Origin of the sequence: Rhizobium sp. BK112 (assembly GCF_014193215.1) — a bacterium.
GTDB lineage: Bacteria > Pseudomonadota > Alphaproteobacteria > Rhizobiales > Rhizobiaceae > Rhizobium > Rhizobium anhuiense.
Map to the genome: position 1 here is coordinate 170,352 of NZ_JACHYZ010000010.1, position 55,928 is coordinate 226,279.

Sequence of the window (55,928 nt, forward strand, 5' to 3'; positions counted from 1 at the left end):
AATATTCAAAGCCAAATCAATGGTTTGAAACAGCGCAAACATCGTCATCTCCAAATTCGTTGTTGACAGACATGTAGACATTGGTGACTAAACGAGCAAGTGCCGTGTGGAGACGCGCGGTGAATCATGTTTAACGGGCGGCTCTGCAGCTATTGCGGCGCCCGTCTCCTCGGAAAACATCCATGTCGTTTGCGCCCACCGGAGACCGTTTTGCCGCGTTTCGGCATTCGTCCTACACGCGGTTCTTCTTCGCGCGCTTCCTGCTTTCCTTCTCGCAGCAGATCGTCAGCGTTGCCGTCGGCTGGCAGATGTACGACCAGACGGGCAAGGCGATCTATCTCGGCCTGATCGGTCTCGTGCAGTTCCTGCCGTCGCTGCTGCTCATGCTCGTCACCGGCTCGGTGGCCGACCGGTATAATCGCCGGGCGATCGCCGCGCTCTGCTCGCTGGTGAGCGCGCTCTGCACACTGGCGCTGCTGGTCATGACAATCATGGGCACCTTTACACCTCTGCCTGTTTTCGCCGTCCTTTTGATCTTCGGCATCGAACGTGCCTTCATGTCGCCGGCGGTGCAGTCGCTGGCGCCCAATCTCGTGCCGGAGCAGGCTCTTTCCAATGCGATCGCCTGGAATTCGTCGTCCTGGCAGCTTGCGGCGATCACCGGGCCGGTGCTCGGCGGCCTGCTCTACGGCGTCAGCGCGACGACCGCCTATAGTGTGGCGGTGATCTTTTCCGTGCTCGGTGCGGCCCTTCTCTACATGATCCCGAAGCCGGAGCAGAAGACGACGGGCGAAACCAAGAGCTGGGCAATGATCCTCGGTGGCTTCAGCTTCATCCGCGCCGAAAGGGTGGTGCTCGGGGCGATCTCACTCGATCTCTTCGCCGTATTGCTCGGCGGCGCGACGGCGCTGATGCCGATTTTTGCGCGTGATATTCTGACACTCGGTCCCTGGGGGCTCGGGCTGTTGCGTGCCGCACCCGGCCTTGGCGCCATCGTCATGGCGATCTTCCTGGCCGCCTACCCGCTCAAACACCGCGCCGGCATCTACATGTTCATCGGCGTCGCCCTGTTCGGCCTTGGAACGATCATTTTCGGCGTGTCGACCAACACCGAGGTCTCGATCGCGGCGCTGGCGCTGATGGGGGCGGCCGACATGGTGTCGGTCTATGTGCGCGAGAGCCTGATTGCGCTCTGGACGCCGGATCATCTGCGCGGCCGGGTCAACGCCGTCAACATGGTCTTCGTCGGTGCTTCAAACGAACTCGGGGAATTCAGGGCAGGCACGATGGCATCGATCTTCGGTGCTGTGCCGGCGGTTGTTATCGGCGGGATCGGAACGCTTGCTGTGGCGGCGATCTGGGCTTCGAGTTTCCCGAAATTGCGGCAGATCGATACGCTCGACGCGCCCACCGCATAGTCGGGATCGATTTCGAAACCGATTATGCGCGAAGAGCGATAGAAGACGTCGCCTTCGCCGCCTTTCCCTCGAAGACGATGTCGAGGAATTCGGTCAGCCAGGCTCTCAGCGGCGCGTCGAACAGCATGCGGCCTTCGAGATGTTCGCGGCCCTGCTGGGCGTTCGGCAGGATGAAGCGATGGGCGCCATGCACGACCCAGCGATGCATCATCACCCGAGTGAGCTCGGCATGGAACTGCAGGCCCCAGGCGTTGCCGTCGTAGCGGAAGGCCTGGTTCGGATAGGCATCGCCTTCGGCCAGCAGGTCGGCGCCGCGCGGCAGTTCGAAACCCTCGCGATGGAAATGATAGACCATCTTCGGCCAGTGCATCAGCAGCCGGCCCTTCTCGGTCGGGTGCAGCGGATACCAGCCGATCTCCGTCGAGCCGTCGGCATTCGGCTGCACCTTGCCGCCGAGATGATGCACCAGCATCTGCGCGCCGAGGCAGATGCCGAGATAGGGGCGTTTTTCCCGCAGCGGAATATCGATCCAGTCGATCTCCTTCTTGATGAAGTCATCGGGATCATTGGCGCTCATCGGCCCGCCGAAGACCACGGCGCCGGCATGGTCTTCGAGCGTCGTCGGAAGCGGCTCGCCGAGAACCGGGCGACGAATATCGAGGCGGTAGCCCTTTTCGACGAGCAATTGGCCGACACGGCCGGGGCTCGATCGCTCCTGATGCAGGATGATAAGGATCGGGCGCCCGTCGCGGTTCGGGTTCTGCTCAGTCGGCATCATCTTGCGCAACCTGGACATCCGTCACCCTGGCGGCGGCCTCCTGCCGCTTCTGGATGCGCTCGCGCGAGGAGACGCCGAGCAGATCGGCGATACGCCAGATCACATGGTCTTCCATCTCGCTGCGTTCGCCATCGGCATAGACGATGTCCCAGAGGATGCCGATCAGCTCCAGCCGTTGCTCGGTATTGAGATGGCGTTTCAGGTCGGCGGTGAAGCGATAATAATCGACGGCGGTGCTTTCGGCCTCCAGACCGGCGGCCATCAGAGCATCGAGCTGTTTGCCGTCGAGGGCATACTGCTCCTTCAGGAGCTTGCGCAGCCGCTTCTTCTCGCTGGCTTTGATCTGACCGTCGGCCTCCATGACCTGCATGCAGAGCGCTGCCACTGCGATGCGCGGATCATCAGGGGCAAATCCTTTCTTCGGGTGGTCGGCGGTGAGCTTTTGGAAGAATGCCTGAAAGCGTTCGAACATGCGGTTTTCGTTCCATTTCAGAAAAGGCGGAGCCGTGTCTTGGGTTCCGGTTCCACCCTGGGATCGCGAACGCCGGGATCATCCGGCAACCCGCCAAAGAAAGGTTTTGCCTCATTCGGCGCCGGCGCTTTATCGCTCGCGGCCGGTTCGACGGGTTTCGATTTTGCCGGCGCTGGTGCCGGCGTGGGGCGCACAGCCTCGGCAATCGTCGCAGCGCGTTCCAGCTCGATGATGCGATGGTCGTTGACGGGGCTTTCCGGCCTGACGTCACGCAGCGGCGGCAGCGTCTTCAGAGCCGTTTCGATCGAGGCCGGCGTCGAACCGTCTTCGAGCGGACCTTCGATCTGGCCGAAAGGCGCCTTCCATTCGAAGGCGTCGAGACGGCCGGTCACCGGCGATATCGGCAGCCATTTGTCGGAGACGAAACCATCCGCCACCCAGGCCGGATCGCGCGGCGCCTTGAGCGCCTGGGCCAGCCAGTGGCGCACGCGGCCCTGGTCGCCGGTCTCGGCCTCTTCGATGTCGGCCAAGAGCAGGAAGGCGGCTTCACGCGGCTGCATGCGCGCCGCCGCTTCCGCCTTGGTGCGCGCCTTGGCGAATTCCTGCGCGTCGAGTGCCGCCTGAGCGACGACGAGAAGGGATTCGACATTGTTCGGGCGCAGCCCTTCCAGCCGCTCGGCACGCTTCAGTCGGTCGAGCGTGGAATCGCCGCTGCGGGCCCTGACATAGGCCTGGCCGATCTCCGAATGCGGTGCCGATTTCCAGGCCTGTTCGAGGATCGAGGCGGCTTTGCGCACGCCGCCTTCGCGGAACAGCGCCTTTGCAGCGACGAGAGCTGCCGGAATGAAATCGGGGGCGAGCTTCAGCGCCTGCTGGGCGTCGTCGCGAGCACCGGCCGGGTTGCTTTCCAGCTTCTCGCCGGCGCGCGCCGTCAGCAGGACGGCATGCAGACGGTTGGCTTCGGCCTTTTCGACGACGCGGGCAGCCTTCTGCTGTTCGAGCAGGCGGATCGCATCGTCCCAGCGGCCGGCCTGACTGCGATATTCGAGCGTCGCCTGGGCTGCCCAGGGCAGATAGGGCGCGTTGTCGGCCGCCTTTTCGGCATATTGGCGGGCCGCCTCGTTGGCCCCGAGACGGCGGGCTTCGAGATAAAGGCCGCGCAGGCCGAGTTCGCGCGTCTCGGGATCGTTGGCCATGGCCTCAAACTTGGCGCGCGCCTCGTCATGGCGGCCTTCGATCAGGGCCGCCTGAGCTTCGAGCAGGTTGATCAGAGGCTCCTGATCGGCGCGGATGAGGCCGCGCGAGCGGGCGGCCATCTTGCGGGCAAGCAGGGCATTGCCGGCGCCGGCGGCGATCAGGCCGGTGGACAGCGCCTGATAACCGCGGTCGCGCTTGCGGGCGCGGAAATATCGCGTCACCGAATGCGGCGAAGTCCAGACCAGGCGGACGAACCACCAGGCGATCATCACGGCGGCGATGAGAGCGATGATGGCGCTGGCGGCAACGATCAGCTTCGTCTGGTAGATCTGGCCCTCCCAGATCAGCGAGAGATCGCCGGGGCGATCGGCAAGCCAGGAGAAGCCATAGGCGAGAAGCAGCACGAAGAGGGCGAAGGCGACAAGGCGGATCAGCATGGTCTTATCCTTCCTTGCCGGTGCCGGAAACGGCTTTCGACAGCGCGCCCCCGACCAGTTCCTCGACGCGGATGCGCGCTTCGAGTGATTGCTTGAAGGCGGTCGACGCCTGCTTGCCGAGGGCGGGCAGATTGTTCCATTCGGCGGAAGCGCCGGGCAGGTCACCGCTCTTCACTTTGTCCTCCATGCGGGCAGCAATGGCTTCGACGCTTTCACCCTCTATATTGCCGACGGGGCGAACGCTCACCAGCGACTTGGCGCTCGACATCAGCCGGTCCGACCAGCTCTGGTTCGGATCCGGCTGGTTGACGGCTTCGACGATCGCGGTGGCGACATCGGGAACCGCTGCCACCAGTTCGGCGCGTGAGGGAATGCCGGTCTCGGCAAAGGCGCGGAGGTCGGCGACAGCAGGATCGTCGGGCGCGACGCCGGCGAAAGTGTCGAGTTCGGCCACAAACGGACCGCCGCGATCGATCGCCGCCTTAAGGGCGGCGGCCGCGATCGCCCGGGCGACGGCGACGTCCTCGCGCGGCTCGTTCAGCTTCTTTTCGGCCTCTTCGAGGCGCTTGGATATATCGGCGCCGTTCGTCGTCTGCTGTTCGGAAGACTGGGCAAGTGTGGCGCGCAGCTGATCGACCTGGCCGGTCAGTTCCGCAATCTTCTGGTTGAGCGCCTCGACATTTGCCGAATCGGCCGGTGCACCGGCTGCGGGAGCCTTCGCCGCCGATTCCAGCGCAGCGACGCGCTTCTCGAGCGCGCCGTCATCCGTGCTCGCCGGGTTGGCGGCAAGGTTGGCGACGGCCTGTTTCAGGCCGTCGATCTCGCCGGAAAGCTCGGCGGTCTCCGGCGAGGTCGCCTGTGGCGCAGACGAGCTCGGGAGGTAACCGGCATACTGGATGGCGCCCGCGCCGAGCAGCGCCACGAGGCCGCCGAAGATGCCGGCGGCAATGAGACCGGAGGTGCCGGCGCTCTTCGGCGCGGGCTGTTCGGGAGGAGGGGTGTAGGACGGTTCCGAAGCTACCGGTTCCTCCTCAAGCGCCTCCGCCGCAGGCTTTTCTTCATATTCGGCATGCGAGGCAGCTTCGGTTTCGGGCGTCAGGCCGTCGTCCGTGGCGGCGGTAGTGTCGGCATCACCGGCTGGGCTCTCTACCGGCTTTTCGGTATCGGCTGCGGAGGCGAATTCCTGTGCATCGAGGTCGATCGTGACCGGCTCGTCGGCGCTCTTCGAATGGCGTGGCGGGTTTCCCGATACCATGAGGTCCTCTTTATCCTGCATTGCAACGAAACTAGACAGTGATCCCAGTTAAGGGAAGAGGTTAGATCAAATTTGGGCAGTTAGAGCCTTCAAAGCAGCGACAAAAGGCTTCTCTCATCCGGCATCGGCGCAATCGTCACGTTTTTTCGAAGTACTGCCGGAACGGCTCCCGCCACCGCCTCGCTCAGGCAAAGGAGGCGAATTGTGCTGCGCTTCAGTAGGGCGGACCGCGGCTCCGGCAGGCGAAAGAAATCCTCAGCCGTCTGGCGGGAATAGAAGAGGATGACGTCCGGGCCACCGTCAGCGAAGATCGCGTCGACCTCGGCAGAATCGGGGACGGCCGATTGCATGCGATAACATTCGGCGACGGAAAATTGGATGCCAAGCTCGCGCAATCTTCCTTCGAAAGTTTCGGCGCGCGGGGTGCCGGCAAGATAGAGCAACCCGTCGGCTCCCTGCACCGCGATGAGATCGGCAAGATCGCGGCCGTTGCCCGCGGATGCGGCGACATATCGGAAGCCAAGGCTGCGCGCCTCTCCCGCCGTCGTCTCCCCGACCGCGAAAAACGGGCGGGTAAGATGCGGACGAAGCTGCTCACCGAGGGCGGAAACGACCCTGATCGCTTCGGCGCTGGTCACCGCGATTGCGCCGCTGGTGGTCGCCAGCGCGGCTACGGCGGCGGTGTTGTCGTGGACCGGCTGGCGCAGCGGCAGCAGCAAGGGCTCGTGGCCCATATCGCGCAAACGGTGTGCGGTTCTCGTCGCCGAATGGGCGGGGCGGGTGACGAGCACGCGCATCAGCGGCCTCAGTGCCAATCGTCGAAAAAGGCGCTGCCGGCCCTTGCGCGCACGTCCTGGCCGGCGCGGGTGCCGAGTGCCGCCGCGTCGCGGCGGTGGCCGTCGGTCGTCACGGCATGCTGGCTGCGGCCGTCGGGGGTGATGATGAGGCCGGAGAAGCGGATCAGGTCGCCTTCGCAGATGGCATAACCACCGATCGGCGTGCGGCAGGAGCCGTCGAGTGCGGCGAGGAAGGCGCGTTCGCAGGAGACGGTGTCGAAAGTCGTGATATCGTTGACCGGTGCCAGCAGATCGTCGACCCTGGCATCGCCGATGCGGCTTTCGATGCAGATCGCCCCCTGCGCCGGGGCGGGCGGGAAGGTGTCGGGATCGAGGATATCGGTCAGCACATCGACCTTGCCGAGACGCTTCAGGCCGGCCAGTGCCAGCAGGGTCGCGTCCACCTGGCCCTCCTCGAGCTTGCGCAGGCGCGTTTCCACTAGGCCGCGGAAGGTGATGACGTTAATGTCAGGCCGCATGCGGCGGATCAGCGCCTGGCGGCGCAGCGACGAGGAACCAACGGTGGCGCCATGCGGCAGGTCGATCAGTTTGCGCGCGGTGCGACCGATGACGGCGTCGCGGATATCCTCGCGCGGCAGATAGGCGGAAAGATGAAGGCCCTCGGGCAGGTGCGTCGGCATGTCCTTGGCGGAGTGCACGGCGAAATCCAGCTCGCCAGCGGCAAGCTTCTGTTCGAGCTCTTCGGTGAAGAGGCCCTTGCCGCCAATCTCGGAAAGCGACCGGTCGGTGATGCGGTCGCCCTTGGTCGTCAGCACGACGATCTCGAACAGTTCTTCGGGCAGATGATGCGCCGCCATCAGCCTGTCGCGGGCCTCATGCGCCTGGGCAAGCGCCAGCGGGCTACCCCGCGTGCCGATCCGGAAAGGTTTTGTTTGCATCCGCTCAATTCCGTTGTTACCGGAGTTCTCGTAAACGGGTTTCCATCCCATCGCAATCAACGAACAGGCTTCATGGTTCCCTTTCTACGCATCCTTGGCATCGAAACAAGCTGCGACGAGACCGCCGCCGCCGTCGTCGAGCGCGATGCGGAGGGGCATTCCAACGTGCTGTCGGACGTGGTGCTGTCGCAGCTCGACGAGCACAGCGCCTATGGCGGCGTGGTGCCGGAGATCGCCGCGCGCGCCCATGTCGAGGCGCTGGACGAGCTGATCGAAGAGGCGCTGAAGCGCGCCAATGTGTCGCTGGGCGATGTCGACGCCATTGCCGCCACGTCGGGGCCGGGGTTGATCGGCGGGCTGCTTGTCGGGTTGATGACCGGCAAAGCGATTGCCAGAGCCGCTGGCAAGCCGCTCTATGCGGTCAACCATCTCGAAGGCCATGCGCTGACGGCGCGGCTGACGGACGGACTGTCCTTTCCCTATCTGATGCTGCTCGTCTCCGGTGGCCATACCCAACTCATCCTGGTGCGCGGCGTCGGGCAATACGAGCGCTGGGGCACGACGATCGACGATGCGCTCGGCGAAGCCTTCGACAAGACGGCAAAGCTGCTCGGCCTGCCCTATCCCGGCGGACCGGCGGTGGAGCGCATGGCGCGGGACGGCAATCCCGATCGTTTCAATTTTCCGCGGCCGCTGGTCGGTGAGGCAAGGCTCGATTTCTCCTTCTCCGGATTGAAGACGGCCGTGCGGCAGGCGGCACAGGATATCGCGCCGCTCAGCGATCAGGACGTGGCGGATATCTGCGCCTCGTTCCAGAAGGCGATTTCGCGGACGCTGAAGGATCGCATCGGCCGCGGCCTGCAGCGGTTCAAGACGGAATTTCCGGCGACATTGCCTACTCCTGGGCCTGCTACCGGCTCTGCTGCTGGCGAAAAGCCTGCGCTCGTCGTTGCCGGCGGCGTCGCCGCCAATCTCGAACTGCGCGGCACGCTGCAGGCGCTGTGCGACAAGAATGGCTTCCGTTTTATTGCACCGCCGCTGCACCTCTGCACCGACAATGCCGTGATGATCGCCTGGGCGGGACTGGAGCGGATGGCGGCGGGTGCCGCACCGGATGCGCTCGACGTACAGCCGCGGTCGCGCTGGCCGCTCGATTCCAACGCGGAAACGCTGGTCGGTTTCGGAAAAAGAGGAGCCAAGGCATGAGCGAAAACATCGCCGTCGTCGGATCGGGGGCTTTCGGCACGGCGCTTGCCGCCGTCATCGCCCTTGCCGGGCGCAGTGCGGTGACGCTTGTCGGGCGCAATCCGGCGCTGATGGAAGATCTGAAGAGCGAGCGGCTGCATGATGCGGTGCTGCCCGGCATTTCTCTGCCCGACACGCTGGAATTTTCCGCCGAGGCGGATGCAATCACCGGCGCCTCCATCGTGCTTTTTGCGATGCCGTCGCAGGCGCAGGCCGATGCGGCGCGGCAATACGGACCTTATCTTTCCAAAGACGCTGTCGTCGTCACCTGCGCCAAGGGCATCGAGCGGGCGACGGGCAATCTTCTGACCGACATGCTGGAACGGGAACTGCCGGACCATTCCGTCGCGGTGCTCTCAGGCCCGGGTTTTGCCGCCGATATCGCCAAAGGCCTGCCGACGGCGATGGCGATTGCGGCAGCCGACATGGAGACGGCTGAGCGGCTAGCGCAGGCGATATCAGGCCGGACCTTCCGGCTCTATGCCTCCAGCGACCGGATCGGCGTGCAGCTCGGCGGCGCGCTCAAGAATGTGCTGGCGATCGCCTGCGGCATCGTCGAAGGCCGCGGCATCGGCGATTCTGCGCGTGCGGCGCTGATTGCGCGCGGGCTTGCGGAAATGTCGCGTTTCGTCGTCGCCATGGGCGGCCAGGCGGATACGGTGCGCGGGCTTTCCGGGCTCGGAGATCTGGTGCTGACGGCGACGAGCCATCAATCGCGAAACCTGCGCTTCGGCATCGCGCTCGGGCGCGGCGACAAGACCGATCCCCTGCATGGCGCGCTGGTGGAAGGCGCGTTTGCCGCCTCCGTCGCCTCGCGGCTGGCGGCGGAATTGAAGGTCAGCATGCCGATCACCGATGCCGTTTCCGCCATTATCGACGGCAGGCTCGATATATCAGAGGCGATCGAGCAGCTGATGACGCGTCCGATCACCACCGAATAGGAGACAGACATGCTTTTCGCCCTTCTCTGCAAGGACAAACCGGGACATCTGAACGTGCGCATGGATACGCGTCCGACACATATCGAGCATCTGAACAGACTGAATGCCGAGGGCACGCTGAAGATCGCCGGCCCATTTCTCGACGATGACGGCAAGCCCTGCGGCAGCCTGATCATCATCGAAGCGGAATCGAAAGAGGCGGCGCGGGCGTTTGCCGATGCCGACCCTTACGCCAAGGCCGGACTGTTCGAAAGCGTCGAGGTCCAGGCCTACAACTGGGTCTTCAACAAACCGGAGGCGTGAACATGGCGCACTGGCTCTATAAATCCGAACCCGCCTCCTGGTCCTGGGAGCAGCAGAAGGCTGCCGGCGAAAAGGGCACAGAATGGACCGGCGTCCGCAACTATCTGGCGCGCAACAATATGCGGGCGATGCAGATCGGCGACAAAGGCTTCTTCTACCATTCCAATGACGGGCTGGAGATCGTCGGCATCGTCGAAGTCTGCGCCCTCTCCCATCCCGATTCCTCCGCCAAGGGCGATCCGAAGTGGGATTGCGTCGATATCCGAGCCGTCATGGACTTGCCTAAGCCGGTGACGCTGAAGGATGTCAAGGCGAGCGAGAAGCTTGCCAAGATGGCGCTCGTCACCTCGATGCGGCTGTCGGTGCAGCCGGTGACGGAAGAAGAATATCTCGAAGTCTGCCGCATGGGCGGGCTGGACAATCCGCCGCGTTGAAGACCGATCCCGAAGCCTTCATCCGCGCCAATACCAGCCTGATGCCGCCGCCGCATGTGCCGGAGATTTCGCTCTATCTGGCGAGCGAGGCGCATGAACTCTGGCTGAAGACGGAGGAGGAGCTGGAGGCGATCGGTCTGCCGCCACCCTTCTGGGCTTTTGCCTGGGCGGGCGGTCAGGGACTGGCGCGCTACATCCTCGACCAACCGGAAACGGTGCGCGGCAAGCGCGTGCTCGATTTCGCCAGCGGTTCCGGCCTTGTCGGCATTGCGGCTGTGATGGCCGGTGCCCGCAAGGTCACCGCCTGCGATATCGATCCCTGGGCGCTAGCCGCAGTCCGGATGAATGCCGAGGCCAATCGCGTTTTGCTCGGATTTACCGGCGCCGATCTGATCGGCCAGGCCGTCGATGCGGATATCGTGCTTGCCGGCGACGTCTTCTACGACCGCGCTTTCGCCGATGCGCTCGTTCCCTGGTTCGCGATGCTGGCGGCCGAGGGCAAGGCGGTGCTGGTCGGCGATCCCGGACGCAGTTACCTGCCGCGGGATCGGCTGGAATTTTGCGCGGTTTACGAGGTGCCGGTGACGCGGGCGCTAGAGGACAGCGAAATCAAGAGGACGACGGTGTGGCGTTTCGCTCCCTAGGTCGGGCCGACATTCAGGTTTCGATCACGCGGGCTATTCTATGTTGGCATTCCAGCAAGCACTCGCCGGCTGGTTTTTGCCGGTCAAGCCTTTTCGAAGAGCGGCGAGATCACCATGTCCGGCACCAGCACCAGGCCCTTGTCGGTTATCCGGATTTCCGGGATGACCGACAACGGGATGAGGTTGAAGCCCATATAGGCGATGGTGCAGCCTGCCTTTTCCCATTCGAGCTTCAAGGCCTTTACTTCGTCCGCGACCTGGTGCACGCGCTGGTCGGACAAGAGCCCGGCGATCGGCAGCGGCACCATGGCCGTCACCTTGCCGTCCATGACGATACAGACGCCACCCTGCCTTTCTTCGATCGCGTCCAGCGCCACCTGCATGTCGGCGGCATTGGTGCCGGCGACGATGATGTTGTGGCTGTCGTGGCCGACCGAGGATGCGACCGCGCCTTGTCTGAGCCCGAAGCCGTTGAGCAGTCCGTGGGCGACATTGCCGGCTGACTTGCCGTGGCGCTCCACCACCGTCACGAAGCAGAGGTCGTGCCTGTCGAAATGCGCCTGCCAGTCATTGGCCGGCTCCAGCGTGACGGTGACGTGGCCGAGGGTAATGCCGGGCAGCTCCGGCTTGATCGTATGAGCGACGACCGTCTCCGTCGGCAGGTCCGGTGTCAGCTTGAGATTTTTGGGCAGCTTGACCGTGTGGTAGGCGGCATCCGGATAGCGGTACGGTTTCGACATAGCTTCGTCGAGGATCGGCGTGATCTTCTTGCCGTCGACGACGAGTTCGCCACCATACCAGGTGCTGACCGGCGTAAGGTCGTCGCTGAGAAGCACCAGATCGGCCCGGCGCCCGCCGCCCAGACCGCCGATTTCGCCTTCCATGCCGAACCGCGTCGCGCCGTGCAGCGAACCCATCGCCCAGGCCTCTTCCGGCCTCATGCCGTATTTCACGGCTTCGCGCGTTACCCAGTCCAGGCCGAAGGCGAGCAGATCTTCCGCATCACGGTCGTCGGTGCAGACGGCGACGCGCTTGTGGGAGGCGCCGAGCTCGGTGATCGTCTTGATCGCCTGCGGCAGCGAATGCCAGGGAGTCGTCGGCGGGCCGCCGCGCAGGAAGATCCACACGCCGGCTTCCAGCAGGTCGTCGGCAATATCGCGGTCGATGGCTTCATGCGTGTCGGTAACGCCGGATGCGGCATAGGCGGCAACGAACTCTCGTCCGTAGACATGGCCCGACACCGGCCTGCCGCGCTCGAGTGCTGCAGCCAGGATCGCATGGCTGCGCTCGTCGCCCATCGCAACGGGGACGAAATCCATCTTCTCACCGAGAGCCACGGCTTCCGGCCATTTGTCGAACAGGGCGGCGATCTTGTCCGGCGTCAGGTCGCCGCCGGCTGTTTCCAGGTCCGGCGTCGTCGCCGGCACGGTGCTCGGCACGGTCAGGAAGATCGACAGCGGCGCCTGCCGCGCATCCTCGAGCATGGCCTCGACGCCGGCGACGTCCATGACGTTGCCGATCTCGTGGCTGTCGCAGAAGATCGTCGTCGTGCCGTTGAGGAGTGCCGCTTCCGCATAGGCGCAGGCCGTGACCATCGAGGATTCGATATGGATATGCGGATCGACCAGGCCGGGGGCGATGATGCCGCCTCTGGCGTCGTAGAGCTTGGCGCTCCCGCCTCTGTAGCTGCCGGCCGGCTTGACGGCTGCAATGCGGCCCCCCGAAATCCAGATTTCGCGTCCGTCGAGAAAGCGCTCCGAATAGGTAGACAGGACGCGCGCGCCCTGGATGACCAGGTCGGGTTCGCGACGAGCTGAGGCGACATCCGCAAGACGGCGGGTCATGGTCGAGAGCGGCTGAACGGAGAAGCGGGTAAGCGTGCTCATGAAAACCTCATTTCCAGGACTCGGGGAGGACAGGCCAGAGTGTAGGGAACGCCGTCGGGGGAGGGAAGCACGAATAGTTCTTGCTTCTGGCGCGGTCCCTGGCTGCTGGAACCGGGCAACAGCCGCGTTCCGATCATGCGCGATCGCCCGGGCCAGAAGGCGTCAGCCGGCAATCAAGGCGGCTTCATAGACCATCGTCGCGGCGGCAAGATCAGCCAACGCCGTTCCGACTGCCTTGTAGAGAGTGATCTCGTCGTTGGACGTCCGCGCTGGAACATCCCGGCGACACAGCTCGTCAAGTGTTGCACGCACCACATCTGTGGAAAGGACACCGCCTTGACGGGAATAGAACCGTGTGCACAGCACCGCCTTATCTGCTCAACAGGGGTATCACAGCGTCATCGCGCATCACCACCTCTATATGGGCGCGGAATGCTGAGAGACGGACGAGGAGGACTTGGCGGCGAAGCCATGAGTCTCTGTAGAAGAGACATCTTACGCGGTTTTGGCTGCTTCTGCGGCGGAGGCAGTTCTTGCGCCGCTCTTTTCGCAAGTTCGAAGTCAAAATCAAAAGACATTTCGGGCCTCGTCCACCATTTGGAAATCTCGAAGACTAGAATGCAGGAAACGTGCCAACCGCTACGTTAGGCGGTGCTGGCACGCCGGCGTCAACCCTGTCGTCTCGCGCTATTGCGCCTAGAACAGAATGATTTTAGGCCGCGTCGGCCTAAAATCTGAATCCTGTTCTAAATTAGATAGTTAGAGCATGATGTCATCCGAAAACCGCCCACACTTTTCGGCATCATGCTCTAGGATACGGCCTCAAATCGAATGGATTGCGCGCCTTCCCACAGCGTGAGGCGCCCTATTTCGGCGAGTTGGTCGAGATTGGATGTGATTGTGATGAAATGATTGCCAGCCAGTTGGCCCATTTTCGATGAAAAATCGACACCTCCATAGGCAAGCAGGATTTCCGTTTCGCTAATGCCTCCTGGGTAAAGGATGATATGACCGGGGGCCGGATGGCTCGTATGGTTCTCATAACCGACGCCGAAATCATGGTCGCCAAGCGGAATCCAAACGCCCTCGCCAGACCAGCGAACGTGCACGATTTTACCATCGAACGGCATCTGCTTGATGAATGCGTCACAGGTTTTGGGCGCTCTGGCAGTTTCCAGGACAGCGTCGAAGATGAATGGCCCTGCTGTAATTTTCAGTTTCATGATGTCGCTCTTGTTAGATTTGACCGTTTGTTGATTTGTCTCGCCGCGGCTTTCCGATATTGCCCGTGGCCCTTAGTACCCACTAGGACGCCGTTTTCGACCACAGGCTTTCCGGCGACAATTGTCGTTATCGGCCAGCCGGTGATCTCGATCCCCTCGTAGGGCGAATAGTCTGCGCCATCATGCAGTTCCGCATGACGGATGGTCCGCTCGATGGTTGGATCCCAGATCGCGATGTCTGCATCCGCCCCTACGGCAATCGTTCCCTTTTGTGGATAGAGGCCATAGGTCTTTGCATGGTTCGTTGATGTCAGGGCGACAAAGCGCGGCAGATCGATGCGCCCGGCCATGAACCCTTGCGAAAATAGGATGGGAAGGCGGGTTTCGACGCCTGGAATGCCATTGGGGATGTGCCTGAAATTCATGCGACCTTTGGGATTAAGCTTCCCGTGCTGGTCGTCGTAACGGAATGGACAATGATCGGATGAAAAGAGTTCGAATGCCCCGGTCTCGATCCCGCGCCAGCATTCCTTCTGGGCATCTTCATCGCGCGGCGGCGGAGAGCAGACAAGTTTGGCGCCCTCCCAATCCATGCCGTCGAGGTCCTTGGCGGTGAGCGTCAGATATTGCGGGCAGGTTTCCCCGACGACTTTGACGCCTCTCATCCTTGCGCGAGCGATCTCTTCCATGGCCTCGCCGTTCGAGACATGCACAATGACAACGGGAACGTCCACGATTTCGGCCAGCGTCAGGGCGCGGTGCGTAGCTTCGCGTTCGATGGCGACCGGACGGGTGGAGGCATGAGCGCGTGGGGCAACGTCGCCCGCCAGCTCGTGTTTTTCGATCAGGAACCTGATTGCGTCCTCGTTTTCACAATGGACCATGACGGTGGCGCCCGTCCGTCGCGCGACATCGAGCGTCTTCAGGATCTGTGCGTCATCAAGGCGCAGGCTCTCATAGGTCATGAAAACCTTCAGCGACGGATAGCCGTCGGCCACAAGCGCTGGCAACTCCTGCCCCAGCACGGCGTCGCTCGGGTCGGATATGATCAGATGAAAACTGACGTCGGTATAACACTGGCCCTCTGCGAGCGCATGATAGGCCGTTAGCACCTCTCGCAGCGACTTGCCCTTTTCCTGAAGGCAGAACGGCATGACGGTCGTATTGCCGCCGAACACCGCCGACAGCGTTCCGCTCTCGAAGTCGTCCGCCATCTCGATCCCGTCGCCCGAAGGCTGGGAGATATGGACATGGCTGTCGATGCCGCCTGGAAGGACATATTTGCCCGAGGCGTCGATCGTGTGCGCAGCGCCCGACAGGCTTTGCCCGATCTGGACAATCTTGCCGTCTTTAATGCCGATATCCGCCTGGAAAACATCCGCAGCAGTCGCCACCGTGCCGTTCTGAATGATGAGATCGTAGTTGCTCACAAGCCTGACCTTCAGTGTTGCAGGATTTTGCCAAGGAAGGCTTCGGTTCGTGGGTTGTGTTTTCCCGCGAAAAACTCCTCGCTCGGACGATCCTCGACGATCTCGCCCTGATCGATGAAAATCACGCGTGTCGCCACCCGGCGGGCAAATCCCATCTCATGGGTGACGACCATCATCGTCATGCCGTCCTTTGCCAGTCCGGTCATGACGTCGAGCACTTCGGAAATCATCTCTGGATCAAGCGCGGAGGTCGGCTCGTCGAAGAGCATGGCGAGCGGATCCATCGCGAGCGCCCGCGCGATCGCCACGCGCTGCTGCTGCCCGCCGGAGAGTTGGCTTGGATATTTTTTCGCGTGGTCCGTCAGCCCGACCCGATCAAGAAGCGCCATGGCCTTGGTGTGAGCTGCCGTTTCGCTGCGGCCAATGACAATCTTCTGCGCCAGCATGATATTGTCGATGATCGTCAGATGAGGAAACAACTCGAAGTTCTGGAAGACCATACCTACCCGCGTGCGAAGGTTCGGCAGGTCGGTCTTCGGGTCGCCGACTTCGATACCATGCACCCGGATCGAACCTTCCTGAAACTGCTCGAGCCCATTGACGCATTTGATCAATGTCGATTTGCCCGACCCCGAGGGACCGCAGACAACCACGACCTCACCGCGTTCGACGTTCACCGAGCAGTTCTTAAGGACAGCGAACTGTCCATAATATTTGGTAACGCCAGTGATCTCAATCATGCCCGGCCTTTCTGGAAACGCGCGATGGAAAAGGGTTGCAAGGCTCTATCGGTCTCGCGACCGAGAACGAGCCGAGATGTTAACTGGCCGACAATCGGGCCGAGCGTATAGCCGTTTGAAGTGACGGCGTTGAAGAACCCCGGCATTGACGGATGTTCGCCGAGGATCGGCGCACCGTCGATGTTGATGTTCATCGCCGCCCAGCTTCGGATGACGTGAAGTTTGCGCAGAGCAGGAACGACGTGCTGGGCAACCCAAAGGTTCCCCTCAAGGCTCGACAGCAGCGGGCGTGGATGTTGATGGACGGGATCGAGGCCTGCGGTCCAGCCACCGCCGATGATGAAGTTCCCGTTTGCCGCCTGCTTCAGGGTCAAATGGCGGTCGGCATGGGCGACGAGACACGAGATCAAAGGTGCTGCGGCCTCGGTAACCACCATCTGCAGCGGAGCACCAAAGACCGGCACGTCGACACCGAGCATCGCGCCGATCCTTGAAGCGAAGGCTCCGGCTGCATTGACGATGCGTCTTGTCCGCAAGATGCCCCTCGATGTCTTGACCTCGAACCCGTCGTCCGAGGTTCTTATTCCGGTGACCTCGCAATTTTCGAAGACTTGCGCGCCGTCTCGCCGTGCCGCCTCCAATATATATTGCGTAGCGACGAGAGGATTGATCTTGCCCTCCTGGGAGCAGTAGGCAGCGCCGACGAAATGAGAAGACAGAGCAGGCTCCAGGCAGCGCAGTTCCTCTTGCCCGATCAAGCGGCAATCGATCCCGGCCGCGCACTCCACCCTGACCTTTTCCGCCAGAAAACGCATGTGGTCATTGGTTTCGGCCACCATGAGGCCGCCTGTAACCTTCATCTCGAAATCCTGTCCGATCTCGCTTTGCAGCGCGGCCCAAAGAGCGATTGAATCACGCTGGAGGGGAAGCGTTTGAGCGGCCGCTCCGCCGCCACCTTCGGCACGGGCACCGTGGTCGAAGGAAAGCAACTGGGCATGAAGGCTTCCTGCATTACCTCCAGATGCCAGCGAGTTCGCAAAAGCGCGCTCCACCACCACAACGTCCTCGCCTTCCCTGGCAAGGAAGAGCGCCGTCGAAAGGCCCGCAATGCCTGCGCCGATTACCAGCGTGGACGTTTCCGTCACCGGCAAAGCTTGAGAATTCGCCACTGGGGGTTTTTCCGGCAAAAGTGCGCGCTTGTGGCCGCCCCATTCCGGCTTTTCGACCGCAAGCGCCGCCAGCGGAATAGGTCGAAGTGGCATTTGCGGAGCCAGAAAACCGCTTGTTTCGCCAGTGAGGTGCCGTTCTTTCGTGACGTCAGCGATCGCTTTGCCGCAGTAGCGGCTCTGACATCGCCCCATGCCCGCACGCGACAGGCGCTTTAATGTCGAAATGTCCTGCGCACTATTTGCGCTGAGCGTCCTCAAGACACCGTAAGTCACCCCTTCGCAACGGCAGATCAATGCATCGTCTGGCAGAATTGCCGTCTTTGTCCCTGCATCGTCCTTCGGCGCAAAGACCTGCCAAAGGGCTTCTTGAAACCGTCGATGGCGGGCAAGCCTTTTCACCACGCTTTCGTCAGTTTGGACAAGGAGGCCCAGTTTTCGCGCAATCGCCGCGGCGGCGATCTGCCCTTCTGCCATCGCAACATGCGCGCCGCCGAAATGCGCCGCTTCACCGACAACATGCACGTTTGCAAGCGTTGTCTGACCGTCGAGATCTCGCACTGCCCGCAGATCGCCGCCGACGACCTCATGGCCGCAGCCGAGCAGCCGGGACAGCTCATTGGAGGATGCGAAATTGCCGCCGATAAGGACCGTGTCAGCTTCGAGATTGGTCTCACCGCTTGGTCCGGCGAAGGTGACGCTCTCCACACACTGAGAACCGTTGATCGAGGTAAGCACGCTATTCCAGCCTATCTTGACGCCCGCGGACCTGAGCGTTGATATCTGGCGCAATCCGTGACGGGCGAGAGCGGGATCCGTTGTCAGAAGGCCGAGGGCTGCGACAGGCCGAGACCACGGTGGCGGTGCTGCTTCCAGCAAAGCGACTATGGAGGCTCCCGCCTTTCGAAGTTCGTTTGCGACCTGCATATTCAAAGGACCGTTTCCGGCGATGATGATCCTTCGGCCGGGAACGGTTCCATAGCTCCTCAGCAACGTCTGGGCGGCCCCTGTTGTCATCGCACCAGGAAGTGTCCAACCCCTCACTGGCGTTGGGCGTTCGTAGGCCCCCGTCGCGATGATGAGTATTTTCGGCTTGCAGTAAAACGCATGGCCGGACCCATAGCAGGCGATAATAGGCGAACCGTCGTCGTCACGTGCGGCACCCCACACCACTGTAGCGGTTAGAAATGTCACGTCATGGTCGCGCACTTCCCCTATAAGCGCTGCGCCGGATAAAGCCTGCTCGTCGCCACTCAATCGCTCGGCGGCGCTGCGTGTCGAGGGTTGCTTGAAATACTGCCCGCCGGCAGACGGCCGTTCATCAATGACAGTCACCTTGGCGCCGGCCGCAGCAAGGACCTTAGCTGCGGCCAGTCCCGCAGGCCCCGCTCCGACAATGAGAACGTCCATCGTCCTTGTCGCTAAGGAATGCGGCACACTGCAGAGATCGGCAATCTGACCAGTGGCAAGGTCGGGCCGCGCAGCAGGACGCAGGACCTGCATGTCCTCACCGACGATGGTCATGCAGGCCCGCTGGCTGACTTTCCCGTCGATCGTCACGAGGCAATCGTGACAGACACCCATTCCGCAGAAGAGGCCACGGCCTTCGCCTTTGATGCCTCGGGAAAATTCATGCCGCCCCGTCGCCTCGATGGCAGCGGCAACAGACATGCCCTTTTCGGCAAATATCTGCAGACCGTCGACCGAGAGCCTGACCCGCGCATCGTCGGGTCTCAAGCTCTGGTTTATGGAAGCGACGGGCATCATGGAATTCCTCAGGCGCCGAACGTCAGACCGAAATCGGCCACCAGCGTCTTCATGGCGGCGTCCTGCGCGGGCGGCAACGGTAGGCGCGGCGGCCGCGGCAGGCCTGCGCCAAATCCCATGTGGGTCAGCAGTGACTTCGTTCCTGCGACATAGGCCTGGCCGCCGACCGCCTGAATGACGGGCAACCATTTGAGGTAAAGCTCTCTTGCCTCATCGAACTTTTTCTCATTTGCAACAAGTTCGAAGATCCGCGCCATCGGTCCTGGCGCAACATTTGAAGCCACTGCCACCCAGCCCTGCGCACCCATAACGAAAGACTCAAACCCGAGAATACCGCCAAACACAGTCATATCGTCGCCAGCCAGCCGGATGATATCGCGCACGCGTGTCACTTCGAGGGTGGACTCCTTGATATAGTCGCAGCCGTCGATTTCGGCGATGCGCTTGACCAACTCCGGCGTCAGGTCGACGTTTGCGGTCGCGGGATTGTTGTAGACCATAATCGGGATGGCCACGGCAGACGCAATGCTCTTGTAGTGATGAACGAGTTCGTCATCCGTTGGGGTGGAATAGAACGGCGGAATAATCATGACACCGTCAGCTCCCATTGCCTCGGCCTTGACGCTAAGGCGAATGGACTCCCGCGTATCTTCCGCTCCCGTGCCGATCAGAACAGGCACTCGTCCCGCGACAGTTTCTATGACGATCCTCGCCACACTATCGCGCTCATCCTCGCTGAGCGATAGAAACTCACCCGTCGATCCAAGAGGGATCAGGCCATGGATACCTTCCTTGACCTGCCAGTCGGTAAAGGCAGCCAGCCCCTTCAGATCTACCGCGCCGCTGGGATCCAAGGGCGTAATCATCACGGTGTAGACACCGCGGAACGTCTTCTGCATTTGAAAATCCTGGTTCTAGCGCTTCTCGTTAATGGAAAGCCGAGATCCGGCTTGACCGAGACGCTTTTCGATGTGGCTCTGGAAGAAGTCCCAGAGTGTTGTGAGGAGGAGGTAATAAATCGCCGCGACAGCAAACAGTTCGAGCACCATGAACCGCTCCTGGATGAGAACCTGAGTCCGGCGAAGGAGTTCTTCGACCGAGATGACGGAGGTGACAGAAGTCGTTTTCAAGAGACCGTTCACCGAATTGCCGAGAGGCGGAACAATCACTTTGAAGGCTTGCGGCATCACGATGTAGCGCATGATCTGACGCTCCGTCATGCCGAGCGCGCGCGCTGCCCTGGTCTGGCCTTCCGGCACGGCTTCGATACCGGCGCGAATGATCTCCGCGAGATAAGCTGCCTCGTTGAGAGCCAATCCGAGCAACGCCGCTTCTATGACGGTGAACTTGATGCCGAACAGCGGAAGCGCCGTATAGATCGCAATCAACTGTACGAGAAGCGGCGTGCCGCGAAAAAGCCAGATATACGCCTTGGCAATGTAGTATGGCATCCGCCGCGACGATCGCCGCATCAATGCAAGAGCAAAGCCCAGAATAAGCCCCGCAACCAACGAGACGATGGTGAGCCAAACGGTCGTGAACACCCCGCCAAGTATAAAGGGGTTGAACAGATAACCGAAAAAACCAGACCAGTTCCAAAGCGACATGAAGACGACTTTCTGCGAGAGGTTTGGCGCGACGTGGTCGCGTCCCGCCTCATCTCTAAACGATCTTTGAAATCAGTTCAGCGACCGGGGCCTTTGACCGAATAGTCACCCGCGACCATCGGCAGACCGTATTTGTCAAAGAGCGCCTTCAGAGATCCATCCGCCTTCATGTCTTTCAACGTCGCAGACACGGCATCAGCCAAAGCCGGGCTTTTGAATGCGACAGAAACCGGAGCGGGGTAGAGGCCACTGATTGCCCGTTTGAAGTCCCCGCGAGAATCGTACTCCTTGGCGACGGCGTCGATCGACACGACACCCTGCACCTGGCCCGCCCGCAGAGCCTGGTAGGCCAGGGCGAAATTATCGAACGTCTGGATGGTCAAGCCTTCTTTGCCAGCGTCACGCAGTTCCTTGTCGAGAAGGCGTGTCTTTGTTTCCTCGAAACCACCAATTTCGACACCGATCGTCATGCCGGCCAGATCATCTTTTGCGGCGACGTTTTTCTTCGAATCTGGTGCCACGGAGATGCTGATGGCCTGATCTTCATAGGGGATCATCTGCATGATCTTGGCGCGTTCTTCGGTGAAGAAAATGCCCGTATTGATCATGTCCCAGCGGCCAGCCTGCAGGCCCGGAACCATCGCGGAGAATTCGATGCGGACATATTCGGGCTCAAGGCAAAGGCGCTTGGCGATCTCTTTGCCGAGGTCGATGCGCATGCCCTTCAGATCACCCGTGGAGTCGATGAATTGGAGCGGCGGAAGCGTTGGATTGGTCGACATGACGAGCGTGCCGGGCTTGATCAACTCGCCTGCCGCCACTTTTGGTTCGCAGGATTGAGCGAAGGCAAAAGACGCTGTGATCGACAGGAAGGACGCGGAAAGAATGCTGCGAGAGAAGTGTGAACGGAGCATGGAGAGCCTCTGGAGTTCGGTTCTTTATCGTTGGATCCCAACCTTGCATTCAAGTGGGATCCCACTTTTATACAAAAGTTCACCGTTGATGCAAGTGCATTCTCAATTCATCGATTCAGTAGTTTGCTAGGACGCCCTGACGTACGACTTCGAGATGATCGGTCATGGCTTGGCGAGCCGCCTCGGCATCGCTGGAGGCCAAGGCAAGCAGGATCGCTCGATGTTCTCGCACGCCCGGCTTCGCGCGTACGACAGGCAGCTGTCGCTCGAAGATCGTTGTGTAGCGCCGCATCTCCGCGATCGTGGTTGCCATAAAGGGGTTGCGGCTCTCGCTTGCGATATAGTTGTGAAGCGCATCGTCAAACGCCCAGACTACCTCAGGGTCAGGTTCGGGGTCGTCCTCGATCTCGTCAAGCATCCTTGTCAAAGCGTCCAGTTCAAGTCGCGAAACGTGGGGACTGGCGAGCGCGGCCGCAGTTGGTTCGAGCAGCATCCTCATGGTGAGGCTGTCAAGGTAGTCCTTGAGACTGATGACCCTGACCGAGAGAACGCCTTTTTCGTTTCTGACAAGAAGTCCTTCCCCTTCGAGACGTCCCAGCGCGTGACGCATAGGAGAACGCGAAACAGCATGTTTGGTCGCCAGGCGACGTTGCTGGACGACCGATCCCCCCGCGAGCCTGGCTGATAGAATATCGGCCAGCAGGGAACGGTAGGTTTCGTCAGCAAGGCTGGAGTCGCCAACTTCATTCAGACCATCGTCCATCTGCACTCGTTCCAGTCCTTTTCCAAATCGGCTATCATATGTAACAAGTGATCGCGTAAGGAAAGCACGATGCCGCGTCGAGCGGCCAACGACCTAAAGAACAAGGAAATGGCAAACGGTGACAGACGCCTTAGAGGCCTCGGGTCGGAAAATTGCGGAGAAAGGGCAGCATAATCTTGCATCGCTGACCTACAAGGCCGTGTCCGACATGATCCGGCATCGCCGGCTGAAAGGCGGGCATGTCATCGTTGAGGCAAGGCTTGCCGAGACACTTGGGATTTCGAGGACGCCGCTGCGGGAAGCGCTGCAGAGGTTGGAGGGCGAAGGCCTGGTTCGCAAGGGCGACGGCCGAAACTACGTCGTGCGACAGGTGGATGTCGGCGAGTATCTTCAAAGCTTGAAACTGAGGTTGTTGATCGAACCTGAAGCAGCAGTACTGTCGATAAACGCTATTCCGCGACGACTTTTGATGAGCGTCCGGCAGGAAATCCACGACCTTCTGGACGCCACGGCGTATCACACAGACGCCCATTGGTTCTCGGACGACAATCTCCATAATATGATCATCGATCATTGCGGCAACGCGGTAATGGCCAAGGTACTACGGGAGCTTCGGGCGACCACGCGTCTCTTCGAAATTGACCGCCTGAAAGATCGCCTGAAGCCGGACTCCACGGAACACCTCGTTATCATCGAGGCGATCGACCGGGGCGACGTCGAGGAAACTCGCCGAGCTGTCGCCCACCACATCGAAAGCTTAATCGCATTTACCCGGATGCATCTACACGTCGCTGACCTCTAGCGATCGAGTGGACCGTAGGAGCAAGCCCGGTGAAACGATGATGGAGCCTCAATCAGAGGCTTTTGTTCGAGTCAAAGTCCTCGATGCCTCGATCAGCCATCTTCTTTTCGCTGGGCATCGCCCGGACCAAAAGACGTCAGCCGGCGATCAAGGCGGCTTCATAGACCATCGTCGCGGCGGCAAGATCAGCCAACGCCGTTCCGACTGCCTTGTAGAGCGTGATCTCGTCGTTGGACGTCCGCGCCGGAATATCCCGGCGGCACAGCTCGTCAAGTGTCGCACGCACTGCATCTGTAGACATGACGCCAGCCCTGATCGGCTGAACCAGATCGCCCGCTTCGTGAAGGGCTTCGTGCGTGTCGATATAGACCGAGGAGCGCCGAAGCGCTTCTTCATCGGCCTCGCGCATCGCCGGCGTGAAGCCGCCGATCAGATCGACATGGGTGCCCGGCTTCAGCCATTCGCCTCGGATAAGCGGTGCGGTCGCCAGCGTCGCTGCGCTGACGATATCGGCTTGCCGCGTCCCGGCTTCCAGATCCGTGACGGCGGTGGCCTGGAGGCCGCGTCGTCGGAGGCTCTGCGCCAGCCGTTCCGCGCTGGCGGGATCGATATCCCAGATATCGACATGCGCGATCGGCCGGACGGCGCGGTAGGCATCGGGTATGAGGCTCGCGACGCGGCCTGCGCCGATCACCAGCAGACGGTGCGCGTCCTTTCGGGCAAGATAATCCGCGGCAAGGGCCGATGCCGCCACCGTACGGCGCGCCGTGATCGTGTTACCGTCAAGGAGCGCAAGCTGCATCCCGGTCCGGCCATCATAGAGCATGTAGGTCGAGGTCAAACCGGGAATGCCGCGCGCCGTGTTTCCGGGAAAGACGGTAACGATCTTGATGCCAAGGTAGCGCTCCGACCGGTGCGTTTCATGCCAGGCCGGCATCAGAAGCAGGGTCGCATCCGGCTCGCCGCTATTGGCTATCGTGTGGTGATGCCGTACCGGCACAACACAGCCTTCGGCAAATGCTTGCCGCAAAGTCGCAACCAGCGCGTCGAAAGGCAGAAACTCGCCCGTTGTCCGGGCATCGAGAATACGGATTTGTGTGTCGGTCATTGAAGCGATCTCTCAGTGAGTTCTGACTGCTGGATAAAGCGAGTTCTGTGTGATTGAACGAGGCCGCGTCGCCGCTGCGCGGCGCACCAGCTTTTCAACCGGCATCGGCCCTTTGGACACTCCGTTGCGATCGGAATGCGGGGCAACTCGGCACCGCTCAGCCAAACGCCGCCTTCTTCTCCAGAATTCTGGCGTATTGCGTCAGCGGATAGCACAGGGCGAAGAAGATCACGGCGACGAGACCGTAGACCTTGAACGGTTCGAAGGTCGCGTTGTTGATGGCGTTTGCGGTCTTCAGCAGTTCTTCGAAGCCGAGGATCGAGGCCAGTGCGGTGCTCTTGATCAACTGAACCAAGAACCCGACGGTCGGCGCGCGCGTGATCCGGAAAGCCTGCGGCAGGATGACAAGGCGAAGTTCGAGGAGACGGTGCAAACCCAGGCTGGCTGCGGCGTCCCATTGTCCGCGCGGCACCGCCTCGACGCCGCTCCGCCAGATTTCGGCCAGATAGGCGCTGGCATAGAACGTCAGGCCGCAGACGGCGGCAGTCCATGACTCGATGCGGAAACCCAGCATCGGCAGGCCGAAGAACATCAGAAAGAGCTGCATCAGGAGCGGCGTTCCCTGAAACAGGGCAATGTAGCCGGACGCGAAGCTGCGCGACCAGCGCGTTTTCGATATCCGTGCAGAGAGGATCGCCAGGCCAACGATGGCGCCGCCGGCAAAGGCTGCGAGCGAAAGCAGCAGGGTCCAGCGTGTTGCGAAGACAAGATTGCGCAGAATGTCCCAGAAGGTGAACTCAATCATGCCAGACCGGCTCCCAGAAAACGGCGTTTCCCGGCGAAAAGAAGCCGGCGAAGTGCGGCGGACATCGAAAGGTAGATCAACGTCGCCACCAGATAGGTCTCGAAGGAGCGGAAGGTGCGCGACTGAAGCAGATCGGCCTCCTGCGCCAGCTCGCGGACGGATATTTGCGAAACCACCGCCGATTCCAGCATCATGATGATGATCTGGCTCGTCAGCGCCGGAAAAATGATGGCGAGCGCTTGCGGCAGAATGATCTTGAAGAACACCAGCCGAGGTCTGAGGCCGAGTGCCTGTGCCGCCTCCTTCTGGCCTCTCGGTATGGCATCGAGCCCGGCCCCGACCACCTCGATCGTGTAGGCCGCCATGTTGAGGGTCATGGCAAGAACTGCGGCAGAGATCGGATCAAGGCGAATGCCGAGGCTGGGCAAGCCAAAGAAGATGAAGAACAGCTGCACCAGGAATGGCGTATTGCGCATGACTTCCACATACAGGCCGACGGCCTTGCGCAACCATGGATAAGGTCCCCGGCGCGCGGCCGCGCCGAGAACGCTGAGAACGATCCCGAGGACCGATGTGGAGGCCGTCAGTGCAAGCGTCGTGCCCGCGCCATAAGCCAGAGCGCCCATTCCGTCCCATAGCCAATTGAAATCGAGGCTGTATCTCATCGCTTGTCCTTTGGAGCCGGATGGCCTGGGCTGGGTCGGCCCGAAATCTCGATCCGCCTCTCAACCAAAGAATTGGAGCATGATGCCGCCGGAATCGCTTGCGGTTTTCGACATCATGCTCTGGTGAGGGGGAGGCCGACCTCAGTCCTTCAGGTTTTCAGGGTTGAGCGGTGCTTTCAGCCAGCTCTTCGAGCTTGCGTCGAGTGAACCATCGGCAATCATTGCGGCGACGCTATCATTGACGGCCTTCTTCAGGCCTTCCTCGCCCTTGCGGAGTGCGATGTGCGAGGGCGAGCTGAGGAGCTGGAATTTCTGCTCCGGCTTCAGTTCGTCCTGTCGTGCCAGAACCTGAGCACCGACATCGTTGCCGACGACCATCAACTGGGTCTGGCCGGATATGAAGGCCTGGATGACCGAATTGTAGTTCTCGAAACGCTGGATCGCGGCCGAACCGGGGGCGGCGGCGGTCAGCGAGGTGTCTTCGAGCGTCCCGCGATTGACGGCGACGGTCTTGTCGGCAAGGTCTTCCTTGCCGCTCACCTTCAGCGCAGCCGGACCGATGACGGCGATATAGTAGGGGGCGTACGGGGCGGCAAAATCGATAACCTCGGCACGCTCCTTCGAATAGCCGACGCTCATCAGCAGATCGACGCGGTCGTCGTTCAGGTAGGCGATCCTGTTCTGACCAGTCACGCTCACGAGATTGAGTTTCACGCCGAGCCCGTCGGCGATCTTCTGGGCGACGTCGACGTCATAGCCTTTGATGCTCATATCGGCGCTTGCCGAAGAGAAGGGCGGGAAATCGGAGAAGATGCCGATGTTGATCTCGCCTGCAGCTTTGATATCGGCAAGTTCGTCGGCCTGTGCGGCCCCTGCCAGGATGCCGAACACGGCAATTGCTGCGGTGGCGGCGTAGCGCAATTTCATAAGAGCAGTCATGTCGTTCCCCTTTTTGAGACGTCTTGTGCGACAGGTGATGGATGGCAGCGGACACGAGGCACGCTGCCGGTGTGAAGCTGGTTCTCAGGTCACGTTTGTCCTGGCCGCGGGACTGAACATCGCGAGGCACAGGAGTTCGAACAGGACCTGCGCGGCGATCTGCGCGGTGTTGGTGGTGTTGTCGTATTGCGGCGCGATTTCCACGACGTCGCCGCCGATGAGGTTGATGCCTTTGAAGCCGCGCAGCAGGGTCAAGGCCTCCCTCGGCTGAAGCCCGCCCACTTCTGGCGTGCCGGTTCCCGGAGCGAAGGCCGGATCAAGGCTGTCCACGTCGAAACTGAGATAGGTCGGACCGGCGCCGACAACCTCCAGAGCCTTTGCGATCACGGCCTTGAGACCCATCTCCGCCACCTCTTCTGCGTGGATGACGGTCATGCCGGAGGCAAAGGAGAACTCCCAGAGATATTCGCCGCCGCCACGGATGCCGATCTGGATCGTCCGCTTCGGATCGAGCACGCCCGCCAGAACCGCCTCGCGGAACGGCGCGCCGTGATGGAACTTGGAGCCCTCATAGGGACCTGCGGTGTCGCAATGAGCGTCGATGTGGATCATGCCTACCGGCCGGCTGGCCGCCAGGCCCTTGAGAATGGCGCCGGAGATCGAATGGTCGCCGCCGACCGACAGCGGAATAACCCCGGTTGCCGCGATCATCCGGTAGCAGGCCTCGATATCGGCATGGCATTCGGCCAGGCCGAACCGGCTGCGCATCGGCACGTCGCCGACATCGGCGACTTTCAACCCTCCCATCGGCGCGACACGCAGAACATGCTCGTAGGGGCCGACACGCTCGATCGCCCGGACGGCCCGCGGCCCCAGCCGCGCGCCGGCGCGATTGGTGACGCCGAGGTCCATCGGCACGCCGATCAGAGCCACGTCAAGCGCCTCAAGCACCTCGGGCCGCAAGCCGTTCTCGATGAAACGGGCGTCCAGAAAGGTCGCAGGATCGGCAAAGGGCCATTTGCGGCTGTCGCCGTCCTTGAACACGCTCGCCGCCACGGCGCGGAAGTGCGGATCTTCCATCTCCCCGCCTGCGGCGCTGCCGAAGCGCTTTCTCAAGTTTTCCAGAAAATCCCGATCAATGGTCAAGGCAGGCTCCCACGTATTGATGCAGCCGTCATCATCAGCGCCGCACGCTTCTCTTGGAACCGCGAAAATTCGAGAGGGGATATAACGATTGCTGATAGCTCGGATCCGCCGAGGCGCCGCGATGCGGGTCGTGCATTCATCGGTATGTTCAGAAAACTTTATAACCCGGCGAGAATTTTCCCACTACCGCGGTCGGCAACCTCCCAGCAGTCTCCGATACGAACGGTCCGGCAGAGGGCCGACAACAAAGGGAACCTACCATGTTGCACGATATGACACGCCGCCGCTTCCTCGGATCCGCCGCTGCCGCGGGGATTGCCGGCACGATGACCGGGTTTGCGCGATCCGCCGCAGCCGGCAGCGGCAATCTCACCGCCGTCGAATGGGGCGGCGATGTCGTCGAAGCCATGAAGCAGATTGCCGCCGACCAGAATGCGGCGACGTTCAACTGGGTTCTCCATCAGGGTGGCGCGGGCGCGATCCTGCCAAAGATCAAGGCCGTCTGGCCGAATGTCGACTACGACTACGTCGCCGGCTGGGAAGGCTCATTCAACAGCATGGTGAAGGAGGATTGGCTCGAGACCATCAATCCTGCCGATATTCCCAACCTTGCGAATATTCCCGAGAAAATCATCATTCGGGACGGCAAGGGGAATATCAAAGCGGTCCCACGCGCCGTTGGCGGCATGTATTTCGGCGCCCGAACCGACACGGCTCCGATCGCTGTGAAGACCATCGATGATCTGCTGAGCCCCGATCTTAAGGGGGCGATCTGCTGGCCAGGCCCGACGCAGAGCATGATGCTCCAGATCGTCGCGCTCGCCCTTCACGCCGGTGGCAGTGAAACGAATATGGAGCCCGGATGGAAGCTCATGACGGAACTGGCGAAGTCCGGCAATATCGGCCGCGTCGCCATCACCGATATCGATTTCACCAATTCGCTGACGTCGGGCGAGACCTCCGTCGGCTTCTTCGCTGAGCCCGGCTGGGCGGCCGTGGCGAAGAACTTCCCGGTTACGCGTTTCACCAAGGACAGTAACTTCAAGGCCTTCCTCTACCAGAGCGGTTTCGGCGTGTTGAAGAATAGGCCGAACACCAAGGCAACGCTCGATTTCGTCAACTTCGCGATCAGCCCGGACATGAACTCGCTCTACGCCAAGGTGGCGGGCGAAGCGCCGTTGAACAGCAAGGCGGTCACCCCCGACAATCTCAAGCATCTCTCCTTCACGCCGGACGAGTTTTCGAGCTTCGTCTATGTGCCGGACTACAATGTCGTTCTCGAACAGCAGGATGCCTGGTCCAAACGCTGGGAACAGGACATTGCTCCGTTGCTCTAAGGCACCTCGCGGCAGGTTATCGAAGGCGCGACGCGGGCTTCGATAACCTCCCTTTCTCATGCCCCGCAAGGGCGAGGAAAAGGCTGTTCCACCATGACCAAAGCAAGGCGGCAACCCGTTGCCATTTCTATTCCTGATCGCCGAGATGTCGCCCTGACGCTCGGACCAGCCCTGCTGGTGTTCGCCTTCGGTTTTCTGTCGCCATTAGTCAATCTGGCAATCGAAAGCTTGAAGGAGTTTACGCCGGGGCGCGTCGGTTCCGTTGAAAATGCCGCGGCGACAGTTCAAAACTACTATGAGCTGGCAAACCAGGCGTTTGCGAGCGTCCTGCTGACGACTTTCTGGATCGGTGGAGCTGCCGCGATCATCGGCCAGCTCGTGGCATTCCCGCTGGCCTACTTCATCGTACGGCGCATTTCCCCGCGGATGCGGGCGCTCACTCTCGGCTTTTTGATTACGCTTGTTCTCTCCAGCGTCCTGATCAAGACCTATGCGATCGAACTGACCTTCGGGTCGGTCGGCATCTTCCGCCCCTTCCTCTTGACACTTGGCCTTTCGCCCAACAGCCGCGAATATATCAATATCGTCGTGACTGCGGGTCTGGTTCACTCGATCATACCGGTCGCAACGCTGACGCTGATTGGCGCGATGCAATCGATCGATCCGCGTCTGCTCGATGCAGCCCAGTCGCTCGGCGCGCCGGGATGGAAAGCCCATCTGTCGATCACGCTTCCCCTGAGCTTCCCGGCTCTGATCTCAAGCACGCTTGTCTCGCTGACTTTCGCGATCAGCGCCTTCGTCATTCCCATGGTGCTCGGGAGGGGCCGGGTGCTTTTCATATCGAACGTCATCTACACCCGGTTCAGCGATATCGCCAACTATCCGAGCGGCGCGGCGATCTCGCTCGTCATGCTTGCGGCGGCGTTGGCGGTGGTCGCTGTCATAACGTTTGCGCAGGCCTGGAAGGTTTCCCGATGAGCAGACAGTCTCTTGCAGCGCGAACCGGAGACCGGATCGCCGTTTCCCTTGCCTACGGTGTCATCGGCCTTGGATTGGCGTTCCTCGCCATCCCGTTGGTGATAACATGCATCATGGCTTTCGACGCCAGGACCTACCTTGGTCCAATGCCGCCACCTGCCTTGTCGCTTCACTGGTTCGAACGGCTGGTTTCCCAGGCGGATATCCTTACCAGCCTACGCACCAGCCTCATCTTGGCGGTACTCACGACGGTTCTGTCCGTCACGATTGGAACTGCGGCGGCTGTTGGCCTTGCCCGTGGCAATTTTCCAGGAAAGGCGGCGCTGACTTCGGCCTTTCTCTCGCCACTCATCGTCCCGCCCGTCGTCATTGGATTCGGCCTGCTGCTTTTTCTTTCCAAGGCCGGCATCACGAATGGTATGGCGCGCCTGCTCCTCGGCCACGTGATCGTGACGTTGCCCTATTGCATAAGGACCAGTCTCGCCAGCCTTCTCGGCAGCGATCAACGATTGACGGAAGCCGCAATGGTTCTCGGCGCCACCGAGCGCCAGGCCTTCTGGACCATTACCCTGCCGCTCATGCGGACGGGCGTCGTCACCGGGGCGATCTTCGCCTTCGCCATTTCAATAGATGACGTATCGATCAGTCTCTTTCTGAGCGATCCGTCCGCAACGACCTTGCCTGTTACGCTGGTCAGCAACATGCGGGCGGCTTTCGACCTGACGATCGCTGCGGCGGCCGTGGTCCTGATTGCCGTCACCGCGTTGCTGATCGTCGTGCTGGACCGGGTCGTCGGCTTCGACACTGTCGTCGGCCAGGGTTTGTTTCGTTCTTGAGGACAATACGATGATTTCTGCCGTGGAATTTCAAGGGGTCAGCAAGCGCTTTGGCGAAACCGTCGCCCTCGGTAATATCTCCTTCTCGGTGAATCCAGGTGAAACAATCGCACTGCTCGGACCAAGCGGCTGCGGCAAGACCACCATTCTTCGGCTCATTGCCGGATTCGAGCGGCCCGACAAAGGCTCGATCTTGATCGACGGCGAGCCGATGGCCGGATTGAAACCCTATGAGCGCAATGTCGGGCTGCTGTTCCAGCATTACGCTCTTTTCCCGCATATGACCGTCGAACAGAACATCGGCTACGGACTTCGCCATCGCAACCATCCGCCGGAGCAAATACCTCGCCGCATTGCCGAGATGCTTGAGCTCGTCCGGCTCGTCGGTTTCGGACAGCGGCGGCCGCACCAGTTGAGCGGCGGCCAGCAGCAGCGTGTTGCGCTGGCGCGGGCGCTTGCCACCCATCCGAGCCTTGTTCTTCTGGATGAGCCCTTGTCGGCCCTCGACGCCAAGCTTCGGCATGAGTTGCGCACCGAATTGAAGGATGTGCTCGCCGCGGTCGGCTCGACCGCAATCGTGGTAACCCACGACCAGGAAGAGGCGATGAGCCTGGGAGAGCGCATATTCGTGATGAACCGTGGAGCAATCATGCAATCCGGCAGGCCGGATGATGTGTATTGGCGTCCAGACTCGCGTTTCGTCGCGGATTTCATGGGACGGACGAATTGGATTCACGGCTCGATTTTGGCCGCGGGCGGATCGGCGCGCAAATTTCGCTCCGAATCCGGCTGGGAGTTTCCGGTCGCGTCCACGGGAAGCCTTTCCGGTGCCGCCGAGATTTGCGTGAGGCCGGAAAGCGTCGAGATATCGTCCGGCGCTCCGGGAGCCGGGGCCATGCCCGGACGCGTTGCCGACGTTGTGACACTCGGTGCGTTCAGGCATATCGTTCTGGACCTCGTCAGCGGTGACCGCATAATCTCGGCTTGCCCTAACCGTCCAGACATAGCCTTTACTCGCGGGCAGGAGATCAGCGTTTCCATTCCGCCGGAGGCATGCGTCCTCTTCGCGCGATAAGCTGGCATTGACGGGACGCAGCTTGCGCTGCGCCCCGGGCAAAGGATCGCCGGTTGCCGTAAGAACATGGTTCGTCCAATATCTGCTTATCGGCAGAGAGGCCCTCGGCTCTCGAGCGCCACAAAGTATGGAATGCGGCTCCTGATGCTTGATCTTGATTCCTATCTGCTTCGTGCATTTCTGACCGTCGCGGAGATCGGCACCGTCAATGGAGCAGCCGCCAAGCTGAACAGAACGCAGGCGGCGGTGAGCATGCAGATCCGCAAGCTGGAGGAGCTTGTCGGCGTTACGCTGTTTTCGCGTTCGTCAAAAGGCCTCGAGCTCACGAGCCATGGGCAGATCATGCTGGCTTATGCCCGCGAAATGGTCGCCCTCAGCGACGAGGTCGAGAAAAGGCTGACAGGCAAGATGATCGAGGACCGCATCCGCCTCGGCGTCGTTGAGGACTTCGCAGCCGGCCACCTGATCGACATTCTTAGCGACTTCAGAGCCCAGAACCCGAAGGTCGAGATCGATATCATCGTCGAGCCGAATCGACGCCTCGCCAGCCTGTTTGAAGACAGGAAGCTGGATCTCGTGGTTTGCGACATCACCTGCCTCTCGCGAAAACCGACCCTGATCTGGACCGAATATTTGATGTGGACGGTCAGATCCGACTTTGTGGCGGATGCGGAAAAACCGCTTCCCATCATTATGTTTGAGGAGGAGTGTCCCTGGACGCTCCCGACGATTGCCGCTCTGTCTCAGCGGAACATCAAGTGGAAGACGGCGTGCGTCGCATCGACGCTGGTGGCCATGGCGACCGCGGTTCGCGTCGGTATCGGTATCGCACCGATGATGCTCAACACGAAACCGGAGGGCTGCCGGACGCTTGACAAATCGGCGGATCTGCCCGGGCCGGTGCGCATCGAGATCGGTCTCTATGCTCAGTCCGAGACGGCCGAGGGCGCGCGCTACCTTGTGGACTTCATTTCGCGGCATACGGCCATTTTGTCCAGCTAAAGCCTTGAGCCAACAGAATGCTTCAATCTGACCAGGAAGGCTTTAGGAGCGTTCAGCTTCTATTATATCGGCTCAACTTAATTCCCTCTACCGGAATGGCCAGCCAAGCCCCACAGTGATTCCAATGAAGGGTCGAACGGCCCAATCTCAAGCATTCATGGAAGTCGCGAATACGATGATGGGGCAAGCCAAAGTTGACGAAACTCTCCTCGCAGATGCCGCCTATCTGCCCGGTCAGGTCGCAAACCTGACGAGAGGAGCGAGCGTGACGGCGCAAACCAACGAAATACTGGAGCGCATCGATGACATGCTGCTGCGCGAAGGGACCGATAAGGCGGAGATCATTCTCGCCAACATTTGGCTCAGCGACCTTGCCTCATTCGAGGAAATGAACAGAGCCTGGGATGCTTGGATGCCGGATAGCGGAACGCCACGGCGGGCGACGTTTGAGGACAAGAATCTCCCGCCGATGTGCGCCATCCGTATTGACGTAGCCGCGTCGCGAAAGAGTGGGGCCGGGCAAATTTGAGCCGCCGGCGTTCGTCATCTTCATATTCCTGTCAGCAAAGCTGACCAGGGAAAGGCTCTAAAGCGCGTCGCGTCAAATCGGAATCATGCGACGCGCTTTAAGTCATTGTTTTATGCATGTCGTTGTCCCAAAACCGCTGTACACTTTTGGGCGACATGCATTAAGGCCGGATGATGCAGACATTGGCCTCGTAGGCGCAGGGATCGTCCTGCACGGCGACGTCGATGACCTTCGCCTTCGGCGCCAGCTGTTCAGGCCGCGGGGCCGGATAGAAACCATAGCCGTCGCCGCCGACATAGGTTCCGCCATCGACCTGATAGGCATAGGAAGAGCCGGCATAGGTGCCGCCGCTGTCGCCACCCTGCGCTTGGGGCAGGACGAAGATGAGATTGCTGCGGGCGATGCGATTTGTCGCCGGCGATGAAAACTGTTTCAGGAACGGCATCCGCTCTTTGCGGTTGCGATACCGATAGGCATTGTCGAAACGGATGCCGCGATCGCGCCAGCCGACACGTTCGCCGAGGAACAATCCGCCGTGGACAGCGTGGCGATGGCCGGGAAAGCGATGATCGCTGCGGCGGTCGCCGGCTTCGGCGGGCAAGGCGGCAAGTGCGGACAGGGCAAGCAGGGTGACTGCGGACAAACTGCGAAACATGGGTGGCCGGCCTCCGGAATTCCGATCCTTAACAAATCGTTAACGCCAGATTGCGCCAAAAGCCGAAGCTTGTCCATTCAGGTCCGAGCATCGGCATCAAATTTGAGCGGAAGAGACCAGTTTCTTTAGCCTGCAAACTTCCCGGTAACGCGAATCGATTAAATTAAAAGCAGACAGCGATTGTGCTTGTCGTCGGCGTTTCCGGTGATTAAACGTCGCAATTGATGCAACGCACACAGAGAATTTTGTCATTCGTGTGGTTGACTGAGCATGCTCCGAAATCCGGGAGCGCAGAGAAGCCGCCGCGAGGTTCTGATGGCGAACGTGACAAATAACCGGCCCCTATCGCCGCATCTGCAGATTTACAAACCTATTCCCACCATGATCATGTCCATCGTCCACCGCATTACCGGTGGCGCGCTCTACGTCGGCACGCTGCTCGTCGCTTGGTGGCTGATCGCGGCGGCAAGCGGCCAGGGCTCCTATGACTGGGCCAACTGGGTGCTCGGCAGCCTTCTCGGCAAGCTCGTGCTTCTCGGTTACACCTGGGCGCTGCTGCACCACATGCTCGGCGGCTTTCGCCACTTCATGTGGGATCTCGGTTACGGTTTCGGGAAGGAATTCTCGACCAAGCTCGCCATCGCCAACATCATCGGGTCGCTCTGTCTGACCGTGCTGGTCTGGGTGATCGGCTTCCTCATTCGCTTCTGAAGGTCCTCTCATGGATATGCGCACCCCCCTCGGCAAGGTTCGCGGGCTCGGCTCCGCCAAGGACGGCACGGACCATTTCTGGCGCCAGCGGCTGACGGCCGTCGCCAATGTTCCGCTCATCCTCTTCTTTCTCATCTTCATGCTCGTCTATGCCGGCGCGCCTTATGCGGATGTGGTTCGCGCGCTGTCGAACCCCTTCGTCGCTGTTGTCATGGGGCTGATGGTGATCTCCGGCGTCATCCACATGAAACTCGGCATGCAGGTCATCATCGAGGATTACGTGCATGGCGAGTTCGGCAAGATCGCGCTGCTGATGCTGAACACGTTCTTTGCGATCCTGATCGCCGGCCTCTGTCTCTTCGCCATTCTGAAAATCGCATTCGTAGGATAAGCTTGATATGGCACCGACTTCACCCGCCCAGAATGGCAAGGCCTACAAGTATGTCGATCACTCCTACGACGTGATCGTCGTCGGCGCCGGCGGCGCCGGCTTGCGCGCCACGCTCGGCATGGCCGAGCAGGGCTTCCGCACCGCCTGCATCACCAAGGTATTCCCGACCCGCTCGCATACGGTCGCGGCCCAGGGCGGCATCGCCGCCTCGCTGCGCAACATGACGCCGGACAGCTGGCAGTGGCACCTCTACGACACCGTCAAGGGTTCCGACTGGCTCGGCGACGTCGACGCCATGCAGTATCTCACCATGGAAGCGCCGAAGGCGGTCTATGAGCTCGAGCATTACGGCGTGCCGTTCTCGCGCAACGAGGAAGGCAAGATCTACCAGCGCCCGTTCGGCGGCCACATGCAGAATTACGGCGAAGGCCCGCCGGTCCAGCGCACCTGCGCCGTTGCCGACCGTACCGGCCACGCCATCCTGCATACGCTCTACGGTCAGTCGCTGCGCAACAATGCCGAATTCTTCATCGAGTATTTCGCGCTCGACCTGATCATGTCGGAAGACGGCAGCCGCTGCACCGGCGTCGTCGCCTGGTGCCTCGACGACGGCACGATCCATCGCTTCGCCGCCAAGATGGTGGTGCTGGCGACCGGCGGTTACGGCCGCGCCTATTTCTCGGCAACCTCGGCCCACACCTGCACCGGCGACGGCGGCGGCATGGTGGCGCGTGCCGGCCTGCCGCTGCAGGATATGGAATTCGTGCAGTTCCACCCGACCGGCATCTATGGTTCGGGCTGTCTGATCACCGAAGGCGCCCGCGGCGAAGGCGGTTACCTCGTCAACTCCGAGGGTGAGCGCTTCATGGAGCGTTACGCGCCTTCGGCCAAGGACCTTGCCTCGCGCGACGTCGTTTCGCGCTGCATGACGCTTGAGATCCGCGAGGGCCGGGGCGTCGGCAAGAACAAGGACCACATCTTCCTGCATCTCGACCATCTCGATCCGGCCGTTCTGCATGAACGCCTGCCGGGGATTTCCGAGAGCGCCAAGATCTTCGCTGGCGTCGACGTCACGCGCGAGCCGATCCCGGTTCTGCCGACCGTTCATTACAATATGGGCGGCATTCCCACGAATTATTGGGGCGAAGTGCTGAACGCCGACAGCGCCAATCCGGAACGGATCATCCCCGGCCTGATGGCCGTGGGTGAAGCCGGCTGCGCTTCGGTGCACGGCGCCAACCGCCTCGGCTCCAACTCGCTGATCGACCTCGTGGTCTTCGGCCGCGCCGCTGCGATCCGCGCCGGCGAGGTGATCGACCGCGCAGCGCCGGTCCCGCATCTCAACGTCGCAGCCTGCGACAGGATCATGGACCGCTTCGACGGTCTGCGCCACGCCAGCGGCGCCACGCCGACGGCGGAACTGCGCGAGAAGATGCAGCGCGCCATGCAGGAAGACGCCGCCGTCTTCCGCACGCAGGAATCGCTGGAATCCGGTTGCCGGCGCATTTCGGCGATCTGGCAGGAAATGGGCGATCTGAAGGTCACCGACCGTTCGATGATCTGGAACTCCGATCTCGTGGAAACACTCGAGCTGCAGAACCTGATGGCCAACGCCATCACGACGATCTACGGCGCCGAGGCCCGCAAGGAGAGCCGTGGTTCGCATGCGCGCGAGGACTATACCGAGGGTGCATTCGCCGGCCGCGACGACGTCAACTGGCGCAAGCACACGCTCGCCTGGGTCAACGAGGCCGGCGACGTGAAACTCGACTACCGGCCGGTTCACACCGAGCTCATCGCCGAAGGCATCGATCCGCAGAAGATCGCGCCGAAGGCTCGCGTGTACTGATCTCAAGAGGAACCCGCTATGGTTGAACTCGCTCTCCCCAAGAATTCTCAGATGCGCGAAGGCAAGGTCTGGCCGAAGCCGGCGGGTGCCAAGAACACCCGCGAGTTTCGCGTCTATCGCTGGAGCCCGGATGACGGCCAGAACCCGTCGATCGATACGTTCTACATCGATGTCGACGATTGCGGGCCGATGGTGCTCGACGGTCTGCTCTACATCAAGAACAAGATCGACCCGACGCTGACGCTGCGCCGTTCCTGTCGCGAGGGCATCTGCGGATCCTGCGCGATGAATATCGACGGCACCAACACGCTCGCCTGCACCAAGGGCCTCGACGATATCAAGGGCGCGGTGAAGATCTATCCGCTGCCGCATCTACCCGTCGTCAAGGATCTGGTTCCCGACCTCACCAACTTCTATGCCCAGCATCGTTCGATCGAGCCGTGGCTGAAGACGGTGTCGCCGGCGCCGGCCAAGGAATGGAAGCAGAGCCACGAGGACCGGCAGAAGCTCGACGGCCTGTATGAATGCATCCTCTGCGCCTGCTGCTCGACCTCCTGTCCGAGCTACTGGTGGAATGGCGACCGTTATCTCGGTCCGGCCGTTTTGTTGCAGGCCTATCGCTGGCTGATCGATTCCAGAGACGAGGCGACCGGCGAACGCCTCGACAATCTCGAGGATCCGTTCCGTCTCTATCGCTGCCACACGATCATGAACTGTGCGCAGACCTGCCCGAAGGGCCTCAACCCGGCCAAGGCGATCGCCGAAATCAAGAAGATGATGGTCGAGCGCCGGGTTTGATCAGCATGCATGCCACGACGGAATAGACGGCTTCGATCCCGAAGCCGTCACAGAGATCAGGTCGCGGCTTTGCATCTGTGCACGAACAGGGCATTCGCATCATGGTGCAATTCTCTTGAGTTCGCTGGAGCGCTCTTCCGAGACATTGCGCGAGTTCGACAGGCATCCTGACAGAGATGAACGCGCGCAACACCTTGCTGACAAATTCTATGTGCAGGAAGTTTTGCAGCGGGACAGTTGAACTGTATCGTTTTTCGGTTAGTTGTTGTCACGGGCAATTTGTGCAGCCCGACTTGATTAACCAAAGCGAATTACGATAATCGGACTTGTCTCACGCCCGTTTCTCTACGGCGATAGCCGAATTCAGGAGTATGATGATGCAGTTGCGATATGCGATGACAGGTCTGGTGGTGGTTCTGTCGCTAGCCGGTTGTCAGCGTACGGCATATGATTACAGCTCCAACAACGCCAGTGCCACGCCGGCGCCGCTGACGGCGCAGCCGGTGCCCTCGGTACAGGGGGGGCAGCTTCCGCCACCGACCGGAAGTTCGCAGTTTCCGGCCGCGCCGACGGCGACGGCGCCGATGCCGGGCGCTCAGCCTGGCGCAATGGCGGCGAATGCGCTTGATGTCACCAAGGAATCGATGGTCGGAAGCTGGCGCGTCAACGGCGGCTGCGACATGTTCCTGACGCTGACCAATCTCGGCAGCGGTTCGCGCGGTGGTACCCGCGGCTGCGTCGGCGAGCTGACGGCAATGGGGTCCTGGGAAGTTTCCGGCAAGCAGGTGCTGCTCAAGGACCGTTCGGGCAACCAGATCGGCAGCGTCTACAAGACGGCCGACAACCGCTTTGACGGACAGACGAACACGGGTCAGCCGATCAGCCTCAGCCGGTAAATGTTCCGGCAGCTCTGCTGCGACGACTGACAGGCGGATATGCCCTCATGCAACCAATGCCGGATTATGCGCTCAGCGTCTGCGAACAGCTTAAAGCGCTGACCGCATCGGGGGCACTTCAGGTCGATTCCGCACAGATGGACGTGGCAAAGAGCCTCGACCGGGTGCTTGCCGGGCTCAAGCAACGGCGGCCGGCGGCAAAATCGAGCGCGCTTGGCTGGCTGTTTGCCGCCAAGAAGAAATCCGTCGACGGCCACAAGGGGCTTTACATCCACGGCAGCGTCGGGCGCGGCAAGACCATGCTGATGGACATGTTCTTCTCGATGGCGCCGTGCAGGAAGAAGCGCCGGGCGCATTTCCACGAATTCATGGCGGATGTGCATAACCGCATCGCCGCGCACCGGCTGAAGCTCAAGAACGGCGAGACGAAGCAGGCCGATCCGATGCCGCCCGTCGCCGCCGCGCTTTACGAGGAAGCCGAGCTTCTCTGCTTCGACGAGTTCACGGTCACCGATATCGCCGATGCGATGATCCTGTCGCGGCTGTTCTCCGAGCTTTTCGCACGCGGATGCGTGCTGGTCGCGACCTCGAACGTCGAGCCCGACAATCTCTATAAGGATGGCCTCAATCGCGGCCTCTTCCTGCCTTTCGTCACCTTACTCAAGCAGCATGTCGATGTCGTAACGCTGGATTCGCCCACCGATTACCGGATGGAGAAGCTGAACAGCCAGCCGGTCTATCTGGTGCCGATCAACGAGCATAATGACATGGCGATGGATGCGTCCTGGACGCAGGCGCTGCATGGGCGCAAGGCGCAGCCGCTGGATATCCCGATGAAGGGGCGCCACATCCATGTGCCGCTCGCCGTCGACCGGATGGCGCGGTTTTCCTTCGCCGATCTTTGTGACAAGCCGCTCGGAGCAGCCGACTTTCTGGCAATCGCCGAACGCTTCGATATGGTCTTCGTCGATCACATTCCGTTGCTCGGGCCGGAAAAGCGGAACCAGATCAAACGGTTCATCATTCTGGTCGATACGCTCTACGATCATGCCGTGCGGCTTTACATCTCCGCAGCGGCGATGCCGGAGGAACTGTTGGTGCACCGCAAGGGTACCGAAGGTTTCGAATTCGACCGCACGACGTCGCGGCTTTTCGAGATGCGCAGTGCTGAATATCTTGCGCTGCACCATGAGAAACGCGCCGCCGAGTAACAATCCGGTGACAGAATGTTTTACGTTTACGTAAGAATTTTTGTATCTAAACGATTGAAAACGCTGCATCAAAATTAATGGATTGCCATTTTTTGGCTTTGGGTCTATGCGATTGCGTCATTGGGCGGTGCCTTGTTGCGTCCGTCCGACGAATTTGATCGCAAAGGAAACAGCGAAATGGCGCGTAACAAGATCGCACTCATTGGTTCTGGCATGATTGGTGGCACGCTGGCGCACCTCGCCGGCCTGAAGGAACTGGGCGACATCGTCCTGTTCGACATCGCGGACGGTATTCCCCAGGGCAAGGGCCTCGACATCGCACAGTCCTCTCCGGTCGAAGGCTTCGATGCCAATCTGACCGGCGCCAGCGACTATTCGGCGATTGAGGGCGCTGACGTCTGCATCGTCACTGCCGGTGTTCCGCGCAAGCCTGGCATGAGCCGCGACGACCTTCTCGGCATCAACCTCAAGGTCATGGAGCAGGTCGGTGCCGGCATCAAGAAGTATGCGCCGAACGCCTTCGTGATCTGCATCACCAACCCGCTCGACGCCATGGTCTGGGCGCTGCAGAAATTCTCCGGCCTTCCGGCCAACAAGGTCGTCGGCATGGCCGGCGTTCTCGACTCCTCGCGTTTCCGTCTTTTCCTTGCCAAGGAATTCAACGTCTCCGTCCAGGATGTCACGGCCTTCGTGCTCGGTGGTCATGGCGACACGATGGTGCCGCTCGCCCGCTACTCGACGGTCGGCGGCATTCCGCTCACCGATCTCGTCACCATGGGCTGGGTCACCAAGGAACGCCTCGAAGAAATCATCCAGCGCACCCGTGACGGCGGCGCCGAAATCGTCGGCCTGCTGAAGACCGGCTCGGCCTATTATGCGCCGGCCGCCTCGGCGATCGAGATGGCCGAATCCTACCTCAAGGACAAGAAGCGCGTTCTGCCCTGCGCGGCCCATCTCACCGGCCAGTACGGCGTCAAGGACATGTATGTCGGCGTTCCCACCGTCATCGGCGCCGGCGGCGTCGAGCGCATCATCGAGATCGACCTCAACAAGACCGAGAAGGAAGCCTTCGACAAGTCCGTCGGCGCCGTCGCCGGTCTCTGCGAGGCCTGCATCAACATCGCGCCTGCCCTCAAGTAATCGGCGCTGAAGTAATCGAAACAGGGATAGACCCATGAACATTCATGAATATCAGGCCAAGGCTCTGCTGAAGGGCTATGGCGCGCCGGTTGCCGAGGGTGTGGCCATTCTCAAGGTCGAAGAAGCCGAGGCTGCCGCCAAGTCGCTTCCCGGTCCGCTTTACGTGGTCAAGAGCCAGATCCATGCCGGCGGCCGCGGCAAGGGCAAGTTCAAGGAACTCGGTCCGGATGCCAAGGGCGGCGTTCGCCTCGCCAAGTCGATCGAGGAAGTCGTTTCCCACGCCAAGGAAATGCTCGGAAACACGCTGGTGACCGCGCAGACCGGCGAAGCCGGCAAGCAGGTCAACCGCCTTTACATCGAAGACGGCGCCGACATCGCCCGCGAGCTCTATTGCTCGCTGCTGGTCGACCGCTCGGTCGGCCGGGTTGCCTTCGTCGTATCGACCGAAGGCGGCATGGACATCGAAGCCGTCGCCCACGACACACCCGAAAAGATCCAGACGATCGCCATCGATCCGGAAGCCGGCGTGACGGCTGCCGACGTTGCCGCGATCTCCAAGGCGCTTCAGCTTGACGGCGCTGCCGCCGAAGATGCGAAGGCGCTCTTCCCGGCGCTCTACAAGGCTTTCGGCGAAAAGGACATGGCTCTCCTGGAAGTCAATCCGCTGATCGTCATGAAGGATGGCCATCTGCGCGTCCTCGATGCCAAGATGTCTTTCGATGGCAACGCGCTTTTCCGTCACGACGACGTCAAGACGCTGCGCGACGAGACCGAAGAAGATGCCAAGGAAATCGAGGCCTCGAAGTGGGACCTCGCCTATGTCGCGCTCGACGGCAATATCGGCTGCATGGTCAACGGCGCCGGCCTTGCCATGGCGACCATGGATATCATCAAGCTTTACGGCAAGGAGCCGGCCAACTTCTGCGACGTCGGCGGCGGCGCCGGCAAGGAGAAGGTGGCAGCGGCTTTCAAGATCATCACCGCGGACCCCAAGGTCGAAGGTATTCTCGTCAACATCTTCGGCGGCATCATGAAATGCGATGTCATCGCCGAGGGCGTGATTGCCGCGGTCAAGGAAGTCGGTCTCAAGGTTCCGCTCGTCGTGCGCCTTGAGGGCACCAATGTCGAGCTCGGCAAGAAGATCCTGAACGAGTCGGGTCTCGCGATCACGGCGGCTGACGACTTGGACGATGCGGCCAAGAAGATCGTCGCGGCGATCAACGGCTGAGGACGATCATGGCCTTCCAGTCCACGCCCTCCGCTGCTCATTTCCGCCTCAACGCCTTCGCCGGCGTGTGGGAAGGGGACGAGCGCGTCGCGGCGTCGGCGTGGACGAGCGAAGGCAAGGCCAGTGCTGAGTTTTCCGGCGAGGCGTTGTTCGGCGGATTCTTCCTCGAGCAGCGCTATCGCCAGACGCGGGATGGTGCTGTTTCGTTCGAGGCGCGAAATATTTTCGGCTTCGATGCTTCGGACCAGACCTACAAACTCTACCAGTTCGACACCGCAGGTTTTGCGCCGCCCGTACCGGCGTCCGGCGAGTGGAACGGCAGTGAGCTTGTGCTGATGAAGACTTCGCCGCGCGGCAGCCAGCGCACCGTATTCACGTTTGAAAATGAAGACTGCTACCGGATGGGCGTCAGCTTTTCGCCTGCAGGCAGCGATACTTGGCAGGAGGTCGTCAGCGGCGTCTATCGTCGCGCGTCCTCCACGTCTTCCAACCTCTCCTAAACAAAGGCCTCGCATGTCCATTCTCGTCAACAAAGACACCAAGGTTCTCGTTCAGGGCCTAACCGGCAAGACCGGCACGTTCCACACCGAACAGGCGCTCGCTTACTACGGAACCCAGATGGTCGGCGGCATCCATCCGAAGAAGGGCGGCGAAACCTGGACCGGCGCAAAGGGCGAAAGCCTGCCGATCTTCGCAACCGTTGCCGAAGGCAAGGAAAAGACCGGCGCTGATGCGACGGTCATCTATGTTCCGCCGGCAGGTGCCGCCGATGCGATCATCGAGGCGATCGACGCCGAGATCCCGTTCATCACCTGCATCACCGAAGGCATCCCGGTCATGGACATGGTGCGTGTCAAGGCGCGCCTCGACCGCTCCAAGTCGCGCCTGCTCGGCCCGAACTGCCCGGGTATCCTGACGCCGGAAGAGTGCAAGATCGGCATCATGCCGGGCTCGATCTTCCGCAAGGGTTCGGTCGGTATCGTTTCCCGCTCGGGCACGCTGACCTATGAAGCCGTCTTCCAGACGTCAAACGAAGGCCTCGGCCAGACGACGGCCGTCGGCATCGGCGGCGACCCGGTCAAGGGCACCGAGTTCATCGACGTCCTGGAAATGTTCCTGGCCGACGCAGCTACCCAATCGATCATCATGATCGGCGAAATCGGCGGTTCGGCTGAAGAGGATGCTGCGCAGTTCCTCAAGGACGAAGCCAAGAAGGGCCGCAAGAAGCCGATGGCTGGCTTCATTGCCGGCCGTACGGCGCCGAAGGGCCGCACCATGGGCCATGCCGGCGCTGTGGTTTCCGGCGGCAAGGGCGATGCGGAATCGAAGATCGCGGCGATGGAATCGGCAGGCATCAAAGTGTCGCCGTCTCCGGCCCGCCTCGGCAAGACGCTGGTTGAAGTCCTCAAAGGCTAAAACCACTTAAAGACCCGGGCGGAGGAACGGCATCTGCGCCTTCCGCCCGGCCTTGACGGTACGAGACCAGCAGATGCGCCGCGGACAGGCGGCAATCGGAATGCGGCAGCCGGCGATCGAGCCGGCAAATTCATCAAAGTCAGGAGGCGGACGGAAGCGTCCGCATATCACCATGGCACGGCAAGAAGCCAACGAGCAATTTCAGATCACCTCGTTTCTGGATGGCGCCAATGCTGCCTATATCGAGCAGCTCTACGCCCGTTATGAAGACGATCCCAACTCGGTCGACGATCAGTGGCGGTCCTTCTTCAAGGCGCTGGAAGACGATCCGAACGATGTGAAGAAGGCGGCCAAGGGCGCTTCCTGGCGCAAGAAGAACTGGCCGCTGCAGGCAAGCGGCGATCTCGTCTCGGCGCTCGATGGCGACTGGGGCATCGTCGAGAAGGTGATTGAGACCAAGGTCAAGGCCAAGGCCGAAGCTGCGGGCAAGCCTGCCGACAGCACCGAGGTGCTGCAGGCGACGCGCGATTCCGTGCGCGCCATCATGATGATCCGCGCCTACCGCATGCGCGGCCACCTGCATGCCAAGCTCGACCCGCTCGGCATCGCCGCTCCGGTCGACGATTATCGCGAGCTGTCGGCGGAGAATTACGGCTTCACGGCCGCCGATTACGACCGCAAGATCTTCATCGACAACGTGCTCGGCCTGGAATATGCGACCATCCGCGAGATGATCGAAATCCTCGAGCGCACCTATTGCTCGACGCTCGGCGTCGAATTCATGCATATCTCCAATCCTGAAGAAAAGGCCTGGATCCAGGAGCGCATCGAAGGACCGGACAAGGGCGTGGCTTTCACGCCGGAAGGCAAGAAGGCGATCCTTGCCAAGCTTGTCGAAGCCGAAGGCTACGAGCAGTTCCTCGACGTCAAGTTCAAGGGCACGAAGCGTTTCGGCCTCGATGGCGGCGAATCGCTGATCCCGGCGCTGGAACAGATCCTCAAGCGCGGCGGCCATCTCGGCCTCAAGGAAGCCGTGTTCGGCATGGCCCATCGCGGCCGCCTGAACGTGCTCTCCCAGGTCATGGGCAAGCCGCACCGGGCGATCTTCCACGAATTCAAGGGCGGTTCGGCCGCTCCCGACGAGGTCGAGGGCTCGGGCGACGTCAAGTACCATCTCGGTGCCTCCTCCGACCGCGAATTCGACGGCAACAAGATCCACGTTTCGCTGACGGCGAACCCGTCGCATCTCGAAATCGTCGATCCCGTCGTCATGGGCAAAGCCCGCGCCAAGCAGGACATGAATGCCGCGGTCTGGGACGGTGACATCATCCCGCTTTCCGAACGCGCCAAGGTTCTGCCGCTGCTGATCCACGGCGACGCGGCTTTTGCCGGTCAGGGTGTCATTGCCGAAATCCTCGGCCTTTCCGGTCTGCGCGGCCACCGCGTCGCCGGCACCATGCATGTGATCATCAACAACCAGATCGGCTTTACCACGAACCCGGCCTTCTCGCGCTCGTCGCCCTATCCGTCCGATGTCGCCAAGATGATCGAGGCGCCGATCCTGCACGTCAACGGCGACGATCCGGAAGCGGTGGTCTATGCCGCGAAGATCGCCACCGAATTCCGCATGAAGTTCCACAAGCCTGTGGTGCTGGACATGTTCTGCTATCGCCGCTACGGCCACAATGAAGGCGACGAACCGTCCTTCACGCAGCCGAAGATGTACAAGGTGATCCGCGCCCACAAGACCGTGCTGCAGCTCTATGCAGCCCGCCTCGTCGCCGAGGGCCTGCTCACTGAAGGCGAAGTCGAGAAGATGAAGGCTGATTGGCGCCTCCATCTCGAGCAGGAGTTCGAGGCTGGCCAGCAGTATAAGCCTAACAAGGCCGACTGGCTGGACGGCGAGTGGTCGGGCCTGCGCACGGCCGACAATGCCGACGAGCAGCGCCGCGGCAAGACCGCCGTGCCGATGAAGACTCTGAAGGAGATTGGCCGCAAGCTGTCCGAGATCCCGGCCGGCTTCAATGTGCACCGGACGATCCAGCGCTTCATGGAAAACCGCGCCAACATGATCGCCACCGGCGAGGGCATCGACTGGGCGATGGCCGAAGCGCTGTCTTTCGGCGCGCTCTGTGTCGAAGGCAGCAAGATCCGTCTGTCCGGCCAGGATTGCGAACGCGGCACCTTCTCGCAGCGCCACTCGGTTCTCTACGATCAGGAAACCGAAGAGCGCTACATCCCGCTCGCCAATCTTTCGCCGACGCAGGGGCGCTACGAAGTCATCAATTCGATGCTTTCGGAAGAGGCCGTGCTCGGTTTCGAATACGGCTATTCGCTCGCCCGCCCGAATGCGCTGACGCTCTGGGAAGCGCAGTTCGGCGATTTCGCCAACGGCGCGCAGGTGGTCTTCGACCAGTTCATCTCGTCGGGCGAACGCAAGTGGCTGCGCATGTCGGGCCTCGTCTGCCTGCTGCCGCACGGCTATGAGGGCCAGGGTCCGGAACACTCCTCGGCCCGCCTCGAGCGTTTCCTACAGCTTTGCGCCGAAGACAACATGCAGGTCGCCAACGTCACGACGCCGGCGAACTACTTCCACATCCTGCGCCGGCAGCTGAAGCGCGACTTCCGCAAGCCGCTGATCCTGATGACGCCGAAGTCGCTGCTGCGCCACAAGCGGGCAGTCTCCACCCTTGCCGAAATGGCCGGCGAATCCGCCTTCCATCGCCTGCTCTGGGATGATGCCGAGGTGATCAAGGACGGCCCGATCAAGCTGCAGAAGGACAACAAGATCCGTCGTGTCGTCATGTGCTCCGGCAAGGTCTATTACGATCTTCTGGAAGAGCGTGAGAAGCGTGGCATCGACGACATCTATCTCCTGCGTGTCGAGCAGCTCTATCCGTTCCCGGCAAAGGCGCTGATCAACGAGCTGTCGCGCTTCCGCAATGCCGAGATGGTCTGGTGCCAGGAAGAGCCGAAAAACATGGGCGCATGGTCGTTCATCGACCCCTTCCTCGAATGGGTGCTCGCCCATATCGACGCGAAGTATCAGCGCGTTCGTTATACCGGCCGTCCGGCCGCCGCCTCGCCGGCGACGGGCCTGATGTCCAAGCATCTGTCGCAGCTCGCCGCATTCCTCGAGGATGCATTGGGCGGCTAAAATTAGGGGGGCGCAATGGCTTATTTCTTTCTGAGACTGCTGCCGCCGCGCCCCACTTTCCCGCATGACGGGACCGGGGAGGAAATGGCGGCGATGAAACGCCATGTCGAATACTGGCATCGGCACGCCCTTGCGGGATCGGCTGTTATAGTCGGCCCCGTCTTCGAGGGTGAAGGCGCCTGGGGCATGGCAATCGTCGAAGTCGAGGATCAGGCGGCGGCACAGGCCCTCGCCGACGGCGATCCGATCATCGCTTCCGGTTTCGGTTTCCGTTTCGATATCCTGCCGATGCCCTCGATCATCTCGCGGCCACCCGCCGTCTGAAACGCATAAACGAAAACACACGAAATCAGGATCTGAACAATGGCCACAGAAATCCGCGTTCCAACTCTCGGTGAATCCGTCAGCGAGGCAACCGTCGGCACCTGGTTCAAGAAGGTCGGCGACGCCATCAAGGCCGACGAGCCGATTCTCGAGCTTGAAACCGACAAGGTGACCATCGAAGTTCCGGCACCTGCCTCCGGCACGCTTTCGGAAATCGTCGCTGCCGCCGGCGAAACCGTCGGTCTCGGCGCACTGCTCGGCCAGATCGCCGAAGGCGCTGCCGCTGCTGCCGCGCCGGCTGCTGCTGCACCGGCCGCCGCGCCTGCCCAGCCGGCCCCGGCTGCTCCCGCTCAGCCGGCACCGGTTGCCGCTGCGGCGGCATCGTCGGCAAGCGCCTCCGTCTCCACCATGCCGCCGGCCCCGGCGGCTTCGAAGATGCTGGCTGAAAACAATCTTTCCGCCGACCAGGTCGACGGCAGCGGCAAGCGCGGCCAGGTGCTGAAGGGCGATGTCATCGCCGCCGTCGCCAAGGGCATTTCCGCTCCGGCGGCCGCACCCGCCGCCCCTGCTGCTGCACGCGGCCCGTCGACGGTCGAGGATGCCTCGCGCGAAGAACGCGTGAAGATGACGCGCCTGCGCCAGACGATCGCCAAGCGCCTCAAGGACGCGCAGAACACTGCCGCCATGCTCACCACCTACAATGAGGTGGACATGAAGGCGGTCATGGATCTGCGCAACAAGTACAAGGACATTTTCGAGAAGAAGCACGGCGTCAAGCTCGGCTTCATGGGCTTCTTCACCAAAGCGGTGACGCATGCGCTGAAGGAACTGCCGGCTGTTAATGCCGAGATCGACGGCACCGACGTCATCTACAAGAACTATTGCCATGTCGGCATGGCCGTCGGCACGGACAAGGGCCTCGTCGTTCCTGTCATCCGCGACGCCGACCAGATGTCGATCGCCGAAATCGAGAAGGAACTCGGGCGTCTTGCCAAGGCAGCCCGTGATGGCTCGCTCTCCATGGCCGACATGCAGGGCGGCACCTTCACCATCACCAATGGCGGCGTCTACGGCTCGCTCATGTCTTCGCCGATCCTCAACGCGCCGCAGTCCGGCATTCTCGGCATGCACAAGATCCAGGAGCGGCCGGTGGCGATCGGCGGCCAGGTGGTCATCCGCCCGATGATGTATCTGGCGCTGTCCTACGATCACCGCATCGTCGACGGCAAGGAAGCGGTTACCTTCCTCGTGCGCGTCAAGGAAAGCCTGGAAGATCCGGAACGTCTGGTTCTCGATCTCTAAGGGAGCGCTTTCGATGCGGAACCGGATCATGCGAGCGGCGCGCCTTCTTCTTTGCGCTGCCGCCTCGCATGTCCCGGTCTCCGCATCGGCCGCCGGCTGGGACATCAGCAAGGCAAGCAGCAATTTCGACCTGGTGGCGCTCACCGATGCCGAACTCTCCGGCCGATCGATCGGCGTGATCCATATGGGCAATGTCGAATTGACGTCGGGGCGCATCGTCGCGGCCGATCCGCTCGCCCAGCCCGATCGTCCGGCGCTCGCCAGAACGGTTGCACCGGGCGAATATCCGGTGACGCTCTACCAGGCGTTCGGGCGCATCGCTGCCGCCAGCATGCGGTTTGCCGAGGGCAAGCCGGATCATTGGGAGCTTGCGGTCCTGGCCGGGCAGGATCCGGCGACGCTGAAGGACGGAGAGATTTTCGGCTATCCCGTCGATGCCGGCCTCGGCTGCTACATGGATGCCGATACGCTTGATCTGATCGGAGAGCGCGAAGCGCAGGCGCAGGCGCAAAAAACCGATGCCGACGTCAATTATTACGACGACGTGCTGGCCTCGGACCTCGATGCCAACAAGGGCGCCTATGCGCTGCATCGGCCGGTTGCCGGCAAGAAGGGCAATGTTGCGGTGTTCTGGAGCGGCTGGGGCGACGGTTTTTATCCTGTCTTTTGGGGCCTCGACAAGGACGGTCGCGCGCTGGTGCTGCTGACGGATTTCAGCGTTGTCGAGAATGCCGACGGGCGGAAGGAGCCAAAGCTGCAATGAGCGGAAAGATCGGGATCACGGCGGGGAAAGGCGTGGCTGCAATCGCAGCCGCAGTGTTTTTCGCCGCTCCGGTGTCCGCCTTTGCTGCCGCCTGCAAGCAGGAACGAGCCGTCTACGTCGATCGCGACGGCGCCTATGAATTGCGCTTTGCGCCGCTGAATTCTCCGTCGGCTGCCGCCAGCAACCAATTCAAGATCAGCGCGCTCAAGACGTCAGTCGTGATGGAAGGTTATGTCATGCCATCGGATGATCCGGTGCGGGCCATCGGCATCCTGATGTTCAACTGCCCAGAGGGTGATGCGACCGGCGCCGATCTTAATGCCTGCACGGTCTGGCAGGGCGCCGTCTATGGCATGGATGCCGAGGGCGAGATGGACAATCTGCAGCCCGAGGGCGCCGCGGCGGCCGAAAAGGTCGTTCTCCCCGGCCTTGGTCCCGCCATTCGCGAATCCAGCGCCTGGGGCGAGGGCAAGGCTATGGTAGCCCCCTGGGACGTGCTGATTTTCAAGGAGTGTGCGACATGAGCGATGCCCCCGTTGTTCTCATTACCGGCGGAAGCCGGGGTATCGGTGCCGCCGCCGCACGGCTCGCCGCGCGCCAGGGCTGGCGTGTCGCGGTGAATTACGCCGCCAACCGTCAAGCCGCGGATGCCGTCGTGGCTTCGATCACGGGGGCCGGCGGCGAGGCCGTGGCGATCCTGGGGGACGTCGGCAAGGCAGCGGATATCGTCTCGATATTTGCGGCGGTCGACCGGCATTTCGGCCGCCTCGACGGGCTCGTCAACAATGCCGGCATCGTCGACTATCCCCAGCGGGTCGACGAGATGTCGGTGGAGCGGATCGAGCGCATGCTGCGCGTCAATGTGACCGGCTCCATCCTCTGCGCCGCAGAAGCGATACGCCGCATGTCGAGCCGGCATGGCGGCCAGGGCGGCGCGATCGTCAATATCTCGTCGATGGCGGCGGTGCTCGGTTCGGCGACGCAGTATGTCGATTATGCCGCCTCGAAAGCGGCGATCGACACGTTCACCGTCGGGCTGGCGCGCGAGGTTGCCGCCGAGGGCGTCCGCGTGAATGCCATAAGGCCGGGTGTCATCGAAACCGACCTCCATGCTTCCGGCGGTTTGCCGGATCGCCCGCGCGAGCTGGCGCCGTCGATCCCGATGCAGCGGGCGGGCACGCCCGAGGAGGTGGCCGATGCGATCCTCTATCTTCTGTCACCTTCGGCTTCCTATATCACCGGCGCGATCCTCAATGTGAGCGGCGGCCGTTAGAGCGACAGGGTGAAAACAGCATGCAGCATATTCTCGAATTCCTCGGCCTGACGTCGCGCGCGGCCGATTAAACGAAAAATCCAAAGGGAAAGAAACAATGTCCTACGATGTGATCATTATCGGAACCGGCCCGGGCGGCTATGTCTGCGCTGTGAAGGCAGCCCAGCTCGGCCTCAAGGTCGCCGTCGTCGAAAAGCGGGCGACCTATGGCGGCACCTGCCTGAACGTCGGCTGCATTCCGTCGAAGGCGCTGCTGCATGCCTCCGAAATGTTCCATCAAGCCGGCCACGGGATGGGCGCTCTCGGCATCGACGTCTCGGCGCCGACGCTCAACCTCGGCAATATGATGGCCCACAAGGATGCGACGGTGAAGGCGAATGTCGACGGCGTCGCCTTCCTCTTCAAGAAGAACAAGATCGATGCCTTCCAGGGCACCGGCAAGGTCGTTTCGGCCGGCAAGGTTTCCGTCACCGCCGACGACGGCAAGGTGCAGGAGATCGAGGGTAAGAACATCGTCATCGCCACTGGCTCGGACGTCGCCGGCATTCCCGGTGTGCAGGTCGAGATCGATGAAAAGACCATCATCTCGTCCACCGGCGGCATCGCGCTGGAGAAGGTGCCGGAAACGCTGATCGTCGTCGGCGGCGGCGTCATCGGCCTCGAGCTCGGTTCGGTCTGGTCGCGCCTCGGCGCCAAGGTGACGGTGGTCGAATATCTCGACACCATCCTCGGCGGCATGGACGGCGAAGTCTCCAAGCAGTTCCAGCGCATGCTCGCCAAGCAGGGCATCGATTTCAATCTCAGCGCCAAGGTCACCGGCGTCGAAAAGGGCGACAAGGGCGCCAAGGTCACGTTCGAGCCGGTCAAGGGCGGCGACAAGGTGACACTCGACGCCGAAGTCGTGCTGATCGCCACCGGCCGCAAGCCCTATACGGCGGGTCTCGGGCTGGAAGAGGCCGGTGTCGTGCTCGACAATCGCGGCCGCGTGGAGATCGACGGTCACTTCAAGACCAATATCGACGGCATCTATGCGATCGGCGATGTGGTCAAGGGTCCGATGCTCGCGCACAAGGCGGAAGACGAGGGCGTGGCGCTTGCCGAAATCCTCGCCGGGCAACATGGCCATGTGAACTACGAGGTCATTCCGAGCGTCGTCTACACCCAGCCGGAAATCGCTTCCGTCGGCAAGACCGAGGAAGAGCTGAAAGCGGCAGGCGTCGCCTATAAGGTCGGCAAGTTCCCCTTCACTGCGAACGGGCGCGCCCGCGCGATGCTGGCAACCGACGGCTTCGTCAAGATCCTTGCCGACAAGGAAACCGACCGGGTGCTCGGCGGCCATATCGTCGGCTTCGGCGCCGGCGAGATGATCCACGAGATTGCCGTGCTGATGGAGTTCGGCGGTTCGTCGGAAGATCTCGGCCGGACCTGCCACGCGCATCCCACAATGTCGGAAGCGGTCAAGGAGGCTGCGCTCGCGACCTTCTTCAAGCCGATCCATATGTAATCTTACATATTCGTAACAAAGCATGCAGCCGCTTGCCGTGAGGCAGGCGGCTGTTTTAATTGTTGCGCATTGCAGAATTCAAATATCGGACGAAGGTGAGGAAAAATGGAGCAGCCGTCCATTGCGGGTTACAGCCTGAGCCAGCGTTTTCTTCACTGGGCGATCGCGCTGCTGATTTTCTTCAACCTGCTGTTTCCCGATGGCATGAATACCTGGCGTCGGCTGATACGCAGAGGCGAGGTGCCGACGCCGGAACAGATTTCGTCGGCGAATATCCACGCCTATGTCGGCATCGCCATCCTGCTGCTTGCCGTTCTCAGGCTGGGACTGCGTTTTAGCAAGGGCGTGCCGGCCGAGGTCGCGCAGGAGCCGGCGATCTTCCGTCTTGCCGCCAGGCTTGCCCATGCCGGCCTCTACATCCTGATCTTCGCGATGCCGCTTTCTGGCATCGCCGCCTACTACTTCGGCATCGTTCCCGCCGGTTCGTTCCACGCGGATATCATGAAGGTTATTCTCTGGGCGCTGATCGTGGCGCATGTCGCCGGCGCCCTCGTCCATCAGTTCTATTGGAAAAGCAACGTGCTGCGCCGCATGACGCTCGGCTGACCGTCGGCGGGTTCAGTTTATCGCGGTGACGGTAAAGCCTTGCTGGCGCAGCAGTTCGATGACGCCGTCCTTGCCGGGCAGGTGCAGGGCGCCGACGGCCATGAAGACGTTGCCGCCGTCGAGGATGGGAGCGGCGCGCTCGGCCATCACCTTGTTGCGGTCGAGGATGACGCGCTGCTCGAAGGCCGCATAATCGTTGGTTTCGCCTTTGTCTTCCGGTGTTACCGTTTTCAACATCGGCATCGTCAGGCCGATGTCGCCGGAGAGGTAGAGGTCGGTCATCGTCTCGACGACATCGCTCATCTTGTCGCCGAGTTCCAACGTCTCGATCAGCGACTTCAGATGGAATTCGATCGGCAGATCGGCCATGGCCTGGATCTGCTCGGCAAGGGTTTCCAGCCCCTTGACCTGTTTGCCCTGAGCAACGGCGTCGGTGGCGATCTTCTGGTCGAGGAACTGCACGCCTTTCGCCTTGCGGGCGATTTCGCAGGCCGGCAGGGCGACGGCGCTCGAAATCATCCAGGGCCGCATGCGGGAAACGGCACCGAGCGGAATGCCGCGCTGCTTCAGCCCGGCTTCAAGGCGCTTGTAATCTTCGGGAGAAAGCAGCTTGTCGATCGTCGTGCCATCGGTAAACATCGTCAATTCAGGCTTTGCGAGCAGGGCTGCGGTTGCCTTCCGCTCGTCGAGGATCTCGTCGGATTCGATGATGATCGTGCCGGCGGCGTCATGGGCGGCCTGGGCGCGGGGCGGCAGAGCCAGCACGCGCGGATCGGTGACATGCATGCTGCCGAGCAGCCACGAGGGTGCCAGTCCCGGCTTTTCGATCTTCCAGAAAATGCCCTTGCCATTCGGCGTGGCGTCGGCTTCCTTCAGCGCCTCGGCGTAGCGGGCGGGATCGTTCTGCTGCAGCTCGACCATCAGGTTGCGGCCGGCGCAGGCCGCCTCTTCGGCCGCCGCCGGCCTTGCAGCCAGGAAAGCGACAAACAGCGCGGCAAGAAGCAGCATGTGAAAGGCTGCAATCAGCCAGAGCAACAGATGAGCCGGCACTGCGAGGTAAGACGTCCGGCGGCCGATTGATGTCGTCATGATGGGTGTTCCGTCACATGCTCTGGTGGCTTCATGCTCTACGCCCGGCTTGCGCATATTCCTTTAAGAGAATGCGTTAACGAAAAGTTGCGAACGAAAAGTTACGCGCGCGGATGCGCCCGATCATACACCTCGAGCAGCCGCGACGCATCGACGCCGGTATAGACCTGCGTTGTGGAAAGGCTGGCATGGCCGAGCAGTTCCTGAATGGTGCGCAGATCGCCGCCGCCGGCAAGCAGGTGGGTGGCAAAGGAATGGCGCAACGCATGCGGTGTCGCCGTCTCCGGCAGGCCGAAGGCGCTGCGCATCTTCTGCATGGTCCGCTGAATGATCGCCGGCTGCAGCCTGCCGCCGCGGGCGCCGCGAAACAGCGGTTCGCTACTTTCGAGGTGATATGGGCAGAGCGCGCGATATTTCTCGACCGCGTCGAAGACCACGGGCAGCAGCGGCACCAGCCGCGTCTTGTTGCCCTTGCCGGTGATGCGCAGTGTCGTCGCGCCCTTCTGCAGGTCGGCGGGAACGAGATCCAGCGCTTCGGAGATGCGCAGGCCGCAGCCGTAGAGCAGCGTCATCACAGCCGCATCGCGCGCGGCGATCCAGGGTTCGTCATGGAGCTGGGCTTCGTCGCTGACGACGGTGATCGCCTGGGTATCCGAGAGTGGCTTGGGCAATGATTTCGGCTGTTTCGGCGAGCGTATCGCGGCAGCACCGGCGGCATTGACCAGGCCCTTCTTTTCGAGATGGCGCAGCAGCGAGCGAAGGCCGGCGAGATTGCGGCCGAGCGATCGGGCGCCGGAACCCTGCTTGCGTCGGGCGGCCAGGAAGGCGCGGAAATCGGCGGGGCGCAATTCCCTGATGTCGCCAAGCGTCGCCGGTCCGGCGAGGTGGCCGGTCAGAAAGGTCAGAAACTGGCGGGTGTCGCGTTCGTAAGCGTCCAGCGTGTGCTCGGAAAGACGGCGCTCGCGGGCGAGGTTTTCGAGCCATGCGGCCCGCTCCGCCATCAGGCGCGGATCGGCGATAACAAGCAGTTCGTTCACGTCGCGAGCCTTGAATTTGCCTTCAAGTCCGCCAATTTGAAGCAGGAACGGTTATGGAATTGCTAATGCCGGCCAAGCCTTTGTCATCCTTCGATCATATTGTACTGCGATAGCTTATACCCCATAGACAGGATCTTTCATGGCACGGCGCGATTCCATGACGGCTTTCGGACAGCTCGCGGAAGCGATCGCTCTCGTTTCACAGGGAAAGCCCGGTCATATCGTCGACACGCTGATTGCCGAACGCGGCCAGAGGATCGTCAAAAATCCACTCTGGCCGGTGATGCGACCGTTCCTCTACACGCTGCTGCGCTACAACAAGGCGCTCGAATTCGCCAATGCGGTTGCGAAAATGCCGGGCTTCCAGTCGTTCGAATATCTGAGCGACGTGCTGAAACTCGACATCGGCATCGTCAATGGCGAACGCATTCCGGAAACCGGCGGCTTCATCCTCGTCAGCAACCATCCGACCGGCATCGCCGACGGTGTTGCCGTGTTCGATCTCCTGAAAGCACGCCGGCCTGATATGATGTTCTTTGCCAATCGCGATGCCATCCGCGTCAATCCGCGCTTTGCCGAGATGATCATTCCCGTCGAATGGCGGGAGGAGCACAAGAGCAAGCTGAAGGCGCGCGAGACGCTGCAACTGACGAACCATGCGGTGAAGGAGGGCAAGGCGACCGTGCTCTTTCCCTCAGGCCGCATCGCCTATTGGGCGAACGGCCGGCTGAACGAACGCCCATGGAAGACCTCGGCCGTCGGACTGGCGCGCAAATACAATCTGCCGATCCTTCCCGTCCATATGACGGCGCGCAATTCCGGCCTGTTCTACTGGCTGGCGAAATGGTCGACCGAGCTTCGCGACATGACGGTGTTTCACGAGCTGCTGAACAAACGCGGCGATCGCTTCGATTTCGTGATCGGCAATCTCATCCCGGCCGAACATCTGGACGGCGACCTCACCGAGGTGACGAAAGCGCTGGAGAAACATACGGTGCGTG

56 protein-coding genes and 1 pseudogene (2 of these 57 cut by a window edge) are annotated in these 55,928 nt (G+C 61.4%); 32 read left to right on the top strand and 25 right to left on the bottom strand.

The features are described from left to right. Nucleotides 1-42 carry the 5' portion of a YggT family protein gene (locus FHT75_RS25325; RefSeq protein ID WP_028757791.1) on the bottom strand. 249 nt of this gene lie to the left of the window's left edge, so only the first 42 of its 291 coding nucleotides appear in the window; it begins with the start codon at nt 40-42; its stop codon lies off the left edge, out of view. 140 nt (nt 43-182) lie between these two features. Here FHT75_RS25325 and FHT75_RS25330 point away from each other — a divergent pair, with 140 nt between their 5' ends. Then, on the top strand, nt 183-1,418 hold the full coding sequence (locus FHT75_RS25330; protein WP_097543593.1) for an MFS transporter: 1,236 nt from the start codon (nt 183-185) through the stop codon (nt 1,416-1,418). Between the two features lie 22 nt (nt 1,419-1,440). Here FHT75_RS25330 and FHT75_RS25335 read toward each other — a convergent pair whose 3' ends face one another. The 6 genes from FHT75_RS25335 to hemC all read right to left on the bottom strand — a co-directional run bounded on the left by FHT75_RS25335 (nt 1,441) and on the right by hemC (nt 7,292). Then, nucleotides 1,441-2,214, bottom strand: a complete 774-nt coding sequence (locus tag FHT75_RS25335) for a glutamine amidotransferase (protein WP_063473808.1) — start codon at nt 2,212-2,214, stop codon at nt 1,441-1,443. Further along, nucleotides 2,183-2,668, bottom strand: coding sequence for a TerB family tellurite resistance protein (locus FHT75_RS25340; protein ID WP_028757788.1), 486 nt, complete (start codon nt 2,666-2,668; stop codon nt 2,183-2,185). Before FHT75_RS25340 ends, FHT75_RS25335 begins: the two co-directional genes overlap by 32 nt. 17 nt (nt 2,669-2,685) lie before the next feature. Further along, nucleotides 2,686-4,302, bottom strand: a complete 1,617-nt coding sequence (locus FHT75_RS25345; RefSeq protein WP_063473807.1) for a heme biosynthesis protein HemY — start codon at nt 4,300-4,302, stop codon at nt 2,686-2,688. Nucleotides 4,303-4,306: 4 nt separating this feature from the next. Further along, on the bottom strand, nt 4,307-5,578 hold the full coding sequence (locus FHT75_RS25350) for a COG4223 family protein (protein ID WP_174824502.1): 1,272 nt from the start codon (nt 5,576-5,578) through the stop codon (nt 4,307-4,309). Nucleotides 5,579-5,646: 68 nt separating this feature from the next. Then, on the bottom strand, nt 5,647-6,354 hold the full coding sequence (locus FHT75_RS25355) for a uroporphyrinogen-III synthase (RefSeq protein ID WP_183845236.1): 708 nt from the start codon (nt 6,352-6,354) through the stop codon (nt 5,647-5,649). A gap of 8 nt (nt 6,355-6,362) precedes the next feature. Continuing rightward, nucleotides 6,363-7,292: a hydroxymethylbilane synthase gene (gene hemC, locus FHT75_RS25360; RefSeq protein ID WP_063473804.1), complete on the bottom strand. Its 930-nt coding sequence runs from the start codon at nt 7,290-7,292 to the stop codon at nt 6,363-6,365. 72 nt (nt 7,293-7,364) lie between these two features. Between hemC and tsaD the strand changes: the two genes are divergently transcribed. The 5 genes from tsaD to FHT75_RS25385 are packed head-to-tail and all read left to right on the top strand — an operon-like array spanning nt 7,365 to nt 10,859. Continuing rightward, nucleotides 7,365-8,498, top strand: a complete 1,134-nt coding sequence (gene tsaD, locus FHT75_RS25365) for a tRNA (adenosine(37)-N6)-threonylcarbamoyltransferase complex transferase subunit TsaD (protein WP_063473803.1) — start codon at nt 7,365-7,367, stop codon at nt 8,496-8,498. After that, nucleotides 8,495-9,478, top strand: coding sequence for an NAD(P)H-dependent glycerol-3-phosphate dehydrogenase (locus FHT75_RS25370; protein WP_063473802.1), 984 nt, complete (start codon nt 8,495-8,497; stop codon nt 9,476-9,478). The genes tsaD and FHT75_RS25370 overlap by 4 nt, the downstream gene beginning before the upstream one ends. A 9-nt stretch (nt 9,479-9,487) precedes the next feature. Then, on the top strand, nt 9,488-9,781 hold the full coding sequence (locus FHT75_RS25375) for a YciI-like protein (protein ID WP_063473801.1): 294 nt from the start codon (nt 9,488-9,490) through the stop codon (nt 9,779-9,781). Between the two features lie 2 nt (nt 9,782-9,783). Continuing rightward, nucleotides 9,784-10,215, top strand: coding sequence for an EVE domain-containing protein (locus FHT75_RS25380; RefSeq protein WP_020051996.1), 432 nt, complete (start codon nt 9,784-9,786; stop codon nt 10,213-10,215). Then, nucleotides 10,212-10,859, top strand: coding sequence for a class I SAM-dependent methyltransferase (locus FHT75_RS25385; RefSeq protein WP_063473800.1), 648 nt, complete (start codon nt 10,212-10,214; stop codon nt 10,857-10,859). Before FHT75_RS25380 ends, FHT75_RS25385 begins: the two co-directional genes overlap by 4 nt. Nucleotides 10,860-10,942: 83 nt before the next feature. On the opposite strand, the gene FHT75_RS25390 is transcribed toward FHT75_RS25385, so the two are convergent. The 10 genes and pseudogenes from FHT75_RS25390 to FHT75_RS25435 all read right to left on the bottom strand — a co-directional run bounded on the left by FHT75_RS25390 (nt 10,943) and on the right by FHT75_RS25435 (nt 22,361). Then, nucleotides 10,943-12,745 (bottom strand): adenine deaminase, encoded by a 1,803-nt coding sequence (locus FHT75_RS25390; RefSeq protein ID WP_063473799.1) that lies wholly within the window; start codon nt 12,743-12,745, stop codon nt 10,943-10,945. A gap of 162 nt (nt 12,746-12,907) precedes the next feature. After that, nucleotides 12,908-13,078, bottom strand: a pseudogene (locus FHT75_RS25395) (ornithine cyclodeaminase family protein); the annotation flags it as partial. 476 nt (nt 13,079-13,554) lie between these two features. Continuing rightward, on the bottom strand, nt 13,555-13,968 hold the full coding sequence (locus FHT75_RS25400; protein ID WP_063473798.1) for a DUF3830 family protein: 414 nt from the start codon (nt 13,966-13,968) through the stop codon (nt 13,555-13,557). Beyond that, entirely contained in the window at nt 13,965-15,398 is a 1,434-nt protein-coding gene (gene hydA, locus FHT75_RS25405) for a dihydropyrimidinase (RefSeq protein ID WP_183845237.1), read from the bottom strand. Before hydA ends, FHT75_RS25400 begins: the two co-directional genes overlap by 4 nt. An 11-nt stretch (nt 15,399-15,409) precedes the next feature. After that, nucleotides 15,410-16,138, bottom strand: a complete 729-nt coding sequence (locus tag FHT75_RS25410; protein WP_063473796.1) for an amino acid ABC transporter ATP-binding protein — start codon at nt 16,136-16,138, stop codon at nt 15,410-15,412. Then, nucleotides 16,135-19,083, bottom strand: coding sequence for an FAD-dependent oxidoreductase (locus FHT75_RS25415; protein WP_088930325.1), 2,949 nt, complete (start codon nt 19,081-19,083; stop codon nt 16,135-16,137). The genes FHT75_RS25410 and FHT75_RS25415 overlap by 4 nt, the downstream gene beginning before the upstream one ends. Further along, on the bottom strand, nt 19,080-19,970 hold the full coding sequence (gene dapA / locus FHT75_RS25420; protein ID WP_063473794.1) for a 4-hydroxy-tetrahydrodipicolinate synthase: 891 nt from the start codon (nt 19,968-19,970) through the stop codon (nt 19,080-19,082). The genes FHT75_RS25415 and dapA overlap by 4 nt, the downstream gene beginning before the upstream one ends. 15 nt (nt 19,971-19,985) lie before the next feature. After that, the gene (locus tag FHT75_RS25425; RefSeq protein WP_063473793.1) at nt 19,986-20,678 is read right to left on the bottom strand and encodes an amino acid ABC transporter permease; all 693 of its coding nucleotides are present in this window, start codon (nt 20,676-20,678) and stop codon (nt 19,986-19,988) included. A 77-nt stretch (nt 20,679-20,755) separates the two neighbouring features. Further along, nucleotides 20,756-21,592: an ABC transporter substrate-binding protein gene (locus FHT75_RS25430; protein WP_063473792.1), complete on the bottom strand. Its 837-nt coding sequence runs from the start codon at nt 21,590-21,592 to the stop codon at nt 20,756-20,758. A gap of 115 nt (nt 21,593-21,707) precedes the next feature. After that, nucleotides 21,708-22,361: a GntR family transcriptional regulator gene (locus FHT75_RS25435; RefSeq protein ID WP_176707326.1), complete on the bottom strand. Its 654-nt coding sequence runs from the start codon at nt 22,359-22,361 to the stop codon at nt 21,708-21,710. A 112-nt stretch (nt 22,362-22,473) separates the two neighbouring features. Here FHT75_RS25435 and FHT75_RS25440 point away from each other — a divergent pair, with 112 nt between their 5' ends. After that, entirely contained in the window at nt 22,474-23,157 is a 684-nt protein-coding gene (locus FHT75_RS25440; protein WP_063473790.1) for a GntR family transcriptional regulator, read from the top strand. Between the two features lie 136 nt (nt 23,158-23,293). Here FHT75_RS25440 and FHT75_RS25445 read toward each other — a convergent pair whose 3' ends face one another. The 5 genes from FHT75_RS25445 to speB all read right to left on the bottom strand — a co-directional run bounded on the left by FHT75_RS25445 (nt 23,294) and on the right by speB (nt 27,820). Beyond that, nucleotides 23,294-24,265 (bottom strand): ornithine cyclodeaminase family protein, encoded by a 972-nt coding sequence (locus FHT75_RS25445; RefSeq protein ID WP_063473789.1) that lies wholly within the window; start codon nt 24,263-24,265, stop codon nt 23,294-23,296. Between the two features lie 157 nt (nt 24,266-24,422). Further along, nucleotides 24,423-25,070 carry an amino acid ABC transporter permease gene (locus tag FHT75_RS25450; RefSeq protein WP_063473788.1) on the bottom strand — a complete coding sequence of 216 codons (648 nt, stop codon included), beginning with the start codon at nt 25,068-25,070 and terminating at the stop codon, nt 24,423-24,425. Continuing rightward, nucleotides 25,067-25,735 carry an amino acid ABC transporter permease gene (locus FHT75_RS25455; protein ID WP_063473787.1) on the bottom strand — a complete coding sequence of 223 codons (669 nt, stop codon included), beginning with the start codon at nt 25,733-25,735 and terminating at the stop codon, nt 25,067-25,069. Before FHT75_RS25455 ends, FHT75_RS25450 begins: the two co-directional genes overlap by 4 nt. A 141-nt stretch (nt 25,736-25,876) precedes the next feature. After that, nucleotides 25,877-26,674, bottom strand: a complete 798-nt coding sequence (locus tag FHT75_RS25460; protein ID WP_047615601.1) for a transporter substrate-binding domain-containing protein — start codon at nt 26,672-26,674, stop codon at nt 25,877-25,879. A gap of 84 nt (nt 26,675-26,758) precedes the next feature. Then, on the bottom strand, nt 26,759-27,820 hold the full coding sequence (gene speB / locus FHT75_RS25465) for an agmatinase (protein WP_063473786.1): 1,062 nt from the start codon (nt 27,818-27,820) through the stop codon (nt 26,759-26,761). 260 nt (nt 27,821-28,080) lie between these two features. On the opposite strand from speB, the gene FHT75_RS25470 reads away from it, so the two are divergent. The 6 genes from FHT75_RS25470 (at nt 28,081) to FHT75_RS25495 (ending at nt 33,577) form a co-directional block, all read left to right on the top strand. Continuing rightward, entirely contained in the window at nt 28,081-29,157 is a 1,077-nt protein-coding gene (locus FHT75_RS25470) for an extracellular solute-binding protein (protein WP_063473785.1), read from the top strand. Nucleotides 29,158-29,250: 93 nt separating this feature from the next. Further along, nucleotides 29,251-30,135 carry an ABC transporter permease gene (locus FHT75_RS25475; protein ID WP_063473784.1) on the top strand — a complete coding sequence of 295 codons (885 nt, stop codon included), beginning with the start codon at nt 29,251-29,253 and terminating at the stop codon, nt 30,133-30,135. Then, on the top strand, nt 30,132-30,971 hold the full coding sequence (locus FHT75_RS25480; protein ID WP_047615593.1) for an ABC transporter permease: 840 nt from the start codon (nt 30,132-30,134) through the stop codon (nt 30,969-30,971). The genes FHT75_RS25475 and FHT75_RS25480 overlap by 4 nt, the downstream gene beginning before the upstream one ends. Before the next feature lie 10 nt (nt 30,972-30,981). Beyond that, entirely contained in the window at nt 30,982-32,046 is a 1,065-nt protein-coding gene (locus tag FHT75_RS25485; protein ID WP_063473783.1) for an ABC transporter ATP-binding protein, read from the top strand. A 132-nt stretch (nt 32,047-32,178) separates the two neighbouring features. Next, complete coding sequence (locus FHT75_RS25490; protein ID WP_174824500.1) at nt 32,179-33,048, top strand: LysR family transcriptional regulator; 870 nt, start codon at nt 32,179-32,181, stop codon at nt 33,046-33,048. A gap of 175 nt (nt 33,049-33,223) precedes the next feature. Further along, nucleotides 33,224-33,577, top strand: a complete 354-nt coding sequence (locus FHT75_RS25495) for a RidA family protein (RefSeq protein ID WP_097543624.1) — start codon at nt 33,224-33,226, stop codon at nt 33,575-33,577. Between the two features lie 160 nt (nt 33,578-33,737). On the opposite strand, the gene FHT75_RS25500 is transcribed toward FHT75_RS25495, so the two are convergent. After that, the gene (locus tag FHT75_RS25500; protein ID WP_047615589.1) at nt 33,738-34,232 is read right to left on the bottom strand and encodes a hypothetical protein; all 495 of its coding nucleotides are present in this window, start codon (nt 34,230-34,232) and stop codon (nt 33,738-33,740) included. 315 nt (nt 34,233-34,547) lie between these two features. Here FHT75_RS25500 and sdhC point away from each other — a divergent pair, with 315 nt between their 5' ends. From sdhC to FHT75_RS25590, 18 genes are all read left to right on the top strand, one after another. Then, on the top strand, nt 34,548-34,943 hold the full coding sequence (gene sdhC, locus FHT75_RS25505) for a succinate dehydrogenase, cytochrome b556 subunit (RefSeq protein ID WP_047616030.1): 396 nt from the start codon (nt 34,548-34,550) through the stop codon (nt 34,941-34,943). A 10-nt stretch (nt 34,944-34,953) separates the two neighbouring features. Further along, nucleotides 34,954-35,334 carry a succinate dehydrogenase, hydrophobic membrane anchor protein gene (gene sdhD / locus FHT75_RS25510; RefSeq protein WP_047615588.1) on the top strand — a complete coding sequence of 127 codons (381 nt, stop codon included), beginning with the start codon at nt 34,954-34,956 and terminating at the stop codon, nt 35,332-35,334. A 7-nt stretch (nt 35,335-35,341) separates the two neighbouring features. Beyond that, nucleotides 35,342-37,183: a succinate dehydrogenase flavoprotein subunit gene (sdhA, locus tag FHT75_RS25515; RefSeq protein WP_047615587.1), complete on the top strand. Its 1,842-nt coding sequence runs from the start codon at nt 35,342-35,344 to the stop codon at nt 37,181-37,183. 18 nt (nt 37,184-37,201) lie between these two features. Continuing rightward, the gene (locus FHT75_RS25520) at nt 37,202-37,981 is read left to right on the top strand and encodes a succinate dehydrogenase iron-sulfur subunit (RefSeq protein ID WP_003567268.1); all 780 of its coding nucleotides are present in this window, start codon (nt 37,202-37,204) and stop codon (nt 37,979-37,981) included. A 377-nt stretch (nt 37,982-38,358) separates the two neighbouring features. Further along, the gene (locus FHT75_RS25525) at nt 38,359-38,877 is read left to right on the top strand and encodes a protease inhibitor Inh/omp19 family protein (protein ID WP_063473782.1); all 519 of its coding nucleotides are present in this window, start codon (nt 38,359-38,361) and stop codon (nt 38,875-38,877) included. 47 nt (nt 38,878-38,924) lie between these two features. Further along, nucleotides 38,925-40,088 carry a cell division protein ZapE gene (gene zapE, locus FHT75_RS25530; protein WP_047615585.1) on the top strand — a complete coding sequence of 388 codons (1,164 nt, stop codon included), beginning with the start codon at nt 38,925-38,927 and terminating at the stop codon, nt 40,086-40,088. A gap of 177 nt (nt 40,089-40,265) precedes the next feature. Beyond that, a complete protein-coding gene (gene mdh, locus FHT75_RS25535; protein WP_007822364.1) occupies nt 40,266-41,228 on the top strand; it encodes a malate dehydrogenase in 963 nt (320 codons plus the stop codon). A gap of 34 nt (nt 41,229-41,262) precedes the next feature. Next, the gene (gene sucC / locus FHT75_RS25540) at nt 41,263-42,456 is read left to right on the top strand and encodes an ADP-forming succinate--CoA ligase subunit beta (RefSeq protein ID WP_063473781.1); all 1,194 of its coding nucleotides are present in this window, start codon (nt 41,263-41,265) and stop codon (nt 42,454-42,456) included. An 8-nt stretch (nt 42,457-42,464) separates the two neighbouring features. Further along, nucleotides 42,465-42,956, top strand: a complete 492-nt coding sequence (locus FHT75_RS25545; protein ID WP_063473780.1) for a DUF1579 family protein — start codon at nt 42,465-42,467, stop codon at nt 42,954-42,956. A 13-nt stretch (nt 42,957-42,969) separates the two neighbouring features. After that, nucleotides 42,970-43,872 (top strand): succinate--CoA ligase subunit alpha, encoded by a 903-nt coding sequence (sucD, locus tag FHT75_RS25550; protein ID WP_063473779.1) that lies wholly within the window; start codon nt 42,970-42,972, stop codon nt 43,870-43,872. A 172-nt stretch (nt 43,873-44,044) separates the two neighbouring features. Continuing rightward, nucleotides 44,045-47,029, top strand: coding sequence for a 2-oxoglutarate dehydrogenase E1 component (locus tag FHT75_RS25555; RefSeq protein WP_063473907.1), 2,985 nt, complete (start codon nt 44,045-44,047; stop codon nt 47,027-47,029). Nucleotides 47,030-47,044: 15 nt separating this feature from the next. Further along, nucleotides 47,045-47,353, top strand: a complete 309-nt coding sequence (locus FHT75_RS25560; RefSeq protein ID WP_047615578.1) for a YciI family protein — start codon at nt 47,045-47,047, stop codon at nt 47,351-47,353. A gap of 39 nt (nt 47,354-47,392) precedes the next feature. Continuing rightward, nucleotides 47,393-48,655, top strand: a complete 1,263-nt coding sequence (gene odhB / locus FHT75_RS25565) for a 2-oxoglutarate dehydrogenase complex dihydrolipoyllysine-residue succinyltransferase (protein WP_047615577.1) — start codon at nt 47,393-47,395, stop codon at nt 48,653-48,655. 13 nt (nt 48,656-48,668) lie between these two features. Next, complete coding sequence (locus FHT75_RS25570; RefSeq protein ID WP_063473444.1) at nt 48,669-49,418, top strand: DUF4241 domain-containing protein; 750 nt, start codon at nt 48,669-48,671, stop codon at nt 49,416-49,418. Continuing rightward, nucleotides 49,415-49,942 (top strand): hypothetical protein, encoded by a 528-nt coding sequence (locus FHT75_RS25575; RefSeq protein WP_063473445.1) that lies wholly within the window; start codon nt 49,415-49,417, stop codon nt 49,940-49,942. Before FHT75_RS25570 ends, FHT75_RS25575 begins: the two co-directional genes overlap by 4 nt. Further along, entirely contained in the window at nt 49,939-50,691 is a 753-nt protein-coding gene (locus FHT75_RS25580; protein ID WP_063473446.1) for an SDR family oxidoreductase, read from the top strand. The genes FHT75_RS25575 and FHT75_RS25580 overlap by 4 nt, the downstream gene beginning before the upstream one ends. 97 nt (nt 50,692-50,788) lie before the next feature. Continuing rightward, nucleotides 50,789-52,195, top strand: coding sequence for a dihydrolipoyl dehydrogenase (lpdA, locus tag FHT75_RS25585; RefSeq protein WP_047615572.1), 1,407 nt, complete (start codon nt 50,789-50,791; stop codon nt 52,193-52,195). 105 nt (nt 52,196-52,300) lie between these two features. Beyond that, complete coding sequence (locus FHT75_RS25590; protein ID WP_047615571.1) at nt 52,301-52,801, top strand: cytochrome b; 501 nt, start codon at nt 52,301-52,303, stop codon at nt 52,799-52,801. Nucleotides 52,802-52,813: 12 nt separating this feature from the next. On the opposite strand, the gene FHT75_RS25595 is transcribed toward FHT75_RS25590, so the two are convergent. Then, nucleotides 52,814-53,890, bottom strand: coding sequence for a TraB/GumN family protein (locus FHT75_RS25595; RefSeq protein ID WP_063473447.1), 1,077 nt, complete (start codon nt 53,888-53,890; stop codon nt 52,814-52,816). Between the two features lie 101 nt (nt 53,891-53,991). Next, nucleotides 53,992-54,927, bottom strand: coding sequence for a tyrosine recombinase XerC (locus tag FHT75_RS25600; RefSeq protein WP_047615569.1), 936 nt, complete (start codon nt 54,925-54,927; stop codon nt 53,992-53,994). Between the two features lie 139 nt (nt 54,928-55,066). Between FHT75_RS25600 and FHT75_RS25605 the strand changes: the two genes are divergently transcribed. Beyond that, nucleotides 55,067-55,928, top strand: partial view of a GNAT family N-acetyltransferase gene (locus FHT75_RS25605; RefSeq protein WP_063473448.1) — the 5' portion only. The gene runs 89 nt beyond the window's last position; 862 of the gene's 951 nt are visible here — the first part of the coding sequence; the start codon lies at nt 55,067-55,069; its stop codon lies off the right edge, out of view.

What these genes read in the sequence shown, in the direction of transcription:
- FHT75_RS25590 (WP_047615571.1), top strand. Translation starts at nt 52,301, where the DNA reads ATGGAGCAGCCGTCCATTGCGGGTTACAGCCTGAGCCAGCGTTTTCTT.
- FHT75_RS25475 (WP_063473784.1), top strand. Translation starts at nt 29,251, where the DNA reads ATGACCAAAGCAAGGCGGCAACCCGTTGCCATTTCTATTCCTGATCGC.
- FHT75_RS25555 (WP_063473907.1), top strand. Translation starts at nt 44,045, where the DNA reads ATGGCACGGCAAGAAGCCAACGAGCAATTTCAGATCACCTCGTTTCTG.
- FHT75_RS25595 (WP_063473447.1), bottom strand. Translation starts at nt 53,890, where the DNA reads ATGACGACATCAATCGGCCGCCGGACGTCTTACCTCGCAGTGCCGGCT.
- FHT75_RS25350 (WP_174824502.1), bottom strand. Translation starts at nt 5,578, where the DNA reads ATGCAGGATAAAGAGGACCTCATGGTATCGGGAAACCCGCCACGCCAT.
- hemC (WP_063473804.1), bottom strand. Translation starts at nt 7,292, where the DNA reads ATGCAAACAAAACCTTTCCGGATCGGCACGCGGGGTAGCCCGCTGGCG.
- FHT75_RS25500 (WP_047615589.1), bottom strand. Translation starts at nt 34,232, where the DNA reads ATGTTTCGCAGTTTGTCCGCAGTCACCCTGCTTGCCCTGTCCGCACTT.
- zapE (WP_047615585.1), top strand. Translation starts at nt 38,925, where the DNA reads ATGCAACCAATGCCGGATTATGCGCTCAGCGTCTGCGAACAGCTTAAA.
- FHT75_RS25455 (WP_063473787.1), bottom strand. Translation starts at nt 25,735, where the DNA reads ATGAGATACAGCCTCGATTTCAATTGGCTATGGGACGGAATGGGCGCT.
- FHT75_RS25370 (WP_063473802.1), top strand. Translation starts at nt 8,495, where the DNA reads ATGAGCGAAAACATCGCCGTCGTCGGATCGGGGGCTTTCGGCACGGCG.
- FHT75_RS25495 (WP_097543624.1), top strand. Translation starts at nt 33,224, where the DNA reads ATGATGGGGCAAGCCAAAGTTGACGAAACTCTCCTCGCAGATGCCGCC.
- FHT75_RS25575 (WP_063473445.1), top strand. Translation starts at nt 49,415, where the DNA reads ATGAGCGGAAAGATCGGGATCACGGCGGGGAAAGGCGTGGCTGCAATC.
- FHT75_RS25580 (WP_063473446.1), top strand. Translation starts at nt 49,939, where the DNA reads ATGAGCGATGCCCCCGTTGTTCTCATTACCGGCGGAAGCCGGGGTATC.
- FHT75_RS25460 (WP_047615601.1), bottom strand. Translation starts at nt 26,674, where the DNA reads ATGACTGCTCTTATGAAATTGCGCTACGCCGCCACCGCAGCAATTGCC.
- tsaD (WP_063473803.1), top strand. Translation starts at nt 7,365, where the DNA reads ATGGTTCCCTTTCTACGCATCCTTGGCATCGAAACAAGCTGCGACGAG.
- FHT75_RS25445 (WP_063473789.1), bottom strand. Translation starts at nt 24,265, where the DNA reads ATGACCGACACACAAATCCGTATTCTCGATGCCCGGACAACGGGCGAG.
- odhB (WP_047615577.1), top strand. Translation starts at nt 47,393, where the DNA reads ATGGCCACAGAAATCCGCGTTCCAACTCTCGGTGAATCCGTCAGCGAG.
- FHT75_RS25355 (WP_183845236.1), bottom strand. Translation starts at nt 6,354, where the DNA reads ATGCGCGTGCTCGTCACCCGCCCCGCCCATTCGGCGACGAGAACCGCA.
- FHT75_RS25525 (WP_063473782.1), top strand. Translation starts at nt 38,359, where the DNA reads ATGCAGTTGCGATATGCGATGACAGGTCTGGTGGTGGTTCTGTCGCTA.
- mdh (WP_007822364.1), top strand. Translation starts at nt 40,266, where the DNA reads ATGGCGCGTAACAAGATCGCACTCATTGGTTCTGGCATGATTGGTGGC.
- FHT75_RS25470 (WP_063473785.1), top strand. Translation starts at nt 28,081, where the DNA reads ATGTTGCACGATATGACACGCCGCCGCTTCCTCGGATCCGCCGCTGCC.
- FHT75_RS25330 (WP_097543593.1), top strand. Translation starts at nt 183, where the DNA reads ATGTCGTTTGCGCCCACCGGAGACCGTTTTGCCGCGTTTCGGCATTCG.
- FHT75_RS25430 (WP_063473792.1), bottom strand. Translation starts at nt 21,592, where the DNA reads ATGCTCCGTTCACACTTCTCTCGCAGCATTCTTTCCGCGTCCTTCCTG.
- sucD (WP_063473779.1), top strand. Translation starts at nt 42,970, where the DNA reads ATGTCCATTCTCGTCAACAAAGACACCAAGGTTCTCGTTCAGGGCCTA.
- sdhC (WP_047616030.1), top strand. Translation starts at nt 34,548, where the DNA reads ATGGCGAACGTGACAAATAACCGGCCCCTATCGCCGCATCTGCAGATT.
- FHT75_RS25480 (WP_047615593.1), top strand. Translation starts at nt 30,132, where the DNA reads ATGAGCAGACAGTCTCTTGCAGCGCGAACCGGAGACCGGATCGCCGTT.
- sdhD (WP_047615588.1), top strand. Translation starts at nt 34,954, where the DNA reads ATGGATATGCGCACCCCCCTCGGCAAGGTTCGCGGGCTCGGCTCCGCC.
- FHT75_RS25425 (WP_063473793.1), bottom strand. Translation starts at nt 20,678, where the DNA reads ATGTCGCTTTGGAACTGGTCTGGTTTTTTCGGTTATCTGTTCAACCCC.
- FHT75_RS25400 (WP_063473798.1), bottom strand. Translation starts at nt 13,968, where the DNA reads ATGAAACTGAAAATTACAGCAGGGCCATTCATCTTCGACGCTGTCCTG.
- FHT75_RS25340 (WP_028757788.1), bottom strand. Translation starts at nt 2,668, where the DNA reads ATGTTCGAACGCTTTCAGGCATTCTTCCAAAAGCTCACCGCCGACCAC.
- FHT75_RS25410 (WP_063473796.1), bottom strand. Translation starts at nt 16,138, where the DNA reads ATGATTGAGATCACTGGCGTTACCAAATATTATGGACAGTTCGCTGTC.
- FHT75_RS25345 (WP_063473807.1), bottom strand. Translation starts at nt 4,302, where the DNA reads ATGCTGATCCGCCTTGTCGCCTTCGCCCTCTTCGTGCTGCTTCTCGCC.
- dapA (WP_063473794.1), bottom strand. Translation starts at nt 19,970, where the DNA reads ATGCAGAAGACGTTCCGCGGTGTCTACACCGTGATGATTACGCCCTTG.
- FHT75_RS25450 (WP_063473788.1), bottom strand. Translation starts at nt 25,070, where the DNA reads ATGATTGAGTTCACCTTCTGGGACATTCTGCGCAATCTTGTCTTCGCA.
- sdhA (WP_047615587.1), top strand. Translation starts at nt 35,342, where the DNA reads ATGGCACCGACTTCACCCGCCCAGAATGGCAAGGCCTACAAGTATGTC.
- FHT75_RS25390 (WP_063473799.1), bottom strand. Translation starts at nt 12,745, where the DNA reads ATGAGCACGCTTACCCGCTTCTCCGTTCAGCCGCTCTCGACCATGACC.
- FHT75_RS25570 (WP_063473444.1), top strand. Translation starts at nt 48,669, where the DNA reads ATGCGGAACCGGATCATGCGAGCGGCGCGCCTTCTTCTTTGCGCTGCC.
- FHT75_RS25335 (WP_063473808.1), bottom strand. Translation starts at nt 2,214, where the DNA reads ATGTCCAGGTTGCGCAAGATGATGCCGACTGAGCAGAACCCGAACCGC.
- sucC (WP_063473781.1), top strand. Translation starts at nt 41,263, where the DNA reads ATGAACATTCATGAATATCAGGCCAAGGCTCTGCTGAAGGGCTATGGC.
- FHT75_RS25375 (WP_063473801.1), top strand. Translation starts at nt 9,488, where the DNA reads ATGCTTTTCGCCCTTCTCTGCAAGGACAAACCGGGACATCTGAACGTG.
- FHT75_RS25560 (WP_047615578.1), top strand. Translation starts at nt 47,045, where the DNA reads ATGGCTTATTTCTTTCTGAGACTGCTGCCGCCGCGCCCCACTTTCCCG.
- FHT75_RS25545 (WP_063473780.1), top strand. Translation starts at nt 42,465, where the DNA reads ATGGCCTTCCAGTCCACGCCCTCCGCTGCTCATTTCCGCCTCAACGCC.
- FHT75_RS25485 (WP_063473783.1), top strand. Translation starts at nt 30,982, where the DNA reads ATGATTTCTGCCGTGGAATTTCAAGGGGTCAGCAAGCGCTTTGGCGAA.
- lpdA (WP_047615572.1), top strand. Translation starts at nt 50,789, where the DNA reads ATGTCCTACGATGTGATCATTATCGGAACCGGCCCGGGCGGCTATGTC.
- FHT75_RS25380 (WP_020051996.1), top strand. Translation starts at nt 9,784, where the DNA reads ATGGCGCACTGGCTCTATAAATCCGAACCCGCCTCCTGGTCCTGGGAG.
- FHT75_RS25490 (WP_174824500.1), top strand. Translation starts at nt 32,179, where the DNA reads ATGCGGCTCCTGATGCTTGATCTTGATTCCTATCTGCTTCGTGCATTT.
- FHT75_RS25520 (WP_003567268.1), top strand. Translation starts at nt 37,202, where the DNA reads ATGGTTGAACTCGCTCTCCCCAAGAATTCTCAGATGCGCGAAGGCAAG.